Raw genomic sequence first — 53,910 nt, 5'->3', positions numbered from 1 at the left:
ATATTCAGGTGCCTATATCGGCGGTGTCCACCTCTTCCCATTCCGAACAGAGAAGTTAAGCCCGCCAGAGCCGATGGTACTGCAGTAAAATGTGGGAGAGTAGGTCGGTGCCAAATCTTAAAGCCGTAAGGCCTTAACAAGAACCCTTTCATCTAACGATGAAGGGGTTTCTTCGTTTATGAACTTTTTTTAGCTCCCTCGCCCGTGGCCCCGGTCGCCCTAAACAAGCACTCCCCAGCTTTTATTTTGCATAGCCCGTAATAATCAATGCGCTTATATAGCACACTTTTTCATTGTAGTAAAATTAACGGCGGCAAGTTTGTAATCTTACATCAAGATCAAGCCTGTTGAAAGCTGGTTTGTGAGCATTATCATGTTAATGCATGCTTTGAAGCATTCTATACGGCGCAATTGGTAGCTAAACTTGCACTATGAAAAACATCAAACACATCAAAAACCTCAATAATGATTGTTTAAGAGGCATTACTTTCTATAAGCAAGAACTTAGCATATTGCAGGAGCGCCTTGAAGAGATAGCAGCATACAATACAGCGCGCGAAGTGCAGGAAAAAGTGGAGTATTTTCAAAACCAGTTTATCATCCACGAAAATCAACTCAATGAATTAAGGCACGATGTGCGTGCCAATGACGAAGCCATTGAGGCTGAGCTTTTGATTACTGAAACATCTGTTGCAGACGTTACTGCTACGGCCCATGCCCAAATTCATGCGCGCTATTTGAACGAAGAAAAGATATTTAATGATTTACGCCATGAGTTTAATCATTTTGCGGCAAGGTGGATGTAAGTTTTGAAAAAGTGTAAGCATATAAAAGAAATAATTAAAAAGGGATGCCATGTTAGGAGAACTTAGTTTACCAGAAATAGATATTCTGCTAAAACAGCAGGTTACAGGCCGTATTGCATGTGTTGAAAATGGCATACCTTATATAGTACCTGTAAACTATTTTTATGATGGTAAAAGTGTGATAAGCCACAGTGCACCAGGTAAGAAAATTGATATCATGCGGCACAATCCGGCAATTTGTTTCCAGGTTGATGACATCCAAAATATTTTTAACTGGCAAAGTGTAGTAGCCTGGGGCCGCTTTGAAGAGATTACCGAAATGGGTGAGAAGGAGCAGGCTATGCAGGCCATTATACACCGGATTATGCCGTTTTCCATGAATCCACACGACCATCCCTCACATGGTATTACGGAATCTGAATATGACATTGGTACAAAGGTAGATCTGGTTTTATACAAGATCGTCTTAATAAAAAAAACGGGAAGGTTTGAACACAGGTAGAAGCGTTTCTCGATATAATAAAAGGTACATCTGCTGTAACATACACTAGCAACTGTATCCTTAGGTACCTGATCGATGGAATTTATTCCTGTTTCGGTAAATAAGGCTGCAATGTGCTGTGCGTGCAAGTATTGCCCATTGCGAAGCTGGTAAGCCGACTCTGTTTTTTTACGCTGCTTTAATTCATGCAGGCTACATAGGCACTAAGGTATAAGGCGGTGTGTTATCAGCTTGCCTTACAATTACTTTCATAATCTTCTTCAACTTTTTTATGGGTGACGGGGCTCAAAATTTCTAATGACCATTGTCATTAGAAACAGGCAAGGAGTCTATTAAATTTACAATAAAACACATATCATGAAAAAGTTACTTGTTCTGACCAACTTTTCTGACGAAGCCGCCGAAGCTGCAAAATTTGCTGCTGTTTTATGCCAACAATTAAAAGCAGACATTATATTATACAATAGTTTTTTAAGCCAGCCGGTCATGCCCGATCTTTCCGGCAGTGCCTGGATGGTTGGCGAACTTGCCCCGGTACAGGAGTATCAGCAGGAACTCTCAAAACTCAGCCATGAACTTGCTTCCATTGTACTAAAAACTCCGCCCGGATTACACCAGCCAAAAATACACGAAGAAGAAGGGGAGGGCAGTCTAGGTTTAAATGTAAAAGAAATTAACAATAAGGACGAGATAGAAATGGTAGTGATGGGCGCGCCACAAGGTAGCGGATTGGAGCATTTTCTTTCCGGGAGCGATACGGCATCTGTAATTGATCACAGCACCCGGCCTGTTATGATATATCCGCAGGGAAGCAATGTTAAAAATCTGCACAAAGTTGTATTCGCAACTGATTTTAACGCGGCGGATTTAATAGCCCTTAATTACCTGGAAAAGTTGAGCCATGTTGTCAAATTTCAGGTTACGGTTGTTCACGTAAACGAGTTTGGAGAGGCTCATTTACCGCTTGAGAGCGAAAAAAGTTTCTTTAACCAGTTGAAGAAAATTGACATGCCAGGCCTCACTTACGAGAGTATTCGTGGTAAAGATACAGTTGAACGGTTGGCAAATTACCTGGGAAATTCAAAAGCAGATCTTTTAGTACTCATGCATCGAAAGAGAAGTTTTTTTAAGGAATTATTCGGCTCAAGCACAACCAAAACGATGATGAAAAGGGCCATACCACTATTGGTGATTCCTTCAGACATGAAGGGCTAAAGTTTTCTAAGAATAAATCAACCATCGATACGAAAAAACTCCTGGTGTTTAATGACGGTTTTCCAGAGAGATAGATTGCCCTCTAGCTTTGTGAAGCGCAAAATCAACGCGCTTCAATAGCAAGCGCATTGATTAATAATCCGCTAATCATCATGCCCGTTAAACCCACTGGCAACCTGCTAAAACTGAACATTGATATTCTTTTGGGAGTATTTAAAGATATTTCTTCGGAAAATACACAAACCACTTTGGTTTTTCCCGCGACCCCGATTTTATAAAAAAAGCAGATAGAATCATCCCGGTATTACTATAGAATTGGCGAAATATTTGAGTTTACTATTGGTTGTGCGGCAAAATTGTTAGCGAGGCTTTAATGTTTTAGCTTTGGATTGTAAACCAATAGTTCAGCTGGTATCAACACTTCCTACATATAAATGGATATCCACACATGAAAAAATCTTTCTTCATAAGCCTACTCAGCCTCTTTGCGTTTGCATGCCTGGCGCAAAAAACGCCGCGCGTTAAAGTTATAGCCCTTTACGAAAATGGCGGGCACCACCTCGAATACTCCAGGGTAGCAAAGCCATGGTTGGATAAACTTGCCGCTGACAGCAACTTTACTGTAGACTATCTACAGCATACCGATAACATCGATAGTGCATTTTTAAGCAACTACCAGCTTTTTATTCAGCTTGATTTCCCACCCTATGCCTGGAAGGACAAAGCAGTAAAAGCCTTTGAGCAATATATCAACGAAGGCAGGGGCGGTTGGATTGGCTTTCACCACGCTACGCTGCTGGGCGAGTTTGACGGCTACCCGCTTTGGCCCTGGTTCTATCAGTTTATGGGGCAGATAAAATTTAAAAACTATATCCCCGCCTTTGCAAAAGGGCAGGTGAACGTGGAGGACAAAACAAACCCGGTAATGCAGGGCATCCCCGCATCATTTTGGGTACAGAAAGAAGAATGGTACACCTACGATAAAAGCCCCAGGCCTAATGTGCATGTACTCGCATCGGTTGATGAAAGTAGTTATATACCCGGCGGCGACGTAAAAATGGGCGACCACCCTGTGGTTTGGACCAACCCCGCTTACAAAGCCCGTAACGTCTATATTTTCATGGGCCACTCGCCCGTATTATTTAACGACGCGAACTACAGGAGACTTTTTAGCAACGCTATATTTTGGGCAGCCAATAAAAATTAGCCCTTAAATTTTTATCACCATGTTTAATAGATTAACCCAAATTTGACTTCTGCTTCCGTTAGCATTCGTACACCATTGGGAACTCAGCATTCGAATAAATTTCCAGGTTGGGTTCTAGTTTATCAGGTTCTCGTAATCAGCTATCGTGTCTATATCAATGCTTCCTTTTTCAAATGGCACGGTTGCGACTCCTTCTGCATGGGTCAGTAGTATTTTTTTTGCGCCTTCGTGGCCTTGCAGCAAAAGCAACTTTGCAAAAACCGAGCGGTGGAAAAGTGCCGGCGGCCCTGTGGTATCGTTGTAGGCGCAGGCGACAATAGGTCTGCCTGTTTCGGTATGTTTATCAATCAGACTGTTCAATAATTGGGCACTGATGAAAGGCTGATCGCATACCATGATGATTGCATTTTCTATGGATGTATCTTTACCTATTTGGGTAATCGCAAGCCGGATAGAGGAGGCCATACCTTCCTGCCAATGGTTGTTATAAAGCGTCGTGGTTCCGTCAACCGGTTTTATTTTGTCGGTATTGGCACCAAGCACAACTATAACTTGCTCGCATGTTGACTGCTGTGCGCAAAAGACTGTATGTTGCAGCAAAGTTTGGCCGTTATGCAACAGGTTTTGCTTGGGTTGGCCCAGCCTGCTGGATACGCCTGCCGCAAGGATGATTGCTGCTGTCATTTACAGGCTATGGATAACGCTTGTTTTGTACTTTAATGATCTGCCGTTGCGTTGAGCGGATACGGCCTTTATTTCGGCGAGGATAGCTAAGGCTATTTCCTCGGCCGTTTCAGAACCGATATCAAGACCCACGGGGCCATGTATGGCATCCATATTGGCCGCACTTATTTGGTTGCCGTTGGTTTCCAGTTCGTCAAGCATGCGCTCCAGTTTTTTCCTGGGGCCTAAAATGCCGATGTAGGGTGGCTGCATGGGCAAAAGCGTTTTCAGGAATGCTATTTCATAATTATAGTTATGTGTCATCAGCACAAAAGTGCTTTGCGGGGTAATTTCAAGCTTATTCAGTACTTCATCAGCTTTTGCCACCAATACTTTACCTGCACGCGGAAAACGTTCGGCAGTAGCGTAATTAGGTCGCCCATCTACAACCGTAACTTCCCAACCCAGCACTGCGGCCATTTGGGTAAGTGGTATAGCATCGTTCCCTGCGCCTATAATTATCAACGAAACAGATGGTTTTACGCATTCTACGAAAGCTGTATAATCCCCGTATTCCTTTACTACAGAGAGTTGGTTCTCCAATGCTTCCTTCGCTTCGTCCAGCAGCAAGCTATCATAAGGCGTTGTTACCCCATTACGCATCATACTATGCGCCGTAAGGCAAATGCATGAGCCTGGTTGCGCGGCTTTACGGTTTTGTATGGAGAACAGTGTAACCAACACAGCATGGCTACGCGATGCTATCGCGGCTTTTAATAACGTGATCGGGTTAGTTGTGGTATCGTTAATAGGTTCTATCAGAATATGGATGATGCCATTGCAGCCGAGGCCAACGCCCAGTTTGGCATCGTCATCGTCCATGGTATCGTATGTTACCAGCATGGGTTGCTGCTGCATGATGACCATGCGGGCCTTGCGCAGGGCATCACCTTCCAGGCAGCCGCCGCTGATGGCTCCGGTGAGTTGCCCGTCTTCAGTAGTCAGCATCCTGGCACCAGCGCGGCGGTAGGCCGAGCCTTCTACCAGAACTACCGTAGCCAACGCGGTTTTAACGCCAAGTTTTACGGCTTCGTCGTAAACAGCTACGATGTCCTTAATTTCTTTCATCCTGTACCTTAAGCTCCTAAGTTGCCCCTTCTTTTGCTTTATACGGCGTTCATGTTAAAAGGTAGCTTCCTGATCCGTTTGCCCGTAAGATCGAAGATGGCATCGGTAAGGGCAGGAGCGAAAGGAGGGAGTGCTGGTTCGCCTACGCCGCCGGCATCTGCTGTGTTTTCCATAATATGCACTTCAACCGTTGGCATGTCGGTTATGCGCGGCATCAGGTAATCGTAAAAATTATTTTGTTCTACAAGGCCGTTTTTGAAGGTGATTTCGTGCGTAGTGGCTGCGCCAAGTGCCATCAGCACCGAACCTTCTACCTGGGCCTTGATGATATCCGGGTTTACATACCAGCCGCAGTCCATCACCGCCCACACTTTATCAATCTTGATTTTGCCCGCTGCATTGCGCGATACCTTCACCACCTGGCCCACCGTGGTATCAAAGCACTCGGTAATAGCCACGCCGTAGCCTTCATTTTTTTTCCGCGCTTTCCAGCCCGATACTTCTTCCATGCGGTCTATCAGCCGCTGGCAGCGTTCGTCCTTAAGGTATTCCCTGCGGAAGCTCAGCTGATCTTTCCCGGCCAATAGCGCCATCTCGTTGATAAAACTCTCGTAAGCAAAGCCGTTGGTTGAGGCATAAACTGAACGCCACCACATATTGGGCAGCGGCATCTCGTAAGGTACATCGGCAAAGCTGATGTTTTTGATGCTTTCGAAGTACGGATTCAGGAAACCTTCGGTAGTGCTGCCATTGGGCTTGCCACGACCGGGGCCGCTCCAATGGTCAATGTTTTGACCTGCCATTTTGAATTTAAGGGCAGTAATAGCACCGTTTTCTATGGCGCCCTGGCCACGGTAGGATATGCCTGCTCGGTATGGGCCTTGCTTAATATCGTCCTCACGCGTCCAAACTACCTGCACCGGTACACCCGCCTGTTTAGAAATGGCTACGGCTTCCTGCGGATAATCGAGGAAGGCTTTGCGACCGAAACCGCCACCTAAGAAAGTCATGTTCACGACAACCTTCTCCTTGGGCATCTTGAATTTATCGCTGATGTCGCCCTGCACCCAATCCGGCGCTTGTATCGGTCCCCAAATCTCTATTTTATCGCTTTGATAATGCGCAATGCAGTTCAATGGCTCCATGGCTGCGTGCGATTGATAGGGCGTTTCGTAAATTACATCTAACTTTTTTCCCGGTTTATCCAGCACCGCATCCGGGTTGCCCTGTTTTTTGACAGATAGGCCCTCTTTTGTCTTAAGCAGTTCCTGGTGGCTTTTGTATATATCGACCGTGTTTACATGCTCGAAGCCTGTCTCGTCCCATGTCACTTTCAAGGCTTTACGCCCTTGCATAGCTGCCCAGGTAGAATCGGCCAATACTACAACACCATCCCGTGTGGTGTTAAAAACCATCATCTGTACCTTAAATACCTGCTTTACACCGGGCACTTTCAGGGCAGCAGTACTATCGAAACTGACTAACTTACCGCGCAGCCTGGGGTTGCGCTCTACGCTGGCGAAGAGCATCCCCGGCAGCCTTTTATCCAGGCCGAAGATAGCCTCCCCATTGGTTTTCATAGGGGTATCCAGCTTTTTAAGTGGCTTACGTATCAGCTTATAATCCGACATCGGTTTAAGCGGTACATCCTTTGGCGGAGTAAGCTTGCTTGCATCTGCTACTAGTTCGCCATAGTGCAATTTATTGCCGGTTGGCCGATGGATAACCTGGCCGGCTTGTGCATAGCAATCAGCAACAGGGGCGTTCCATTTGGCGGCGGCTGCCATAATAAGCATCTGCCGTGCAGTAGCACCCAACATAAGCAGCCGTTTGTACGATCCCCGTATGGTTGAGCTGCCGCCGGTAATCTGGCTGCCGTACTTTTTAGGGTCGCCTTTGGCGAACACCACGTCGATATCTTTAAGATCTACTTCCAGCTCTTCTGCAATGATCTGGGGAACCGACTGGTACGATCCCTGGCCCATTTCGGCACGGTGATCCGTTAAGGTAATCTTGCCATCGGTACCGATATGCATCCAGGCGTTAAACTCGAATCCGGTGGCCTCAGCTGCGTTTGCCGAAACCAATTGTGCCTTTTTTGCATTGGCGGGAAAGTAAAAGCCTAAGCAAAGCGCGGTGCCTGCCAGGCCCGATGCCCGTATAAAATCTCTTCTCGATACTCCGTTAGTTTCCATTATGGCTAAGTTTGGAATTGATATTTATTTTGCTTTAGCCGATGGGGCATAAGCACCCTTAGCTATCCATTGACGCACCTGCACGGCAAAAGCTGCACGGCTTAAAGGCGGCAAGGTGCGGCCATCGCCGGGGTGCCAGGCCCAGCCAACTAGATCATCGTTGGCCATATGGTCAATCAGCTGCGCTTTGCTGCGCCCGCCGTTTTGTTTGGTGTCTAATAGTTGCAGAGCCAACTGGCGCGGTGTGCGGCCCTGGAAAACCATGCGCATATTTGCCGGCGGCAAGCCCCATTTAGGGTTGCCGGGTGGCATGTGCAGGCCAGCGGTATTCTCGGCCTGGTGGCAATTGCTACAACGTGCAGTATACATGCCTTTACCGTCGGTGCCGCGCGTTACGTTCATGGTATGAATATGACTATCGTCGCCCTGTAGGGGGGAGTTGCCTGCGGGGTGGCAGTTCATGCAACGGGCGCTCATCAGCACCTTATACACTGCCATAAATGCCTTTACAGAGCCAATGCTGTCTTTGGCAGGGGCCTTATAGCTAATTTCTTTAACTGGTTGTGGTCTGAACGATAGGGTGATAGCAGCAATAACGATGGCTATGCAAGTAATGATGCTTAGCTTTTTCATAGTTTGGCTCCCTCCATAGGCATCGCTGCCGCTTTGTGGATAGCCTCCCTAACGCGCTGATAAGTGCCGCAACGGCAGATATTGCCCGCCATGGCATCGTCTATGTCCTGATCCGTAGGGTGTGGGTTCTCGCGCAACAGCACCGCAGCCGACATGATTTGGCCCGACTGGCAGTAGCCGCACTGCGGTACGCTCAGTTCGTTCCATGCCAGTTGCAGGGGATGGTTGTTTGAGGCGGATAGGCCCTCTATGGTGACGATCTCCTGCCCGGCCGCACGGTTTACTTTGGTTACGCAAGAGCGCACGGCCTCGCCGTTCAAATGAACCGTGCAGGCGCCGCACTGTGCAGCACCGCAGCCAAATTTAGTACCGGTAAGGCCCAGGATATCCCGGATAACCCATAGCAATGGCATGTTGGGGTCTGCGTTAACTTCCCGTTTTTGCCCGTTCACAGTTAAAATCATAAGCGATAATTGGATAAAGTAAATTTAGCTTAATTATTTTGATAATGCGTATATGAGCATTTTGTTTTTTTTAAGATGATAAACCGCCAGCGGCGTTAACCGATATCAGAATGGTTAGAACCGTTAGCCTGTGATCGCCAAAAAAGGTAAGCGAATCTGAACAGGTAACCCGTGAGTTTGACGCGACTGAAGATGTAGAATACGGTTTCTATAGATAAACTTTCATTCAATAACACAATTATCACATTATCAATAATTTGATCTTAAAAGCTAAAGTTGTTAATGATGATATTTCGTTGATATACATTGCTTTGGCGGTATTTCGTAATAAGCCCTTTATTTGCGTTTATGCAGGCAGCTCCCATGCGCTTTGATAGCCCCCGCATTGCTCGGCATATTTAACCATATCGGCGTAAAACGGCAGTCGTGTAATGGTGGCGCTATCGCCTATTACAACCAGCTTCATGCGGGCGCGGGTCATGGCAACGTTTATGCGGCGCGTATCTGCCAGGAAGCCGATCTGGCCCTCGGTATTGCTGCGGGCCATGCTGATGTACACCACATCACGCTCCTGCCCCTGGAAACTATCGATCGTATTGATGCTTATCTGGTCGGCAAAAGGTTGCAGCGGCGACGCCTGAAAAAGTTCTTTCAGCACCTGTATCTGCGCCTTATATGGCGAGATAATGGCCACCGAAGGGAAAGGGCGTTTGTTTGCGGCCAATTGCTCTGCCAGTGCCTGCATGTGCCTTAGTAAAAAAGCCGCTTCATCCGGATTAACGGTGCTGGTGCCATCGGCTTTCTCGTCGAACCCGCAACCTGCCGTATCTACGAAATTCATAGGCACATCACCCGGGAATAAAACACGGCTGGCTACTGCTGCATTTGCTTTTAATCTGTTGCCATAAAATTCTGCAGAGGAAAAACCCATAATGGATTCATGCATGCGGTATTGTTCTTCCAGCAGGGTTACGGCGCTGGGATGGCGTATGGCGGCTTTTTCTAATAGGGTAGTAGCCAGTCCGTTTTGCGCGGCTTGCGCCGACTTTATGGTGGGTGGCAGCTGGAAATGATCGCCTGCCATAATCAGTTTGTGGGCTTTCAGGATAGGTATCCAGCAGGCGGGTTCCAGGGCTTGGCCGGCCTCGTCTATCACCACGGTATGGTATTTTTTATGGCGAACGGTATGGTGGTTACTGCCCACCAGTGTGGCCGCAATAACCTGTGCCTTCTCTGTCAGGTCGTCAATGATGAATTGTTCTATTTTGGCCGCATCTTTCATGATGCGGTGCGCCTCATCGAACAGGGCCTTCCGCTGGTCACGCTCGCGTTTGCCAAAGCTACGCTTGTATTGGTGGGCCATGTTTTTGTAACCTGAGGCCTGCTTTTTAAGCTGCTTGATATCCTTGGCGTACTGATGCGCCGAGGCCTGGCTATCCAGGGTAAGGTCCGTCAGTTTATCCGATATACGGCTGGGGTTGCCTATGCGCAGTACTTTCAACCCTTCGGCGGCAAGCTTTTCGCTCAATAAATCCACAGCCGTGTTGCTTGGCGCTACCACCAATACCTGCTTTCCATTTTGTTGGATAAGCTGTTTGATGGCTTGTACTATGGTGGTGGTTTTGCCCGTTCCCGGCGGCCCATGCACTATGGCCAACTCATTGGCCGCTAATATTTGGTTAACTGCGGACTGTTGGGAGGCGTTAAGGTTTGCCGATGATGCATTGTCGCTATCTGCAATGAAAGTCGCCTCATCAGCACCGGTCAACACCCTGATGAGCTTGCCTTCCGGCTGTTTTGCCAATGCCTGCGCCTGCTTAAGGGCATCCTGCATCTCATCGTAGCTGTTGTTATCGAATAGCAGTTGCACGCCAAGCTTGCCGTTGCGGGTCCAGTCGGGCAATTCATCAGTAAATAGGGTTAGTTTTAGCCGGTCGCCGCCCGAATAAGCTATGGTGCCTTCTACGCGGTCGGCACCTGCATCGTGGTTAGAGAAGAATACCGCCGGCGCGCCGAAGCGTAGCTGGTGGGCAATATCCTTGTGCGTGGTACGTTCGAGTTCAACCGTAAGGTAATCGCCACGACTGGGTTCAGAGCCTCGGATGGCTACGGGGTACCAGGCAATACCTGCCGCGCGCCTATCGGCAATAGAAGTAGTTTGCGTAAGTTTTAGGTAAGCTTCACGGTCTTCGTCGCGTTCAGTCTTTAGCAGCTGCAGCAGGTTCTTGAAATAGTCCATTGGGGCGCAAAGGTAAGCAAACGGTTGCTTCTATCCCCATCTGCGGCCGGTATCCGTTCCTGAAAGCATTCACCACCGAGCGCGGTGTAAGTACGCTTACCTGCTTCTCCGCAGGGAAAGGTAGTCTATCGCCATACCCCTCAGGCGACCATTTATACATCCGGCCACCTGCCAACAGGAGGGCTTCCCCGGCTATCTCCACGAAAACCCCATCAGGCAAATCGTTGATATCCGCTTCATAAATAATTTTAGAGTTATCCGCGCCAATCCGTTCAGCATGTAGTATTTCATCAATCTTACCGATAAGTACGTTAGGAGGGAAGCCGTACCCCGGGTTGCCTTTTAGCCAGGCTGCTTTAAATCGGTTGGCATCCTGGCGGCGGCATTCGAAACAGGGGCGGTGCCCGGCGGAAAATGCGGTGGCTTCGTCCAGGAAGAAAAGTTCCGTCCACAAGCCCGGCGCCATAACCTCGCGGTGCCTGCCTTTGAATTGCAGCAGGCAAATAATCCAGGCCTTGTGCTTAAAAGGGCGAAGGATGGTTTTGCCGCTATTGTGCAGTTGTCCGCGGTTGCCCAGCCAGGCACCACGCGCTTTAGTTATGATGATATTCCCCTTGGGGTCTACACGGTTTTGCAACATGATTCTTGACTCTCAATATCAAAGACTAAATTTAGGAGGATGTATCATAAGTAAAAAAGATACTTAAGCAACAAAACAAAATTTGGCGGTTATTTCAAACACGGAGCCCGCAGAGGTTTACACAAAGGTCACAGCGTTTTTTGCCGGGTTAAACACAATAAAAGCTCCGCAATCTCTGTGTTTTTATCTTTGTGAACACCGTGTTTAAATCGCCGTAATAGTATAAGGAACATAACGCCAAAATTTATTTTGAGTGGCTTTTTTTAATGTACATATGATACAGCCTCTTTAAAAGCGATCTCCCTAATATTTTTCCACTGCGCAATATACTAAATAATTTAGTATTATATTTGCCCGCATACCGCATGCAAAACACTAGTAAAATCAACCCGGCCATGCAGCTGGCGACCGACTACCTCGAAACTACCAACACCATCGTTTTTTTGACGGGGAAAGCAGGCACGGGTAAAACTACTTTTTTGCAGCAGTTGCGGCAGGCATCTACCAAAAAAATGGCCATTGCCGCGCCAACAGGGGTTGCTGCCATCAACGCCGGTGGTATGACCATACACTCGCTCTTCCAGATACCCTTTGGGCCACTGATACCGGCAACCGAGAACCCCGACCTCAGCTACAGCGACGAGAAACGGGAACTGCTGGGCAGCCTGGAGCTGTTGATTATTGATGAGGTGAGTATGGTACGGCCCGATGTGCTGGATCAGATAGATCTTATCCTCCGTACTATAAAAGGTTCGGCGCAGCCCTTTGGTGGCGTGCAATTATTGCTCATAGGCGATCTGGCGCAGCTTAGCCCCATCATCCGCGAGGACGAATGGCGCATCCTGAGCAGTTATTACAGCACACCTTATTTCTTCAGTAGTCTGGTGATGCAGCGTGCCAGCTACGTACGCATAGAATTAGACCACGTGTACCGCCAAAAGGAGCAAGCTTTTGTAGATATACTGAACGAGGTGCGCAACCAAACGATAAGCGAGGCCAGTCTGGCTTTGTTGAATGCCCGCCACGAGCCGGGGTTCAGGCCGGGGGCGGAGGATTCGTTTATAACGCTTACTACACACAATAACCTCGCGCAGCAATTAAACGCCGAATTTCTGGAGGCCTTGCCGGGGCAGCTATATGAGTTTGCGGCCACCATACGCGGCGATTTCCCCAAGGACGCTTACCCAACCGAAACCAACCTAAAGCTGAAACTAGGGGCGCAGGTGATGTTTGTAAAAAACGACGGCTCGGCCGAAAAGCTTTTTTACAATGGCAAAATAGGTTACGTGGCTCGGATTGATGGCAGTACTGTGTACGTGCAATGCGGCAACGAAAGCCGTGAAATTGCCGTGGAGAGCGTAGAATGGACCAATGTTAAATACCAGCTTGCCGAGGAGCAGGAACAAATAAACGAAAGTGAAGCGGGCAGTTTTGCGCAGATACCGCTGAAGCTGGCATGGTCTATCACTATCCATAAAAGCCAGGGCTTAAGTTTCGATAAAGCCATCATTGATGTTTCGGAGGCTTTTGCGCATGGGCAGGCTTATGTGGCCCTTAGCCGTTGCCGCACGTTGACGGGTATGGTATTGCGCAACCCCATCAGCGCGCGCAACATCATCGGCGACCCATCCGTTACCCGTTTTAATCAAGCAGCAGAGTCCATTAAGCCAGATGCAGATAGCCTTAAGCGCGACCAGGAGCGGTACCGGCTGTTCCTGCTTACCGAGCTTTTTAATTTCCAGGGGCTAAAGGGTGTACTCAAAGGATTTACGGGCCTGGCGCCGAATTTAGAGAAAGATATTATGGAGGTTGCCGAAAAGTTTATGCGCCGCCCCGAAACTGCCGATGACGAAAGGATACGGAAGGCTGCCGCATATTTCATGGATAAGCTAAAGGCGACTACTGAAAACCTGCACGGGCAAATCCCCTTCCTGATTGGCAACTCGATAGAAAAAGCCGCCAAAGCCGATAGGCTGATACAGTGGATGATGGCGAGGATAAGTCTGCTGGAGTATTTTACAGCAAATCCGTTTACTACCTATAGCTTCCTCGAAAAGAAGAAAACCAGCAAGGCCGCTGCACTGGCTGATAAAGCGCGCTCGTACCTGCGGGCCATGAATGCAAAACCCAACGAGGAGCTTTTGGCAAGCATACTTGGCTGGCGCGAAGAAAGAGCCGCTGCAGACAGGGTAATGCCCAACATGCTGCTATCTGAACAAACCGCGGCTTCTATCGCCGAAAAATTGCCGCAGACGTTGAAAGCACTTAGCGGCATTAAAGGGGTGGGCCCGCAAAAGGCAAGTATCTATGGAGCAGATATCATCGGTATGATACGCGCTTATCAACAAAAGCAATCGGGCCAGGAGATAGACCAAGCGAGTTTGTTTTAGGCCTTGCTGAGATTTTGGCACTCACCGTTTTTTGTCTACTTTTCATCAACATGTAAATATTTTTTTGATTTCGTCAAGCTGCCCGCCTGTTACGGCAAAAAATCGTATTTTTGCGACGTTCTGACATTTGCAAAAAACTTGAATAGAAAGCGTATGAGCAGCATCCACAACAAAGATATCGGAACCAAACAGAAAGCGCTTGCCATTAACCTCGACCCTAAGATTTACGGCTCGTTTGCCGAAATTGGTGCCGGGCAGGATGTAGCGGCTAACTTTTTTAAGGCAGGGGCATCATCCGGCACTATAGCCAAAACCATGTCGGCCTACGACATGATATTCTCCGATGCCATCTATGGGCAGCAACAGGGCAAACGCTATGTTACCGAGAACCGCCTGATATCGATGCTGGAGCGCGAATACGGGCTGCTGATAGAGCGCCTTGCCGAACAGCGTGGCGATGCCACTACCTTTTTTGCTTTTGCCGATACCGCCTCTGCCCTCAACTACCATAAAACCAACGATGGCCATTGCTGGATGGGTGTACGCTTTCAGATGCAACCGAACGGCGAGTTTAACGATGTGGTACTGCACGTAAAACTGCTGGATAACGACAACAACCTGCAACAACAGGCCGTGGGCGTATTGGGCGTAAACCTGATATACGCTTGCTTTAACTACTGTGATAGCCCTAATGTGTTTTTACTTTCGTTGATGGACGACCTCTCTAAAGATCGTATCCAGATAGATATGATACGTTTTGAGGGGCCCGATTTTACTAAGATTGATAACCGCTTGATGAGCCTGCATCTGGTGAAGTTTGGTTTTTCTGATGCGGCGGTATTCGGGCCGGACGGTAAGAACCTGCAACCATCGGAGGTGCTGTACAAAAAACACATTGTGGTGATCCGCGGTCGTTTCCGCCCCATTATCAACGTCCATTTAGATATGCTCAACACCGGTGTAAAGCAATTTATGCAGGAGCCCGATGTAGATAAAGACAATGTGATGGTGGTAACGGAGTTAACACTGCAGGCGCTGAAAGAGCGTAATGCAGGTGACTCTGCCGAGATAGACGAGAAAGACTTTTTAGATCGCGTTGATATCCTTTGCTCGTTAGGGCAAACGGTACTTATCTCCAACTTCCACGAATATTATAAACTCGTGGCTTACCTATCTAAGATAACCAAGCTGAAGATGGGTGTGGTTTTGGGCTTCCCCAACCTGGAATACATTTTCTCCGAAGAACACTATAAGGACCTGCCAGGTGGCATTTTAGAATCGTTCGCTACGCTGTTCAGCCGTAAGGTTAAATTGTTTATCTACCCAACCCTGCGCGATGGCGTGATATGGAACTGCCTGCGCTTTTATCCGCCACCGCACTTAATAGACCTTTACCGCTACCTGATAGCCAATAATAAGATAGAAGACATCAGGCATTATAAAGAAAGCAACCTGCACGTAGAAACCGATAAGGTGTTGCAGCTGATTAAACAGGGTGCTGCCGGTTGGGAAGAATATGTGCCTGCCGAAGTAGCTGCTATGATCAAAGATCGTTGCCTGTTCGGGTATCATTGCGAAGTACCCGCAGCCTTGCCCGAACCAGAAGTAGCACCGGATGCGGATAAGCTGATTAGTGAAGCCTAAGGCTAGTGAATTAGATATTATTAATGGCCTACCGGGTTTCCGGTTGGGCCATTTTGTTTTTAGCTATTGCCGTTTTTACAAGCCTGAGTGGTCGGCGTTAATACTCCGCCAACACATTGAAGCCAACACCGGCCATGCTTTCTTTTTCCCATTCGGCCTGGCTGGTTTCGCGCGATATTACTGCGCTACTGAATAAACTAGCCGAAAACATGATGCCATGTCCGCGTGAGTTCTTTATCCACTCCAGGCTCACGAAGAATTTATCCTCTACTACAATGAAGTAAGGCTCCAGATCTACGGTTATCTTCTTATCGCCTTTGTGTACGGTAACAAATATGCTTTGCTTTTGCAGGGGTTGATCCGGGCGGCCATCTTTTACGGTATAAAAGTTAAGGCGCAGTTTTACCGAGTCGGTAACATCGCTGGCTATAGAGGCGTTGAACTGCTTAAGATAAGTGGGCGATTTTTTTATTTTGATAATAGCCCCAATTTCGTTACCCAGTTTATTGCTGCTGAAGCCTGCATTGGTAGATTGCGATTGCGTGGTATTGCCCAGCACCACCTGTTTCCATTTATGGTTGTTCACCTTCACCTCGTTAAGCTGGCGCAGCGCGGGCTGCAAGGCAATGGTTTTATAGCTATTGTATTCCTTGCGGAAATCGGCTACCAGAAAGGAGCGGGGCACATAACCCACCATAGAGATGCGCAGGCTATCGGCATCGCTATTGGTTAGCGATATGCTGTAATGCCCGCTGGCATCGGTAACCGTACCTTCGTTTTTGCCCACGATACCTACGTTAACAAATTCGAGGTTCCGGTTGGTTTTGGCATCTTTTACCACGCCATCGAAAGTTTGCGCGTGGGCACGTGTAGCGGCCGCGACCACGATCACCGCAAATAAAAATAATCGTTTCATATACATTGAAGACGAATTAATAGCGCCATAGGTTACAATATTATGTAATAGTTTTACAGTTAGTAGTTTCGGAACAAATACTCCGATGCATCGCCCATACAGTATGCTTGCTCCGGGCTGAAAAATTACTTCGTAACGAATTGATAAATTCCGCTATCAGATTTATTGCCGTGTGCATCTTTCGTTATTACCTTCCAATAGTAAACGGTGTTGGGGTTTACCGCAATATTAGCTAAAAATAAGTCTTTTACATCGCTTTTTTGCAAGGCTAATGAGCTGCTGTTGCTACTTAAGTAAATATCATAGCCGGTGATATTATTTTCCACGCTGCTGCCAGTCCAAGAAAGTTCAACCGTTGCCGTACTTATGACCTGATTATAAATTGGTGCTTTGATAACGGCAGGAAATGGTGCATAACTTAATACGCCAGGGCCCGAATTATAAAATTTCCAGGTATCGCTTTGCGCGGTTTCGGGCACTTTTGCCGATGTTGAAATAACGTACCACGAATAGGGTGTCCCCTTCAACAAAGTAACATTTGCTTGATTAGCAGTTGATAAATGCTTACTTAAAGTGCCGGTGAGCAAATTTTTAATATACAACTCGTAACTGTCGGCATGTTCTGCAACCGCCCAATTAAATGTAACCGTACTTTCAGCGTCAGAAACTGCGATACCCGCTGTACATGCAGAATTTGAAGCGGGAAGTAACAATTCTGCCTTAGCAGGCGGTGGAATTGTTATATCCACTGATTTTTTTCCGCAGCCGATGTTCAGGACGGCCACAATTAATATTATCTTATAAACCCTCATTTTTTTAGAATTTTAAATACCTTTTGTTCTCCGTTAGTCAACAGTTTAAGTGTGTAAATTCCCGGCAGTTTCAATGCAGGCATGTCTATTTGTATAACGTTTGATGGATTGTTGAACTGTTTTTTGTAGACCAGCAGACCCATTGCCGAGTAAACTTCCGCAGTGGCCGCACTTATTTGTCTATCACTTAAATTAATATAAACTGTATTATCGAATGGGTTAGGATAAGGTATTAAATTGTCAGACAGGTTGAATATTTTTTCTATAATGCCATGGCATAGCCTGTCGCTAGTTATTCTTATGCTGTTTTGTCCATAAGCAAGGTCAACTGTAACTATACTGTCTGCAGTTGTATTCGTTACGCCGTTCAATTGAATGTGGTAAATATCGCTACCGCTTAAATTTAATGTAACACGCTTATTATCGGGACTTAACGTAGCGTACAGGGATATATCCTTAGGTTCTGTAACCACTAAAGTATAACATTGTTGATAAGTGCTTTGCCCTGCAACAGTAATACATAGGTTATAGGTACCTGCCGCAAGATTATCAAAAACACTTGCTTGATTGAACGAAATATTTTTACTTATGCCTGCACCGGTTAGTAACGCAGTATAATTTAAATTTAAAGTGGCAATTACATTTATAGTCCCATTGTTTGCGCCTTTACAAGAGGCACTGGTGGATGCTACTAAAAAATTGCTTGGTGGCAGGGTAAATAATGTGCTAACTACAACTGGAGCAGATACCAGCAACTGCCCGTTCAATACGGTTTTTACGGTGTAGGAGCCTCCTTCGTTGGCAGTATAAGCACTGCCCGTTCCAGGTATTATATCCGTGCCATCTTTGCTCCATTGATAGCTGATGCCATCAACAGCATTTACTTTTAATACAATACTGCTACCGGGCGCAATGGTCACAGGGCCTGCCGGACTGATAACCGGCAAAGGCACATAGTTAAAGCCTGCAAGCTGACCTGTTCCATACTTGCTTGTTAATACAATACTCCCGTTATTTCCGGTATCAACAACTGCGGTAAGCACAGTATCAGACAGGATAGTAAAAGAACTTGCGTTAACACCGCCAAATGTTACGGTTGTAACATTTTTAAACCCTGAGCCTTTTATAGTAACAATGGTGTTTTTTGTTGCCTTTACCGGCAAAAAAGTAACAACAGTTGGGGGAGGGATCACTTTTACGATAATGAGCCTCCCGGCAGAATTTTCTGCTGCGGATGTACTTGCCGTAAATGTTATTTGCCTGCCCAGCGGAGTGCTTGTTGTACTTTCAAAGTAAACAGCCCTCAGTGAAGCCTGCCATTGCTCTAATGAAGCAGTACCACCTGCCGATATAAGAGAAAGTATGCCGGTTGTTGCATCATAAGCAGACGTAACATTACCGGTAGTACTACTATTAGCAACAAAGGTTAACTTATCCTTATCAGGCGCGTAATTACTTGTAATGCTAATCTTTGCCGATACAATTTTATTTGCGCTTGTATTAACTAATTTTAAGGTGCTATCTACAGCTACGGCCTGTTCATTGGCAGTGTATGCAAGTGCATTTGTAGTAGTGAGGATTTCAATACCCGAACTTTGAATGTTGTTTTGAAGGAAGCCGGTAGTAGCCGAGCCGGTGGTTAAAAGTATATCTGGCCGCCCGTCATTGTTATAATCATCCACAATCATATTAGATATCACATCATCCATTTCATACTGTGCCCTATTGGCAAATGCCGCGGAATCAATAACACCAGCGGTTATTTTGTTGCGGAATAGGATGAGGTTTTTGTCGGTTCCCTCAGCGTAAACAATATCGGGTTTTCCATCACCATCCATATCGGCTACGGCAACGGTAGAACTATAGACGTATTTTTCTGGTAAGGCAACTTTAGCCATAAAAGTGCCTGCGTTGATAACACCCGGCGAGCCGATATTTTTATAGATAGCGATCTCGTTAAGCTGGGATGCTGTTATCAGTTCGAATTTACCGTCACCGTCTAAGTCATCTGCAGTTATGCCTCCTCCGCCTGCTTTGAGCAATATAAATGGCTTAGCAAATGTTACGGTATCGGCCGTTCCACCGGTATTCCTGTATATAAATACATCCGCGCCGGTGTTAACAACTACGTCAGCCCGGCCATCGCCGTCTATGTCTTTCACTACCAATCCGGATATTCGGTCATAACCCTGTTCCTGAAGGTCCATTCGTATTAGTTTAAAAGGCGAGAAACTTATATCACCTCTTTTTGATTGGTTAAGGCCGATATACATATTGAAGCCAATGATATCAGGTTTGCCATCATTATTTATATCAGTAACTATATAATCGCTTGAAGATGCAAGTTGGCGCGGCGTAGTCTTAATGAAGCCAATACCGCAGGCTACCGATGAAGTGTTCGGGTAAATAGAAATAAGCCCGCTCGTTATCCCATTATTGTCAACCCCTAATAATTCGGGTTTATTGTCACCATTTAGATCGGCAAGGGTGCTTTGCGTACTGTATTCAACAAATTTAATGGAATGCGCAGGCGTTAAATTAATAGGGTTGTTGAATTCGTCTTTACCGCTTAGTTTGTAAATAGTTTCTACCCTCGATTTATAGTCGCCTGCATCGCTAAAAAATATAAGTTCCTTCTCGGCATCGTTATCAATGTCTCTAAAAAAAAACTTCATATTGGCGTACTGCTTAAAAGTTAAAAGGCTTTTAAACGGTTTAAGCGAACCTGCATTAAAGTCGGCACCTTTTCCATCGCCGGCCATTACATCAAATGATTTCTTTGAATAAGCGCTGAGTTTGGTAAGCGTATCCAATACCGATATCGGGCCATAAGCTGCGCCTGCAGGCACCGATACGGTTAACGTATTGCCGATTATACTTTTTATAGTGGCCTTTTGTGTGCCGAAGTAAACCTGGTTGCGGCCCGCCTGACCACTCAGGTTTTCAACGGTTAGCTTAACATCAGAATTTATAGACCCGAATAATGGCGAGATGGCGGATATCGTAAGAGGGGCATCGGTTTCAAGCTCTCCAATATGGTTTTCAAAAATGTACAAAATTCCATTATCGTGAAAAATGATATCGGGTTTGCCATCATTATTAATGTCTTCCACGCCTTGAAAATATGCAGTGTGAAAATTGTCTGTTTCTAAACCGTAGTTGAATGCAAATGCGGTTGACTTCTTGTAGGCCGGTGACTGACCGGGCAGCGCGCTATTCGGAAAAATAAGTGTGGTGTCTTGCTGGGTGAGCATATTACCATCTTTTGGGAGAAGCAAATCGGTTAGTCCGTCTCCATTAATATCAGCATATCCCGTTGATGCAACCCACTCATGTAATTTGCTTGCAGGTTTAAAAGAAACGGAATCTTTTGTAGAGATGTTTTGGTAATAGGATCCGTTCGTAACAACATCCAGTTTGCCATCGTCGTTAAGATCCTGTATCACATATCCCGAATAGGTGCCGTAAGGGTTTACCACACTTTGGATTTTTTTAAACGAAAAGGTAGAATCGCTGATGATGCCGGGCTGGCCGGCGTTCTTCCTGATATAAAAGCCCGTACTTGATGAACCGCTAAAAGCGTCTATTTTTCCATCGCCATCAACATCCATCAGCTGGTCGAGGGAAAAGCTGTTTGGCTGCCCGTAGAACCTGACATAATTTTTATACGGAACACGTGTTTCATTTTCGGTTAGCCTGTTTCTGAAAATACCGGAGGCAGTGACATAATCCAGCCGACCGTCGTTATCGATATCCTCTACCGCCTGAATGCCATCAAAATTGGCGAACGAATTTAACTCGCCGAAACTGATATTGCCTTTTGTAGAAGTGTTGAGGTACACATGGCTGTTAGGTTCAGCGTTGTTGGTAGTCGAAAGAACGATATCGGGCAAGCCATCATTATTTACATCTTTTAAAAAATAGTTGAACCAAAAGGGGTAGGGCAACCCACTCGCCAGGTTTAGTTCTTTCACTTCAAAAGTACTGCAATCTATAGCAGCGTTTGTGCCTTTGTTCCGCCTTACAATAAGGCCATATTTGGCATCGCTTTGCAGGTATACCATATCCACAAAACCGTCGCCATCAAAATCGCCGAATTTTATAGAACTGTAGTTTCCTACGTTTGGTAAACTCAATTGCACCAGCTTGAAATCGCGCTTCTCGATAAGCTTTTTTGCAGGGAACGTACTCTTAAAGGAGTTGCTTGACCAGGCCGTTCGTTTTTCAGATATAAGCGTAACACCAATCCGGCTATACGTTACGCCCGGCGGAACTTTTACGCTGATGCTGGTTTCACTTACCGTTGTAACCTCGGCACGCCGACTATCAAAATATACCAGGATGTTGGCAGCATCAGTACCAAAATTCTCGCCGCTTACCGCAATTGTAGAACCAACGCTGCCGGCCAGCGGTGAAAAAGACCGGATACGTGGAATAACAGCCGGCTTATTCTTAATGAGGGTTATCGTAGCCCTACCCCAGTTCGTAACAACAAGATCGGCGGTATTATCGTTATTTAAATCGGCAGTGTAAACCTGTGAAGGGGAAGCATCCAGCTTAGAAACAATCCTTTCTGCAAACCAGCCGGACGATGTGCCGGTAGCAATATTTTTAAAAATATTAAGGCTGCGTTCCTGGCGGTTCACCACCGCTACATCAACTTTGCCGTCACCATCAAAGTCGGCAGTTTTTATACCTACCGGGTTAAGTCCGCAATATATTTTATCTTTTAATATAAAAGATGTTGTATTGAAAATGCCGCCATCAGTCGCATTCTTAAAAACGTACATTACGTTTTCGTCGCTGCCAGTGTATAAAATATCAGGCTTGTTATCGCCATCAATATCTGCAACGGCAACACCACCTGTAGTTTTACCAACACCGAGCCGTGTTTCTCTAAATGAAGCGTTATTTAACCCTGTGCCATCAGTTAAGTTCTGATATATAGGGGTGTAATTATAAGCGCCGCCCGCAAACATAATTTCCGGCCTGTTGTCCCCATTCAAATCCCTTATGAGCAACTCGTTTCCAGAAAAAGCTTCTGCCCTAAAAGAAGACGCGACCACAAAGGATGCCGTGCTAAATGTACCTGCGGTAGCCGTGTTTTTTAATATGGTTATATTAAACGTAATATCGGGGTTCATGGTGACCGTGATAATATCCGGCTTACCATCGCTATCCATATCGGCAACTGCCAAAAAATTACGTGCGGGTGTATTGATTGCGACCAGCTGAAAAGATGCCGTTGTTAGCGCGCCCGAAGCATTGTTTTTAAAAATAACCAGCTCATTATTTAACAATACCACAATATCCGGCTTGCCGTCACCATCCATATCTTCTATTTCAATCTTTTGGGCACCGGAGGTTGTCGGCAACACGATTTTGGCTGAGAAGGTATTGGCATTTAATTTATTGAGGTTGCCCTGATTAGGAAATATCAATATACTGTTCGTATCGTAATCACCAACCAACAAATCGGCCCGGCCGTTACCGTCAAGGTCGCCTATGGCGGCCACGGAATATTTGTCCTGTACGTTTAGGGTATCTGTAATGTCAAAATTTGAGGCCGTGATGAGTTGTTTTACAGGGAACGTTACATTAAAATACTGTGATGAAAGTGCCTTTAAATTTGTGGCAGTATTTAAAACGGAAAGAGCGCTGTAGGTAGCGCCTGCAGGCACGGTTACCGTTATTGAGCTGGTGCTGGCCGAAGTGACATTGGCTTTTATTGTGCCAAAGTAAATCAGATTTTTATCAATAGCCGCGTTAAAACCGCTGCCATTGATGGTAACGGCAGTATTGGCCGGTCCGGATGACGGACTTATCGACTTGATACTTATTTGCGCCTGCAAGGGCCGTACAAGCGTAAACAAAACCAAAAGAATGAGTAAAAATCTTAGCTTCATGTAAAAAGGTTGAGGTTTTTTCTTTTTGATAACACTCGCTTAATTTATAAAAAAAAACCGGGTTAGCAAAGTTGAAAATGCGCACATGGTTGCTTTCTGTTAAAAGCTTGGGATGGATACGGGGTAACTTATTTTAAAAGAGTTTCTGCATATTTAGATGTTAGTACTGTCAACTTTACTCAAAAGCATAAAAAAAGCCTTCCGGCTCATGCTGAAAGGCTTTGTGTTGTAGGCAGGGGAGCCCGGACTTATGCTTTACGCGTACATTTCTTCGCGTTGTTTTTGTACCACATCGCTGTTGATGTATTCGTCGTAGGTCATCAGTTTATCTATGATGCCGCCGGGGGTAATCTCAATGATGCGGTTGGCCACGGTTTCTACCAGTTCATGATCCCGCGAGGTGAACAGGATGGTTCCGCGGAAGTCTTTCATGCCATTATTAAGCGCCGTAATGGATTCCAGATCGAGGTGGTTGGTTGGCTCATCGAACATTAGCAGGTTGGCTTGCTGCAGCATCATACGGCTAAACATGCAGCGCATCTTTTCGCCACCCGATAATACGTTGCTTTTCTTTAATACCTCTTCGCCGCTGAAAAGCATTCGGCCCAAAAAGCCGCGGATGAATTGATCGTCTTTTTCGCCTGGAGAATATTCGCGCAACCAGTCGATCAGGTTTAGATCCTTGCCTTTAAAATACTCGGAATTATCGATAGGAATATCTGCAGGGTTAATGGTAACGCCCCATTTAAAGCTGCCTTTGTAATCCTTATCGCGGCCGGTGAGGATGTCATATAACGCCGTAGTGGCTAAGCTGTTGTTGGATAATATAGCAATCTTGTCGCCTTTGTTCACCAGCAGATTTATATCCGAGAACAACAAATCGCCGTTCAGGCTCTTGCTCAGTTTCTCTACCTGCAGTATCTGGTCGCCTGCTTCGCGGCCCAGGTTGTTGAATATAATTCCCGGGTATTTGCGGTTTGATGGTTGTATCTCGTCGAGGTTAATTTTATCCAGGGCCTTTTTACGGCTGGTAGCCTGTTTGGATTTGGAGGCGTTGGCACTAAAGCGACGGATAAACTCCTGTAGCTCTTTCACCCGATCTTCGGTTTTCTTGTTCTGGTCGCTGCGTTGTTTCAGTGCCAGCTGGCTACTTTCGTACCAGAAGGTGTAGTTACCAGTGTAGATGGTCATCTTAGAGAAGTCGATATCTACCACGTGGGTACAAACGGTGTCCAGGAAGTGCCTGTCGTGCGATACCACCAAAACAATAGCTTCGTAAGATGCCAGGAAATCTTCCAGCCAGGTAACAGTGTGTATGTCCAAATCGTTGGTAGGCTCATCCAGCAACAAAATATCGGGTTTACCAAACAGGGCTTGCGCTAAAAGCACGCGTACCTTTTGGGTGTTATCCAAATCTTTTACCAGCTGATAGTGGAATTGCTCTTTAATGCCCAGGTTGCTCAATAGGGTAGCTGCATTGCTCTCGGCGTTCCAGCCGTCCATTTCGGCAAAAAGGTTTTCCAGTTCGCCTGCGCGTTCGCCATCAGCATCAGTAAAATCTTCTTTAAGGTAAATGGCATCCTTTTCCTTCATTATGGCGTACATCTCCTTATGGCCCATCATCACGGTCTCCAGTACGGTGAACTCATCAAAGGCATAGTGGTTTTGGCTTAGCACGGCCATGCGCTCGCCGGGCGTAAAGCTTACCGATCCACTGCTAGGGTCGATCTCTTTAGATAATATTTTAAGGAAGGTAGACTTGCCTGCGCCGTTTGCGCCGATAATGCCGTAGCAATTGCCTTGCGTAAACTTCAGGTTTACGTCTTCGAACAAGGTACGCTTTCCGTAGCGTAAGGATAGATTAGATACCGTAATCATTGCACTTATAATTTCCGCAAAAATACGGTTAAATACTTAATTTTTTAGCATGAATAACTGGTGGGAATTGCCAAGATGAAGGAATAAAATGAACTGTTACATATACATTTATTATTTCCGTAAAAATTAAGGCAGAAGCATGAGTAGTTCGCATCAATTTGGGGTATTTCTTGCTAAGAAATTGTCAATTCTACACAATGGATAATAATTCCCCAAAAAGCGAAAATTAGCCGTAGATTATGTTACACAAAAGAAACTAAACCACTTGACAATACGTTATAAACATGTATTTTTGAAAAGACTTAACGAAAGTTTAACCAATTATTAACCAATTTTATAACTTTTTTTTACCAACTAACATCTATTGTACCTTTTGGAACATCCTTTGACTTGTGTGTAAGTAAGAATTTGAAAATTAACCTTTTATAGTTGAATAGTTATGGGATCAGTAATCATCTGTTTAGTTGCCGTTAACATAGTAATGGCGCTTCGCAACACCGAAGAACGAGAAGTATATTAATAGCATATATTATACACTTTGTGCCCCCAAGCAAGCCCAAAGATTAGCTAAAAATAACAGCTAGTCTTTGGGTTTCGTTTTCTGTAAGCTTTTGTAATGGGCCCGATGCCATCATTTTCATTAGCATATTAAGATTGGCATCTATGGTAAATACCGCTTCGGTTTGGTTGCCGAGGTCGGCGAGTACCCATTTCAATTCCATTTCGAAGGGTGGTTTCTCCGCCGGTACTATCCTTATCTCGCGGTTGGTAATGCGGTTATCTATCTTCAGGCTCAGTTTGGTTATATTCTGTATCTCAAAGCTTGCTACATCTTTATCTGCTTGCCAGCCTATGACATTTTCGGGCATCAGTTGCCCGTGGTTATTCATATCGGCAAGGAAATCATAAACATCCTTTATCGGTTTATTAACCAACACTTTACTTTCAAATACACTCATTGTTTTATAATTATTGGCCCCAGGTTGATGGCTGCTCGCGCCACTGCTTTAGTACTTCTATGTCGCCTGCCGAGATGTATTGTTTTTCCTCAGCATATTTCAAAAGGGCGGTGTAATTAGATAAAGTTACATAAGGGCATTTTGCAGCTTTGAAGTTTTCTTCGGCCACATCGAAACCGTAGCTGAAAATAGCAGCCAGGCCTGCTACATTGTAGCCTGCATCGCGCAGTGCCGCTACAGCCTGCAGGCTGCTTTTGCCGGTAGATATCAGGTCTTCTATCACCACTACGCGTTTATCTGTAGAAATTTCGCCCTCTATTAGGCTACCGGTGCCATGTTCCTTGGCTTTAGCGCGTACGTAGATGAAGGGTAGCCCCAGTTCCTGCGCAACCAACGCGCCCTGCGGTATGCCAGCTGTTGCTACGCCTGCAATGCAGCCAACAGCACCAAATTTCTCTTGTATGGCCGATGATAGCTGTTGCCGGATATAGGTGCGGATGGTAGGAAACGACAAGGTAATGCGGTTATCGCAATAAATAGGCGATTTCCAGCCCGAAGCCCAGGTAAAAGGATTATTAGGTTGTAATTTTATTGCTTTAATTTGCAGCAGGAACTCGGCAACCTGCTGTTCAGTCTCATTATTGGTAAACATGGCTCAAAAATACAGAATTTATATCAACGAAAAAGCGATTTTGCTCAGCACAACACAGCCTGAGCAAATAGAAAAATACCAAAAGATTGATGCTGAGCATTTTGATCTGCAATTAATTTATACCTGGGTGGTTGTGCAACCGGGCAACTTTTTTTACGTGCTATGCGACGACCCGAAGGCTTTCCTCAAAAAAATCACCAAAACTGTTAAGTTGGTAGAGGCGGCAGGCGGTCTGGTGCAGCACGAAGACGGCAATCACCTGTTTATTTACCGCAACGAGAAATGGGACCTGCCCAAGGGGAAGATAGAAAAAGGCGAGAAGACCAAAGTAGCGGCCGTGCGCGAAGTTGAAGAGGAGTGTGGCATAAAGGTAGCCAAGTTGGAAGATAAGATATGCAAAACTTATCATATGTATATCTGGAAAGGGGTAATTACCCTGAAAAAAACGCACTGGTACATGATGAGGCATAAGGGCAAGGCAAAGCTGGTGCCGCAAACCGAAGAGGGAATAACTGCCGTGCGCTTTTTTAATCGCGAGCAAGTGGCCGCCATTGTAAGCAATACCTTTCCATCTATTATGGACGTTTTGGAGACAGCCGGTTTATTGGAAGAGCGCGATATACTGGCCTAAGCCCCAAACGCGATTGATGTATTAAACGTTTTTTTTATTAAAGAAACCTCCGAAATTTGAAGATTTCCTCCGAAAATTAAAGGAAAGCCATCGCTTCTTTGGGGATAAATTGGGCCACATCGCCATTGTAACGGATAATCTCGCGTACGATACTGGAACTGATAGACGAGTACCCCGGCTTGCTCACGATGAAGATACTCTCTATTTCCGGCTCCAGCGCGTGGTTCATCTGTGCTATTGCTTTTTCGTATTCAAAATCGCTCACGGTACGTATGCCGCGTATCATATAATCAGCCCCGATGCTTTTGCAGAAGTTTACCGTAAGGCCCTCGTAGGCCACGATATGGATGCGCTCATCGTGTGCGAAAACGGCGCGTATCATATCCTCGCGCTGGGCTACGCTAAGCAGACCCTGCTTGGAGCTGTTTACCCCAATGCCGATATACAGCTTATCAAATAAGTCAACACTCCGTTTTACGATATCTACGTGGGCCTTGGTAATAGGGTCGAATGAACCGGGGAAAAGGGCAATTTTCATATAAATGGATACTAGCGTTGCTTCAACCAAAAGTAGCAATCAAAAAACAGAATGCCGTAGCTAAATAAAAATTATCAGCGGTGCCTGCCGCGGGACTAGTCATAAAAGGGTAAACGCCTTTCGGTACGAGACGTGCGGGTGTTTCAAAAGTGTTTCATTTTCGGTTTAAAAAGTGTTTCACTCGAATTTTCAATTTTTATTTATATAATTAATAATCAACTAAATATATAATTTACTTAAACAAACAGGTTGTTTCAGGGTTATTTACGATATCTGTATAAATAATTGATAATTAAATGATTATCAAAATATGGGTGTTTCGGCTGTGTCACGCGCAAAACCGAAACACTCACACCGATCCGGAGCGACAAGAAAAGTAGATGCAGCATCCGTTTTCTTAATTATCCCCCCGTATTGTAACGAAATACCCCCTATGCCATCTGTATTAAAAAAGGTAATTTGGCTGCTTAAACCAATTGTAAAACGCCTCTGTGGCGTAGCCGTTTTTCCTGATTTTATATGAAGCCAAAGCCTTCGCTATTTCCTGTGCTGCCCTTAGGGCTTAATTATATTGCTCCGCTGGCAATGCTACTTTGTTTGGTAGCTTGCAACAGCGGTACAGATAGCGGGTCTGTGTCGCGGGCACCGCTATTCAAAACCCTCGATTCTGCGCAAACGCACGTAAACTTTATAAACCAGCTTACCGAGGGCCTTAATACCAATGTGCTGGTGTACGAGTATTTTTATAATGGCGGGGGAGCAGCCGTTGGCGATTTCAATGGCGATGGCCTGCAGGATCTTTACTTCACCGGCAACATGGTTGATAATAAACTATACCTCAACAAAGGTCACATGGTTTTTGCGGATGTAACTCAGCAAGCAGGTGCAGCCGGCCGCCCCGGGCCATGGAAAACAAGCGCGACGGTTGCTGATGTAAACGGCGATGGCAGGCCCGACCTGTACCTTTGCTATTCGGGCAAGCTGCGGCCAGAAAAGCGCATCAACCAATTGCTCATTAACCAGGGGAACGATGCTGCAGGTATCCCGGTATTTAAAGATGCTACAGCTGAATACGGCCTCGATTTCCCATCATACAGTACCCAGGGATACTTTTTCGATTACGACCGAGATGGCGACCTTGACCTGTTGCTGGTAAACCACAGTCCCGAAAGGCTTAACAACATGGATGTCTTCGCTCTTAAAGAACTGGTAAAAACCAAAGATGCTGAGCGCGGCACCCGCCTGCTACGTAACGACGATGGCAAATTTAAAGATGTAACCGGCGATGCAGGTATAGAAAACGGCACCATCTCCTACGGCCTGGCAGCCGGTATTGCCGATATAAACGGCGACGGTTGGCCTGATATTTACCTGGATAATGACTACAGCATTCCTGATAAGCTGTACATAAACAATGGCAATGGCACCTTTACCAACAAGTTGAGCCAAATGCTGGGGCATACTTCATTTTTCTCGATGGGTAACGATGTAGCCGATATCAACAACGATGGCCACCCTGATATTTTTACACTGGACATGCTTCCCGAGGATAACCGCCGCCAAAAACTGCTGATGGGAACCGATAATTACGAGTTCTTCAACATGAACGTAAAGGCGGGGTTCTACTACCAATATATGCGCAATATGCTGCATATCAATAATGGCAACGGCACATTCAGTGAAGTTGGCCAGTTTGCAGGTATCTCTAATACCGACTGGAGCTGGTCGCCATTGTTTGCCGATTATGATAACGACGGCTTTAAGGACCTCTTCGTAACCAACGGTTTCCTGCGCGATTACACCAATATGGATTTCCTGAAGTACATGGGGGATAACTTAAAGGATCGGTCGGTAATGCGGCAAGACCTGCTTAACCTGGTGAAAGAAATGCCCTCGTCGCACGTAAAAAACTACCTGTTCAGAAATAAGGATGGCTTGTCGTTTACCGACGTATCTGCCGAGTGGGGGATAACCGAAGCATCTAACAGTAACGGTAGCGTGTACGTAGACCTGGATAACGACGGCGATCTGGACCTGGTTACCAATAACGTTAACGAACCTGCTTCGATATTGGAAAATAATGCTGCTGCCGAGGCTAACCATCATTACCTCGATATTAAACTTAAAGGTGCCGGCAAAAACACCGACGGCATTGGCGCGCTTATTACGCTATACGCCGGTGGTAAACAGCAAACCTTGCAGCAGATGCCTGCCCGGGGCTATCAATCGTCGGTAACGCCGGTGCTGCATTTCGGTCTTGGGAAAATCAAAACTGTCGATTCTGTAAGGGTAACGTGGCAATCGGGCAAAACGCAGGTAATTGCCCAGCAGGCGGTAAATAAACAGATTACGCTTTCAGAACAAGAGGCGGGCGATAAAACCGGCCATCCATCAGCCGTAAATAAGCTGTTTACTAAGGTAGAATCGCCAATCAATTACAGTCAGCCCATTAGCCAAACAAACGATTTTAAGCGGCAACCGCTGTTGGTGAACCCTATTTCCTTTTCGGGGCCGCATATAGTGAAGGCCGATGTAGATAAGGATGGCCGGGAGGATGTTTTTATTGGTGGGGGCAAGGGGCAGGCATCGGCACTATATATGCAAAAACCCGATGGCAGTTTTATAAAAAAGGAACAAGCCGCATTTGCGCAAAGCAGCCTGAAAACGGAGGTAATCCCAGCGTTTTTTGATGCCAACGGCGATGGCTACCCCGATATTTATTGCGTATCAGGCGGTTATGATGATTTGCAGCCCGACGACAAAACTTTAGGCGACGAACTTTACCTTAATGACAAGAAAGGCAACTTCGTAAGAGCTACTAACGCCATCCCGGCCCTTTATACCAGCAAAAGCTGTGTTAAAGCGGCGGATTTTAATGGCGACGGCGCACCGGATCTTTTTATAGGTGGGCGCGTTATCCCTGACCGTTACCCCGAAACGCCCAATAGCTACCTTTTGCTGAACGATGGGAAGGGGCATTTCACAGATGCCACCCAACGATATTTGCCGCTACTGAGCAAAATGGGCATGGTTACCGATGCCGCCTGGGTAGATATGAATGGCGATAAACGCCCCGACCTGGTTGTAGTGGGCGAATGGATGCCGGTTACGATCTTCGTCAATGCAAACGGTAAATTTATAGACAAAACGGCCGATTACCTGCCCAAACAATACAGCGGCTGGTGGAACTGCATTACCGTAGGCGATTTTAATAAAGACGGGCACCCCGATTTAATATTAGGTAACCAGGGTATCAATTCGCAATGCAAGGCGAGCGATAGAGAACCCGCCGAGTTATTTTTTAAAGACTTTGACAAAAACGGCGCTATCGACCCTATCCTCTGCTTTTATATTCAGCATCAATCGTACCCGTACCTCACCCGCGACGAGTTGCTTGACCAGATAAGTATTATGCGCGGCAAATACACTGATTACAAAAGCTACGCGGATGCTACCCTGCAGGATATTTTTACGGCAGAGCAACTGCAAGGAGCAGGGCACCTCAGCGCTAATACCTTAGCCACAACTTACTTTTTAAGTGATAAAACCGGCAAGCTGCATCCACAAGCTTTACCCGCCGAAGCTCAGTTTTCGCCCATATTTACCATAACACCGTTTGACTACGACCATGACGGTATTGCGGATTTGCTCCTATGTGGTAATATGAACAAAGCCAGGCTCCGCTTTGGTAAGTACGATGCAAATTATGGCTTGGTGTTAAAAGGGCTGGCAAATGGTAGCTTTAAAACAGTAAACCAGGCGCAATCGGGTTTCAACATCACCGGCGACGTACGCAGCGTGCTACAGGTTGCGGACCAACTGCTGTTTGCGATAAACCAGTCGGCTATGCAGGCCTATAAACCAACAGGCAAATGAAAAAGTACTGCTCTGTTTTTACGTGCATCCTGCTCATGTGTCTGGTTATGAACTGCGCACCGAAACGTACAGGCAAGCCCGCTTTACACGCAGCGGATATCACTAAAGTGATAAAAGCCATGAGCGCGCAAATGGTGCACGATGTAACCAACCCGCCTTTGGCGGCACGCTTTTTTGCTTATTCCTGTATGTCAGGCTATGAGGTGCTATCGCAAAACGATAATTCGATTGAGAAACTTTCCGCCGCACTAAATGGCTATCCGCCGGTTAAAAAGCCATTGGTTACCAATTACGATGCCCAACTCGCTGCCTTGTTTGCCATCACCAAAACAGCTGCTAAAATGCAGCCATCGGGCGCAGCCATAAAAGTATTCGAGCAGCGGCTTATCGATTCGTGCCTGCAAATAGGTTTTGCGCAGGATAAAATAGACAGTTCTTTAAAATATGCGCAACAGGTTAGCGCACAAATTATCGGCTACGCCGTTAAAGATAACTACAACCGCATTAGTAACTTTAAGCGCTATGTACCCAAAGATACCGCCGGTGCATGGTACCCAACGCCGCCTGCCTATATGGGTGCGGTGGAACCTTACTTTGCTACCGTAAGGCCTTTTACGCTACAGGCCTGCAACCAGTTTAATCCGGCGCCACCTGTGCCTTTCTCTACGGATAAGAAGTCGGGGTTTTACAAGTTGATGATGGAGTGCCAACAATATGATGCAGACTCCTTAACCGCCGGGCAGCGTGTCATAGCCGGTTTTTGGGATTGCAATCCCTTTGCCGTGCAGGATAATGGCCACATGCTCATTGGTTTAAAGAAAATTTCGCCGGGCGCACATTGGATGCTGATAACCGGCATAGCCTGCAAGCAGGCAAACATTGGGTTCGATAAAGCTATAACCATACACACCATGGTAGCCATAGGGCTGATGGATAGCTTTATAAGCTGCTGGTACCAAAAATATCAAACCAATCGTATCCGACCCGAAACGGCCATCCATCAGTATTTAAATCCCAGGTGGAAATCTTTCCTGCAAACGCCACCGTTCCCTGAGTATCTTAGTGGGCACTCCTGCATTTCGTCTACCTCAGCGGTTATCCTTGAATCTTATTTCGGGCCAAATTTTCATTACACCGACGATGTGGAGCTTGCTTTTGGTATAAAGCCACGTCAGTTCGGCTCATTTTCGCAAGCGGCCGATGAGGCCGGCTATTCGCGGTTACTTGGCGGCATCCACTTTGCAGATGGTATTACCAACGGCAAATTGCAGGGTGAAGAAATAGGCCGATGGGTGCTTTATAAGTTTAATCGTGTTGTAAAACAAGAGATTAAATAGAGGCCATACACCTTGGTAGCATTCGCTTCGATAAAACGGAGGGCAAAATGTTTTATCGTTAAGTGTTGTGTAAAAAATAAAATTGTAATTTGCCGTTTTAATAACCCCGGTAGAATGATATTCTTGTCGGGAAGCCAGTTGCATCGTAAAGGAAATTAAGTACGCTGGCGTTTTAGTAAACCAATTATCAGCCCGATATATCTGCCTCGGGCGCATCATATAAATTATCAGATTCAGCATGGTTGGATTTTTAAGAAAGGGTTTTGCAAAGCAATTCATAACTATGTTTTGCCTTTCCGGCATGTTGCCGTTCTTCGTTTTAAGCTTACGTGCGCAAACGCCGGTCAATAATAAGGTTTTGAAATATTCCTTAAAGGATGGCCTTTCGTTCGAAATCGCGAACAGTATTACGCAGGATGCGCGGGGCTTCATATGGATTGCCACCAGCGATGGGCTCAACCGTTTCGATGGCAGTTCTTTCAAGGTGTTCAAATCGAAACAACGCAATTCGCTTGGGCTTTTGAGCAACTACGTAGAAAAGGTTTATACCGATAAAGCAGGCTTTATATGGGTTGGCTCGCGCGATGGCCTGAGCCGCTTGGATACCCGCACCGAGGAATTTACGCATTATAAAGTAAACCAGGGGCGTACTGCTAAAGAGGACGTAAATAACATTGTGCCCGCCCGGGGTGATAACCTTTGGGTATCTACCTACGGAATTGGCTTCTCGTATTTCGACGCGAAAAAATCCAGGTTTATAAATTACAGGCAAAAAACATTCCCGCAATTGGGCGATGACAGGGTGATTTGCCTCTCCGAAGATTCGCAGGGATTATTATGGGTTGGCACCCAGGAGGCTGGCTTAAACTTATTTGAGCAAAAAAACGGGATTATAGGTAGGCGGGTCGATTTGGGCGCCAATGCACCCTCTGGCCGTATCAACGATATTTTTGAAGACCATTTCCACAACGTATGGATTGCCACGGTTAGCGGCATGTTTTATTACAACCGAAGCCAGCACAAATTTTTCTACTTAACCAGTGCGCAATTGGGTACCAGAAATAAACGCTACTTGTCGTTAAACGAGGGGAGCGATAAAAAACTACTTGTTGGCCTACAGGATGGCGGGCTTTACAAACTCGATCTGGGCAAATCTGCCAATTACAATGTCGACTCGTTTTCGCTGGAGCCGGTAACGGGTGAGGATGGCTTTAATATTACCCAACGATCGATACAAACGTTGTTTATAGATCGCGACAATAACACCTGGGTGGGCACCTACGGCAACGGGATATACATGCTTGGCAATAAAACCGAGAAGTTTACTCGCGTGCAACGCAAGCATGTCGACGCGCAGGGCGAAAGCATGGTGCGGTTTTACGGCATGAGCCAAGACCATGCAGGCCTGCTTTGGCTGGGTACAGATGGCGATGGCCTGTTGAAAACCGACCCCGATGGCACGCTGATAAAACAATATAAGGCAGATGGCCGGCCGGGTAGTTTAACCGATAATGCCATCTTAAGCGGCTTTACCGATAGCGATAATAATTCGTGGTTCGGTACTTACGCAAAAGGCCTGTTCTTGTATAACAAGGCAACTGACAATTTTACCAATTTTGCGCATACTCAGGGTGATTCAAACAGCCTGGGTGGCAACGATGTGCGTGTCATTTTCCAGGATTCGCACAAGCAGATTTGGATAGGCTCCAATGGTGGAGGCTTAAGCCTTTATAATGCTAAGACCCGCTCATTTACCAATTACACACCGGCAAATAGCGCCATAAGCTCTAACGATATACGTGCTATTGCCGAAGATACCAAGGGCAACCTATGGATAGGTACGTTTGGCGGCGGACTCGACTACTTCGACCTCAAGAAAAATAAATTTTACAAGGAGCTGAACACGGCCGACGAAAAGCGCAATCTGCCAAGCGCAGTAGTGTTTTCGCTGTTTGAGGATAAGCAACAAAAGCTTTGGATAGGCACAGAAGGGGATGGGCTTTTAGCCTATAATTTGAAAGACAAAACCGTTAGGGTATATGACGAAAGCACCGGGCTGGCCAATAATACGGTCTACGCTATAAAGCAAGCCGCCAACGGCATTTTATGGTTAAGCACCAACAAGGGCCTATCGAGCATAGACCCCCTGAGCGGGAAAATAGCAAATTACGACCAGTCCGACGGCGTGCAGGCCGGCCAGTTCAACGTAGGTTCGGCAATGTATAACGATAAGCGCAAAGCCATGTACTTCGGCGGTACGCAGGGCCTCAACATCTTTTATCCCTCACAGGTATATAAAAGTAATTACCGGCCCGGCGTGGTGATAACAGGTTTGCAAATTTTTGATAAACAGGTTAATGTTGACGGCCACGATAAAAATGGTGCCGTTTTGCCCAATGTTTTGAACGAAACAAAAGAACTCGTTTTACAGCCGGACCAGCCCGTATTTTCTATACAGTACACAGCCCTTAACTACGCCTACCCGCAAAAGGGCAACTTCGCCTATAAAATGGACGGGCTGGACAAAGCCTGGAACTACGTAGGTACGCAGCGGTCGGCAACTTACCGTTATCTATCGCCAGGTACTTATGTATTTAGGGTGAAGGCATCTAACCAGGATGGAGTTTGGTTTAACAATTACGCCACATTGCAAATAAGAGTACTGCCGCCATGGTACAAAACCTGGTGGGCCTACTTTTGTTACATACTTGCAGCAGGCTTGCTCATCAACTACTACCGCCTGTACCGCATAAACCAATCCAGGCTTAAATACGAAATTAAGATAGCGCAGCTATCGGCCGAAAAAGATAAAGAACTGAACGAGCGCAAGCTTTCGTTTTTTACCAATATATCGCACGAGTTCCGCACCCCGTTAACGCTTATCATCAACCCGGTAAAGGATATGCTCTTCGGCAAAATTGAGCATGGCAATGATGTGGGCAACCTGCATATCATTTACCGTAACGCGCGCCGATTGCTTAGCCTGGTAGATCAGCTGCTGCTGTTCCGCAAAGCCGAAAGTGATACCGATAAGCTAAAGGTGGTAAAGCTAAACCTGGTTACGCTTTGCCGCGAAGTGTTCCTATGCTTTAACCACCAGGCGCGTACGCGGTTTATTCAATTCGATTTCATATGCGAGGCCGAAATCATTGAAATTTATGCGGATAGGGAAAAGCTGGAGATTGCTTTGTTCAACCTCATTTCAAACGCTTTGAAGTTTACGCCAGAGCAGGGTTTCGTAAGTTGCACTATAACCGATAGCGGCGACAAAGTTGATATAGCCATTAAAGATAGTGGCTGCGGCATAGCCGAAGGCACCGGCGAAGATTTGTTCGGCAAGTTTTACCAGTTACAGAATGCCGGCATCACGGCGGGCGGTTTCGGTATTGGGCTTTATTTGGTGAAGGCTTTTATCGAAAACCATAAAGGCAGTATCACTTATCAAAGCGAAGCGGATAAGGGCACGGTGTTTAATGTTGCATTGCTAAAGGGCAAAGAACATTTGGGACAGCAATTTATTTTTGAAGACGTGCAGGAAACGTCGGCCTTTTTAGATGAACTGATTGATAGCGATGAAGGCATGCTTATGGCGGAGACTGAGATTGCCGCGCCACATATGAAATCAGAAGCTTTAAGCTCCGACACTAAGACCATGTTGCTTATTGACGATAACCAGCAGATACGAACTTACCTCAAACAGATTTTTACAGGCAAATTCGAAGTATTTGAAGCCGATAATGGCACCGACGGGTTGGAGCTGGTTTATCACCTGGTGCCGGATATTGTGATAAGTGATGTGATGATGCAGGGCCTGAGCGGGATAGAGCTTTGCAGCAGGATAAAAGAAGACCCCGTTTTAAACCACATACCGGTAATATTGCTTACAGCCAGTTCGTCGCCCGAAATAAAATTGAAGGGCATAGAAGGCGGCGCCGACGATTACATTAGCAAACCTTTCGAAAGAGAGATGTTGGTTGCCCGCGTAAACGGAATCCTTAAAAGCCGCAATAACCTGCAAAAGTACTTCTATAATGAGATAACGCTAAATAAAACCAATGATCTCAAGATTTCGCAGGAGTATAAAGAATTCCTGGAAAAATGCCTGCAGATAGTAGAGAAGCATTTAACAAATCCCGATTTTAGCATCAAAACCCTTGCAGCAGAAACAGGCATGAGTCACTCAAACCTGTACAAGCGCATCAAATCTATTTCAGGGCAATCGGCAAATAGTTTCATTCGTTTTATTCGCCTGCGCAAGGCTGCCGAAATTTTGTTGACTACCGACAGCACCGTGTACGAAACCGCGTATAAGGTAGGGCTTAACGATCTGAAGTATTTCAGGGAGCAGTTTTTCAAACTTTTTGGCATTAACCCTTCAGATTATATCAAGAAATATCGCAAGCCGTTCCATAATAACTACAACATCAATCGCGATGTTTTGAAAGAAAACTAAAATATTATTTTACCCCCTGCCAAAAAAGCCTCAAAAACCTCAAATTTGAGGCTTTTTTATTAAATCACCCCTATGTAAATCAGAATTTACCCCTCACTGTTTTCGGGGTTTTAGCCTGAATTTAGGCCTACCAATAACCAAGGTTTAAACCGATTTCCTGTGACAGGCATCTATTGATAGGCAAAAACTAAACGGAAGCGATAGTTTCTGTCGCTGCCCTTCTTCGATTAAATGTGTGCTACAGGCCGGAGGTGAAACCAATTAAAAACCAATAACCCAGATGAAACTAAATTTACATGTAAAAGATTCTCCGCACGGGAAAAAATTACCGCGGCTTTTCTTATTGGCAACCAGTATGGCTATTGCCTGTGCAGGCAGCATTGCTATGCCTTCGCGAGCGCATGCCGGTATCAACAGTGTAGCCCGGCAAGACGTAAAGATTACCGGTGTGGTAACTGATGAAAAAGGTGAAACCTTGCCCGGCGTAACGGTGTCGTTAAAAGGCACCCAAGCCGCCGCAGTTACCGATGTCAACGGGAAGTTTACTTTGAACATCCCCGATGCCTCGGGCACTTTGGTATTTACCTACATTGGTTACATAAAGCAGGAGATAGCCATTAACGGCCAAACCACTTTTAATATTAAGTTGGAGGCCGATTCCAAATCGCTCAACGAGGTAGTGGTAGTGGGTTACGGCACGCAAAAGAAAGCAACTTTAACAGGATCTATTTCGCAGGTTAAGGGTGCAGAACTGGTTAAAAGCCCGGCTCCGAACCTTTCGAACGCTTTGGCTGGCCGTGTTGCCGGTGTTATAGTAAACAACCGTAGCGGCGAACCGGGTTACGATGGCTCTAATATCACAGTACGTGGTTTGGCAACAACCGGCAGCAACAACGTGCTTATCGTTGTTGACGGTGTGCCCGGGCAAATAGGCGGGCTTGAAAGGCTTGATCCTAACGATATCGAAAGCATGTCGGTACTGAAGGATGCATCTGCGGCCATTTATGGTAACAGGGCGGCAAACGGTGTTATCCTGATAACTACCAAACGCGGTAAAACCGGCAAGCCTACCATCAACTACAGCTATAACCAAGGCTTTAGCTCGCCAACACGTTTGCCGAAAATGGCCGATGCTGCTACTTATGCGCAGATCATGAACGAGATAAACTACGATTCTAACCCTGCAGGCGGCTTAAACCAGTCATACACTGCGGAGCAGATACAGAAATTCAGCGATGGCTCGGATCCGCTTAACTACCCTAACACCGATTGGGAAAAGCAAACGCTTAAAAGTTACGCGCTGCAAAACCAGCATAGTCTATCGGTAGCTGGCGGTAATGATGATGTGAAGTACTTCGTGTCGTTAGGTACGCTTTACCAGGATGGTTTGTACAAAAACGGCGTAACCCAATATCATCAGTATAATTTCCGCTCTAATATCGATGCGAATGTTACCAAACGCCTTAAGGTTGGCTTGTCTATCTCTGGCCGCCAGGAAGACAGGTTATTTCCGCAAGTGGGTGCTGGCGATGTTTTCCGGTCGGTTTATCGCGCAAAACCAATCGTAGCAGCATTTTATCCAAATGGCTTGCCAACAACCGGTATCGAAAATAATAACCCTGCAGTACAGGTAACTGATATCGCGGGCACAAACCGTAACCCAACCCAGGTTTTCAATGGTATATTGAAAGGTAGCTATGCCTTGCCGGGTATAGAAGGCTTATCGTTGGATGGTTTCTTCTCGGTAGATAAATCTAACGCTTTCGATAAAAGCTTCAGTAAACCATATGTACTTTACAGCTATGGTGGCGGCGATGTGTACAACAAGGTAGTTGTTGGCGGCAACAATAATGCAGCCACGCTCTTCGAATCGCAAAACAACCAGCAGTTGATCACTTCCAACATTAAATTGAACTTTGCGCGCAAATTCGGTGCGCATGATATCAATGCCTTTGTTGGTTATGAGCAAAGCAAAAGCCACCTGGATTATTTTGATGCTACACGATACAACTACTTGTCGTCGCAATTGCCCGAGCTTTCGCAGGGTGGTAGCGCGGCAACTGATTACCTTAACTCGGGTTACAGCTCAAACTACAATCGCCGAAGTGTAATTAGCCGATTGGCCTACGCTTATGACGAGAAATACCTGTTTGAGGGTCAGTTACGTGCAGATGGCAGTTCAATATTCCCTTCTGGCAAACAATGGGGTTATTTCCCATCAGCATCAGTAGGTTGGAGGGTTTCTAAAGAAGAGTGGTTTAAAAATAAGGTAACCTTTATTGACGACCTTAAGCTGCGTGCTTCTTACGGTTCTTTAGGAAATGATAACGTAAACGGTTTCCAATACTTTGATAACTATGTGTTAGTGAGCAACGGCTTCGTTGCATCGGTACCGGGCAGCGGCTCAAACACCATCCAACCAAACGTTAACCTGGTAAAATTAGCCAACCCCAACATCACCTGGGAAACTGCCCGCAAGCTCGATATCGGCTTAAATGCTACATTCCTGCACAACTTTACCGTAGAGGCAATTTACTTCAAGCAAAAAAGGTCGAGCATATTGGCTACCCGTAATGCTTCGTTGCCCGGTACATCAGGTATCGTAAACCCTTACGGTTCCGATCCGTTGGTACCATCCGAGAATATCGGTAAGGTAAACAGCGAGGGTGTTGAAGGAAGCCTGGGCTACAATTCAACAACTTCGAGCAAGTTTACCTGGGGCATTAGCGGCAACATCACCTACGCCAAAAGCAACGTCGTATTTATCGACGAAGCAAGCGGAGCTCTTGATTATCAGCGCCAAACCGGCCACCCTATGAACACCTATTTGCTGTACAACGCTATTGGCATTTTCCGCACGCAGGCAGATCTTGATGCTCATCCGCATGTAACCGGCGCAAAAGTTGGCGATTTAATTTATGAAGACTACAACAAAGACGGAAAAATAACCGCCGACGACCAAACCCGTACCAAATACGGTAACATCCCTCAAATTACATACGGTATAGCTTTAAACGCTGCCTACAAAAACTTCGATATATCGATATTATTCGCCGGTCAGGCGCAGGTTAGCCAATACGTATTGCCGGAGTCGGGCAGTATAGGCAACTTCTACAGCAGCTGGGCCGATAACAGGTTTAGCGCAAGCAACCCGAACGGCAGTTACCCAAGGGTGACTGACAGGGCATCAAATGCCATTAGCGGTGGCCAGTACAATAACACCTTCTGGTTGAACGATGCCTCTTTCATCAGGTTGAAAAACGTGCAGTTAGGGTATAATTTCAAGTCACAATTCCTATCGAAACTTAAGCTGGGCGGAATAAGGGTTTACGCAAGCGGATTCAACTTATTCACCATAACCAAGGTGAAGGATTACGATCCGGAAGGAACCAGCGGCAGCGGCCAGTTTTACCCGCAGCAGCGCATTATCAACTTAGGTGCTAACGTGAAATTTTAACAAGAACAACAATGAAACTGAAACATATAACCCCGTTGTTTATACTGTTTGGCGGTATGCTGGGCATAACAGCGTGTAAAAAAGATTTTTTGACGGTAGAGCCAACCGATAGGATCGCAACATCGGCCATTGAGGCAGATACTGCAGTGTTTGAGGCTTACGTAACCAACCGCTACATCGGTACCAAGTTACAGGATAAAGAAGCCGACGGTACAAACCCCGGTTTCGGCCGCGGCTTTGAGTACAGCATGTGGAGCTCACTTACGGATGAATCTATCTACAACAACGATGATGCCACCTGGTTGGTACAACGCGGGCAACTGGCCCCCGAAAACCTGGGCGGCGCAGGCGTGTTGTGGGGCAGGAGCTACCGAGGTATAAGGGAATGTAACTATGCGTTGAGTATATTATCGAAATTACCCATGAGCGCGGGGCATAAAACCCGTATAGAAGGCGAGTTGAAATTCATCAGGGCTTTCCGCTATCAGGACCTTATCCGCAACTATGGCGGTGTAGTGTTGATGGGCGATAAAGTAACCAGCCTGAGCGACGATTTGCAGGATCCATCGCTTTACAAAAGAGCTACGATTAAAGAAAGTATAGCGTACGTGCTTGCACAGCTGGATGATGCAGCGGCTAAACTGCCATTGAACAATGATAACAGCTGGCTATTGGGCAGAGCAACAAAAGGTGCTGCCCTGGCATTAAAATCGCGCTTGGCGCTTTATGCTGCCAGCCCGCTATATGAGGGTGCAGGTACCTGGGCCGACGCAGCAACTGCAGCACAGGCCGTTATCAGCCTAAATAAATACGGTATTTACACAGGCGGTTATAACAACCTGTTCCTGGTGAACGAAACCAACGAAACGATCTTTGAGCGTTTGTACACCAAGAACGATAACCACACGCACCTGGAAATTGCCAACGGGCCAAACGGCTACGGCGGCTGGGCGGGTAACACGCCATTGCAAAACCTGGTGGATGATTATGAGATGGACAACGGCAAGCCCATTACCGATGCTACATCTGGTTATGATCCCAGTAAGCCTTACGAACACCGCGACCCGCGTTTTGCGGCGACGGTATTGTACAATGGTTCTTTTTACAGAGACCGCAATATAGAAACCTTCACCCCGGGCGGAAAGGATAGCAAGGATGGTGCCGATAACTGGAATACCACCAAAACCGGCTATTACCTTAAAAAGTTCATGAACGATGCTTATCCGCTTCAAAACCCATGGGGTAACGCAGGTTTCCAGCCCTGGATATATTTCCGCTACGCTGAGATACTGCTAAACTTTGCCGAAGCCGCAAACGAAGCTTACGGTCCGGATGCGATACCTGCAGGTTCAACGCTCAGCGCACGCAGTGCTATCAACATGATACGTGCAAGGCCGGGCATCAACATGCCTGCGCTGGCAGCAGGGCTTTCGCAGTCGGAAATGCGCGATGCGATCCGCTACGAGCGCCGTGTTGAATTGGCATTCGAAGAGCATCGTTTTTACGACGTTCGCCGTTGGAAGATTGCCGATGTTACCGAGAATAAACCTGCAGCAGGCGTAATCATTACCAAAAATGCCGACGGCAGCTTTAGTTACACACCGAAAGTTGCTTTGGATGGCCGCTCGTTTGCCACCAAGCATTACTGGTTACCAATACCCCGCACAGAGATACAGGCATCTGGCGGGCAGTTGCAACAAAACGCAGGTTACTAATAAAAATAAGCAGAGGGGAGTGTTACTTGCTCCCTTCTGCTTTAATAGTGCATCAACCCCGGCTTACCCATGAAGAGGATATTTGGATTAGTGTTAATAGCTGGTGTTTTAATAACCGGTTGTAAGAAAGATAAAGGTATTGTAGCCGATAACGACGAGATAACAGATGTGGTAGATTTACCCCCTGTTCCGGTTACGACCGATTCGCCCCCGCCAGGCCCCATCAAAGGAGTGAACTGGGCTGCAGACGGCGATAATTTTAGCGATGGTATTTTGGTTTTAAGCGCCTTGTCATCATCAGATAGTTACACTACCGTATCCGCAACAGCTGATGCCGTGTTAACCGGTATCAAAGCCAACACGGGCGCAAACACGCTACGCTTACCGGTCAATTATTCAACGGTGTCGCAAGCTTGGTGGGGTTCATATATTGGCGTTATTGATAAGGCTATCAGCAAAAATATGAATGTAATATTGGCTTGCTGGGAATCCAAATCGCAAGCCGATGGGAAAGTAGATAATATGACGGAGTTTTGGTTGATGTGGAAAGCGGTAGTTGCCAGGTATGGCAGTAACCCCCACGTTTACTTTGAGATATTTAACGAACCTCACGGATATTCGTTAACCGACTGGACAACCATTTGCGCGCAATGGTTAAGTAATTATCCAACAGTGCCGCAAGGGCATATTTTAATAAGCGGCACCTCTTACTCGCAGGATATCAAGGGAGTTGGGGCCGATAGCCGCTTTACCGGTTGTCTGCTATCTATACATGATTATAACTTTTTTAGTGATGGCACCAATACTACGGCTGTCCAATGGGAAAACCGTTTTAAAAGCAATTTAGGTGATTATGCAGGCCGCGCTGTGCTCACCGAGTTTGGCGTACCCATGACGGGCGGCAAAAACTATACAGGTGCCATTGGCGGCGACCCTGAAATTGCCTACCTACAGGGACTTACCAATGTGGCGCGTAGCTACGGCATGGGTAGTGTTTATTGGCCGGGCATCCGTACCGGCGATAGTTATGCTATGCAGCAATTAAGTGGAAGCGGCGCAGGCATCACTGTTACAAATACCAATTTATCTGGCTTAAGCCGCCTTATCTATGCGTGGGGCGTGGGCGCAGGTGGTACCGATGTTTTTTACACGGGTGCTTTCTATCGCTTTTTAAACCAAAATAGCGGGCAGGCGTTGGATGTTAACGGTTCGTCAACAGTTGATGGCGCCGGCATCATTCAATGGCCGCAAAATGGGGGTAGCAACCAGCAATGGATAATTACCGACAATGGTGGCGGCTATTACAAGATCGCCAACCGTAACAGCAGCAAGGCGCTTGATGTAGATATGAGTTCAACTATTGCAGGTGCAGGCATTGTTCAATGGCCTTGGAATGGCGGCAACAACCAGCAATGGCAACTAACCGCAGTCAGCCCAGGTGTTTATAAAGTGATAAATAAAAACAGCGGGTTTGCACTTGATGATAACGGCGCATCTACCACTAGCGGTGCCGGTATCATACAATGGAATGCAAATGCGGGCACCAACCAGCAGTGGCAAATTATACAACAGTAACTTACAAAAACGAGCAATGCCGGCAGGCTTGCCCGCTTTGTTTTTTAAATAATGATCAGAAAATCAACTATTAAAATTGTCCTTTTGACGGCAACCTGTCTGGCGCTTGGCCGGCTGGTTGCCCATGGGCAATCCGGCGAGGTAACTATACATATCGATGCTGCTAAAACCTACCAAACCATCAGCAACTTTGCGGCATCAGATGCATGGGCCTGTCAGTTTGTAGGTAACTGGCCCGATGCTAAACGTGAGAAAATAGCCGACTTGCTTTTTAGCCGTAAAACCAATCCCGATGGCTCGCCCATGGGAATTGGTTTATCGCAATGGCGGTTTAATATAGGTGCAGGCAGTACGCAGCAGGGCAATGCGAGCGGTATTGGCGATGAATGGCGACGCGCCGAATCTTTCCTGGATAATGATGGCACCTACAACTGGCAAAACCAGGCAGGGCAGGTATGGTTTTTAAAAGCCGCTAAGCAGCGGGGGGTGAAGCAGTTTTTGGGTTTTAGCAATAGTCCCCCGGTACAGTTTACTGCCAATGGCAAAAGCTTTGCAACCAAAGGCAAGGTGAATATAGTACCTGATAAATATGATGCTTTTGCCGCTTACCTGGCCAATACCGTGAAGGGTTTGAAAAAGGTAGCCGGAGTTAAGTTAGATTACATCAGCCCCGTAAACGAACCTCAATGGGATTGGAGCGATGGTGGGCAGGAGGGATGCCCCTACAATAATGCCGAGATAGCCGGGTTGGTACGCGCTATTGATAAAAACTTCCAAAGCAATAAAGTGAGCTCAAAAATATTGATTGGCGAAGCTGGTAGTATTAATTACCTTTTTACGAAAGGCGATAAGCACGGTAAAGGCAATCAGGTGAACGATTTTTTTAAACCCGGCATGCCTTCTTATATAGGCGATTTGCCAACGTTGAGCCGTACGATAGCTACGCATAGCTACTTTACCACATCGCCTATGGCGGCATCGGTAAAAGCCCGTAAGGCACTGGCCGATACGGTGGCGGCAATAAAAGGATTGGAGCTATGGCAATCAGAATACTGCATTTTGGGCGATAATGCCGGCGAAATAGATGGCAACCATCGCGATTTAGGCATTGACGCGGCGCTGTACCTTGCGTCAGTAATCCATACCGACCTAACCGTAGCTAACGCATCAGCATGGCAATGGTGGACCGCCATATCGCCTTACGACTATAAAGATGGCCTCATCTACATCGATAAAAATAAAACCGACGGCAACTTCTACACAAGTAAAATGCTTTGGGCCATGGGTAATTACAGCCGTTTTATAGCACCTGGCGCCGTGCGGATAGCAGCTATGCCCAGCAGCGGTCCGCTGCTGGTTTCGGCGTACAAAAAAGGTAATGAGTTAACGCTAGTAATCGTAAATCCTGCTAAAGAGCCCGTCACCACAGGTTTTGATGCAGCTTCGGCAAAATTGAGTTTAAAGCTCTCCTACCTTACTGCTCAGGATTCTGAGCTTAAATACGGGAAAGTTACCGGGAACAACGCTACTATCCCGGCACGCTCCATCGTCACTTTTACCGGCACCATTAACTAATCAATCAACGCTAACTGCAATGAAAAAGATTTACCTGTTATTTTCCGCCTTTGGCCTCATATGGTTGCCGCTGCTGCTTAAGGCGCAGGCTCCCGGTACGCCTGCCTTATTCAATGCCGACTGGGTTTTTCATAAGGGCGATATCGATAAAGGTATCGATGGCCTCAAGCTCGAAGCTTATTGGAAAAATGTAAGCCTGCCGCACGATTGGAGCATTGAGGGCCCTTTTAGCGATGCATGGGCCAGCGCTACGGGTTACTTGCCCGGCGGCATTGGCTGGTACAAGAAAAACTTTGCGGGCAACGCAGCTTGGCGCGGCAAACAGGTGTACATCTACTTTGATGGGGTTTACAAAAACAGCGAGGTTTGGATAAACGGCCACCTGCTGGGCAAACGGCCAAATGGGTTTATCCCTTTCCAATACGAGTTGAGCAAATACCTTAACCTCGCCGGCCAAAACCAAATAGTGGTAAAGGCAGATCACAGCCAGTTTGCCGATTCGCGCTGGTACACGGGCTCGGGCATATATCGAAATGTTTACCTCGTTATAAAGAATCCTGTACACGTAGGGCTATGGGATGTAGCCTTTTCCACGCCGGAAGTTTCTCCTGCCAAAGCCAAAACGAATATAAAGCTGGATGTTACCAACAGCGGCAGCACTAATACGCCAGTTACGGTACAAATTAAGATGTTCGATGGTAAGGGCAATCTGGCTGCCACACTGCAAAAGCAGTTAATAGCAAAAGCGGGGAAACAACAAGTCAACTTCGATCAGCAACTAATTTCTCCCCGTTTGTGGGACAGCGAAAAGCCTGAATTATACAAATTGCAGGTCACGTTACTAAGGAAAGGCTTAAAGATAGATGAGGTGACACAAAGCGTAGGCATCCGCAGCATCCGTTTCGATAAGGATAAAGGCTTTTTCCTCAATGGTAAAAGTACCAAGTTAAAAGGCGTTTGCATCCATGATGATGCGGGAGCACTTGGTGTTGCCGTGCCGCCAGAAGTGTGGGTGCGGAGGTTGAAAATCCTGAAAGAAGCGGGCGTAAACTCGCTGCGTATGAGCCATAACCCCCATGCAGATTACCTGTATGATTTGTGCGACAAAATGGGCTTCCTGGTGATTGACGAAGCTTTCGACGAGTGGGCTATTGGCAAAAACAAATGGGTAGCCGGTTGGAACGTTGGCACCCCCTCAAAAGATGGATACCATGAATACTTTAAAGAATGGGCCGATAGGGATGTGAGCGATATGGTGCAGCGCGCGCGCAACCATCCATCCATCATTATGTGGAGCATTGGTAACGAAATTGATTACCCTAACGACCCTTACAGTCACGAGGTGCTCAACACCGGGCGCAACCCCCAGATTTACGGTAAGGGTTACCTGGCCGATCATCCGGCAGCAAGCGGCTTAACGCCCCTTGCCCGGCAGCTTGCAAAGGCTGTTAAGGCGGTTGATTCTACCCGCCCCGTTACCGCCGCGCTTGCAGGTGTAGTAATGTCTAACGAAGTGGGGTACCCCGAAGAACTGGACGTGGTTGGCTATAATTACCAGGAGTACCGGTATGCAGACGACCATCAAAAATATCCCGACCGCATCATCTACGGCAGCGAGAACGGTATGGCGCAGCAAGCCTGGGCAGCGGTAGACAGCAACGAATATATCTCTGCCCAATACCTGTGGACAGGTATCGACTACCTTGGCGAGGCGGGTAAATGGCCCCAACGAAGCAATGGTGCAGGATTGATAGATCTGGCTGGCTTTAAAAAGCCGGAATACTTTTATCGCCAAAGTCTATGGGCCGATAAACCTATGGCTTATATAGGCTCTCGCGCCATAACCAGCGCCGAAGATAAAGGCATATGGAGCCACCGTAGCGCCGAGCCGGTTTGGAACTGGCAACCGGGAAGCAAAACAAAAGTTGATTGTTTTACCAATTGCCAGGAGGTAGAACTCTTTTTAAACGGGCAGTCCCTCGGCAGGCAGTCCCGCGCCGTAGCGAAAGGCCAGGTACCTTATTGGGAGGTGGCATACCAACCCGGCGAGCTACGGGTTAAGGGATATAACAATGGCGTTGAGGTATGCAGTAACGCTATCAGGACAGCCGGCGACGCTTACCAGCTGAAGGTAGTAGCCGATAAAGTGTTGTTTAAAAGCCTTGAACGAGGTTTATGCCAGGTTGAAGTGTACGTAAACGATAAAGACGGTAACCCCGTATTTACCGCCGAAGATGATATTAGCGTAAGCGTTACAGGGCCGGCCAGGCTTCTGGGATTGGAGAGCGGCAGCAACAGCAGCCACGAAAGCTACCAGGCAAACCGCCGTAAAGCAATGCATGGCCGTTTGTTGGCTTACATACAGACAACTGGAGCGCCGGGTATAATTCAGGTTCAGTTCAGTTCTGGGAATTTAAAATCTTCTACCATCATACTTAATGTAAAATAGCTCGTCTTCCTATAAATAAAACACCGTATTGCACTATATGAAACTTCTAAAACTACTATTATTCGTCCTTGTTCTATTCATGTCGTACAGCCTAAGGGCGCAAACGACTAAACATACGTTTACCCTCAGTGATAACGCATTCCTGCTCGATGGTAAACCGTTCCAGATCATATCAGGCGAGATGCATTACACCCGTGTGCCGCGCGAAGCCTGGCGTGCCCGCATGAAAATGGCCAAAGCCATGGGCCTCAATACCATCGGCACCTATGTTTTCTGGAATGCGCACGAGCCGCAAAAAGGCCGGTACGATTTCAGTGGCAACCATGATATTGCCGAATTTGTAAAGATTGCCAAAGAAGAGGGCCTTTATGTGATACTGCGCCCCAGCCCATACGTTTGCGCCGAATGGGAATTTGGTGGCTATCCGTACTGGCTGGAGAAGGAGCAGGGCTTGCAGGTGCGCAGCACGGAGCCTAAATATTTGGCCGCCTACCACAAGTACATTATGGAGGTTGGCAAACAGCTTGCGCCACTGCAAATAAACCACGGCGGCAATATATTGATGGTGCAGATAGAGAACGAGTATGGCTCTTACGGGTCAGACAAAGATTACCTTGCCCTCAACCAAAAAATGTTCATCGATGCAGGTTTTGATGGGCAGTTGTACACCTGCGACCCCGAGGCTGCCATAAAAGATGGCCATTTACCAGGCCTGCTGCCTGCTATAAACGGGGTAGACGATGTGGCGAAAGTAAAACGCCTGATTAACGAAAACCATGGCGGCAAGGGCCCGTATTTTATAGCCGAGTGGTATCCTGCCTGGTTCGATTGGTGGGGCACCAAGCACCACACCGTACCGGCAGAGCATTATTTGGCCAGGCTGGATTCGGTGCTATCGGCCGGGGTTTCCATCAACATGTACATGTTCCATGGCGGCACCACGCGCGGTTTCATGAACGGAGCCAACTACAACGATAAAGACCCTTACGAACCACAGATAAGCAGCTACGATTACGATGCGCCGCTTGATGAGGCAGGCAATGCTACGGATAAATACCTAAAATTTAGGGCGGTTATACAAAAACACCTTAAGCCAGGCCAAACATTGCCCGAAGTGCCGGCAGCGAAGTCATCTGTAGATTTGCCCGCCATCCACTTTACGCAAACCTATGGCTTATTTGGTAACCTGCCGGCAGCAAAACTGCATACAAACCCACAAACCTTTGAGGACCTTAGCCAGGATTATGGTTTCGTACTCTATCGTACGAGCGTGATCGGCGGAAAAAAAGGTATGCTGAAAATTGACGGGCTGCGCGATTATGGCATCATTTACCTAAACGGCAAACGCGTGGGCGTGTTGGATAGGCGCCTTAAACAGGATAGCCTGGAGCTTACTCTGCCGAAGGGAAAAGTGCAATTAGACATACTGGTAGAAAACCTAGGCCGTATCAACTTTGGCCCATACTTGCTCAAGAACAAAAAGGGTATTACAGGCGGTGTATTATTCAACGGAAGCCTGTTAAAAAATTGGTACAGCTATGGCCTGCCGTTGGATAAATTGAACTTAAAAGGCAATGGTCTGCAAATCAGCAACGGTAAGCCGGTGATAAAAAAGGCTATATTTAATATCAAAAAGCCTGTAGATACCTATCTCGATTTAAGCAAATGGGGCAAGGGGACTGTATGGCTTAACGGGCATAACCTTGGCCGTTATTGGAACATTGGCCCGCAGCAAACCATTTACGCCCCGGCCGAATGGTTCAAAGCAGGGCAAAATAAAATCGAGGTGCTGGAATTACTCAAAACCGACCAAAACGATTTGCCGGGTTTAAAAAAACCGGTACTGGATAAGTTGGGTCCACAATAATTTACTACCCTATATTACATAGCTGAAACGGCCTCCTTGACAACAAGAAGGCCGTTTTTTTTGGCTGTTTGCTTTAGATTTCAAGCTCCGATGGCACCCGTCTTTACTTCGCCGGATCTTTTATAACTGGCAAATATCACCCCGCTCGGCGTTATTGCGCTTTTGAACAAAGTAAACCCGGCTGGCGAGCTCTCGGCACTAAACAGGTTTTTGCCTTTACCAAGAATAACGGGGTGAATTTTAAGCCAAAGCTCGTCTGCCAAGTCATGTTTTAACAGGGCTCTCACCAGTTCGCCGCTGCCCCAAACTTTAATATCGCCGCCCTCAGCGTTTTTGAGTTTTTCGATATCGGCCAGACTGGTCAAAAATTCCGTGTTTTCCCAATCGGACTGGTTGATGGTGTTTGACAGTACGTATTTGGTGACCTCGTTGATACCCGGCCAAATCTGGGCATTTTGCGGCCAGTAGCCTGCAAAATTATCGTATGTTTTGCGGCCCAGCAGAATATCTGTAGGTGCCATTTGTTGCCGCATAAGCTTGCCAGAAACCTCGTCTGAATGAGGTGCTACCCACCCTCCGTATGCGAAACCGTTTGATGGGTCTTCATCCGGTCCGCCTGGTGCTTGCATTACCCCGTCTAATGTTATGAATGATACGACGATTATCTTTCTCATATGATTTTCCTTGCGTTTTGCTTAATAAAATAATGTTTTGTATAACACAAATTTGCATTATTAGACACTGTTCTTACAGGTGCATAAAAGACAAATCAGGGGTAAAACGCGACGAGGAATTTATGTAAGTAACCGTCCTCTGGAATGAACCAATGAACTCAATCAATCGCCTGGCTCATAATCTACGGGGAGCATGTTAGATAGTTTGGCTTTGCTCCAGGTGCCTTCGTAAAGCGGGCTTTCTGCTATTACGATTCCGTTCATATCAAAGATGGCATAATGCCGGTTGGTTGGCGTAATTACGCTGGTTTCGAAATTTTCCATATCCAGCGGGCGGTAAATATCCCTGAATAATTCTTCTTCGTGTTTTTTGGTATAAACCACGTATAAATAGGCCGGGAATGTGATGGCAAAAATACCTTCCTGCGGGGTAGTACGTACAACATCCATAGCAGTAAGCGGCGGTTTTACCAGGTTTTCTTTTGCCCATTTGGGCACGTTTTGTTGGTCGACCCAATACAGGGCCGAATCGCGGTTGAAGCCGTTGAACTGTTTTATCTTCTTTTGAATGTAGGCTTCCTGGTAACGTTTAGGGTTGAGGATTCGGGAATAACTATAGATAACGAAGCCCTCATCAACCAGTTTGTTCTTGTAAAGCGAACGATAAAAATGCTGTGCAGAGCCATAGTACGATTCCTCGCGCTTTGCCCGCCATTTCTTTTTCTGCGAGTCGCTCCCGGGTAGTTCTTCAAACAGTGCCTTTCCAGAATAGGATATAGTATGGGAGATATTATCGCTGCTGAAGCTGTTTAGTAAAAATTTGGTGCGGTAACCAAGGGCATAGTTCTCTACAACCAAAAACTCATCTGACGATGCCTCAAGCGTTTGGGTTTTGCGCACATAGTTTAAATCAAGGATATGGGGGTTGATTACTTTGCATTGTTTAGAATTTTCGGAAATGCCGATGAAATCCTTTTTGAACATTTCGTAATTCTTTTTCCAGTCGGCACTGCTGGTGATGGTAACAGCGCGCATCATCATTACCTTGGGCGTAAGTTCAATGGCAAGGTTTACGGGTTGGCTGCCTACCAGCACCTGTTTAGAAAACTCTTCATAACCTATCACGGTAACCACCAAATTATACTGGCCAGGCTTTACGCCACGAAGCGTAAAGCTGCCGTCATCCAGCGAAGCGGTGCCATAGCTGGCATTGCTTAAAAAAACGCTGGCCCTTGCAACCGGGTTTTTGCTACCTGCACCGGTTATTTTACCCGTTATAACCCCACTTTGCGCAGCCGCAATTAAGGGGAACCATAAATAAACTACTATAAACCACCAACGGCGCATGTGCTTTTAAACTTTTTAGAGGATACGAATAAAGATATAATTTATGAAGCAGAGATGAAAAAATGTGATGGTAATTAAAAAGATACATTAAATTAATAGGTTAGAGAGGTTTAAAGAGTTGGAGATGTTGCACTACTGGTAGCTTTCTCTTAAATCTTTATTTCTTCAGGCTTTTCTGAAGCCTTTCCAACCGAGCCGCAAATTACCATAAAAAAGGGCCGCTAAGGCTATCAACCTTTGCAACCCTTCTAACTTTTTTAACCTTTCTAACTTTTATAACTAATTTCCGCCTTTAAGCCCCGCTATAGACCGTTGCATCTGAGCCATCATGGTGGTGAGGCTTTCCATCGTAGGCTCTGGGGTTGGCATGGGCAGATGAGTAGATATATAGGCTTTAGCTTTCCATATCTCCAGCACGTCTTCACCAGCAATCTCGTACGGGTCGTAAACCGGGTTGTCTGATATCAACTTCAGTTTTTTATTTTCTTTGAATTTGTTGCCCGCACGTTTGTACACAACGCCCTCACTTTTTGATACGATAACATAGGTTTCGCCAGCTTTTACGTCGGCCCAGTTTTCCTGGTATTCACCAATGATAATAGTGCCCGATTGCAGCGGCAGCATCGAATCGCCTTTTATCTCAAAACCGCGATATGTGCCCTGCTTAAACATAGGCAGATACAGCTTGGGTAGAGCTGCCACATATTCGGTATCGGCATAGCCATTTAAATAGCCCGCGCTGGCCTTAACGGGTACCAGCTCAATATTTTCGTTTTCCTCTTTATCCACCGAAATACTGAGGATGCGCAGGTTGGCCGGGTTACCTTTTGGTTTGGGTGCCCACTTCTCATCAATGGTTTCGTTGATGAAATCATCAATAGAAACGTCAAAAAACAATGCTAATGATTTTAGTAGTTCGTATTTGGGTTCTGCACGCTCTTCTTCATAAGCACCTACTAATGAGCGTTTTATTCCTACCTGATCGGCAAATTGTTGTTGGGTTAACCCCTTCTTTTTGCGGAGGAACTTAATATTTTGTGAAATATTTGCCATAAAATTTGGAATTGCTAAATTTATTAGTAATTTTATGCTCATAAAGTTAGTAATAATTATTTAACCGGCAAATTTTTTTATCAAATGAAGAGGTTCGTTTATATCATCACCGACAGGAACAGGAAGAATTTACATGTAGGCATGTGCGCAGACCTGCTGAAAACGCTGAAATTTTATGGCGAAATGCCAACGCTATTTTTCGATAGCGCGCAGCAGCTTAACCGTTTGGTTTATTTTGAAGAAATAAATACCGAGGAACAGGCCATGGAGCGCTTTAAGCAGGTAAGCACTTTTACCCGTCCGCAAAAGGAAAGGATGATACGCCCGGTAAACCCGGATTGGGTTGACCTTACTATAGGCTTGAATTATGAAAGCGGAATAAAAGTTAGGCCATCCACTTTTGGCGGACGGCCTTCTATACAACCAGCGCGAAGAGCTGTTACTTTTTAATGAATTTCAATGCGCCCGAGTTCATGCAGAATCGTTTGCCGCCACGGTCGGCAGGGCCATCGTC

General features: G+C 46.4%; 35 protein-coding genes and 1 rRNA gene (1 of these 36 cut by a window edge). 18 read left to right on the top strand and 18 right to left on the bottom strand.

Annotated elements, in window-relative coordinates; genetic code table 11:
• Window positions 1-4: 4 nt before the first annotated feature.
• The 5 genes from rrf (at window position 5) to E2R66_RS18410 (ending at window position 3,730) form a co-directional block, all read left to right on the top strand.
• Window positions 5-116: ribosomal RNA gene (rrf, locus tag E2R66_RS18430) — 5S ribosomal RNA — on the top strand.
• Between the two features lie 315 nt (window positions 117-431).
• A complete protein-coding gene (locus E2R66_RS18425; RefSeq protein ID WP_133233277.1) occupies window positions 432-806 on the top strand; it encodes a hypothetical protein in 375 nt (124 codons plus the stop codon).
• Window positions 807-855: 49 nt separating this feature from the next.
• Window positions 856-1,308, top strand: coding sequence for a pyridoxamine 5'-phosphate oxidase family protein (locus E2R66_RS18420; protein ID WP_133233275.1), 453 nt, complete (start codon window positions 856-858; stop codon window positions 1,306-1,308).
• Between the two features lie 357 nt (window positions 1,309-1,665).
• A complete protein-coding gene (locus tag E2R66_RS18415; protein ID WP_133233273.1) occupies window positions 1,666-2,523 on the top strand; it encodes a universal stress protein in 858 nt (285 codons plus the stop codon).
• A 448-nt stretch (window positions 2,524-2,971) separates the two neighbouring features.
• A complete protein-coding gene (locus tag E2R66_RS18410) occupies window positions 2,972-3,730 on the top strand; it encodes a ThuA domain-containing protein (RefSeq protein ID WP_133233271.1) in 759 nt (252 codons plus the stop codon).
• A 114-nt stretch (window positions 3,731-3,844) separates the two neighbouring features.
• Here E2R66_RS18410 and E2R66_RS18405 read toward each other — a convergent pair whose 3' ends face one another.
• The 7 genes from E2R66_RS18405 to E2R66_RS18375 all read right to left on the bottom strand — a co-directional run bounded on the left by E2R66_RS18405 (window position 3,845) and on the right by E2R66_RS18375 (window position 11,692).
• Entirely contained in the window at window positions 3,845-4,414 is a 570-nt protein-coding gene (locus E2R66_RS18405) for a nucleotidyltransferase family protein (protein ID WP_133233269.1), read from the bottom strand.
• Window positions 4,415-5,521: an XdhC family protein gene (locus E2R66_RS18400; protein ID WP_133233267.1), complete on the bottom strand. Its 1,107-nt coding sequence runs from the start codon at window positions 5,519-5,521 to the stop codon at window positions 4,415-4,417.
• Between the two features lie 38 nt (window positions 5,522-5,559).
• Window positions 5,560-7,716, bottom strand: a complete 2,157-nt coding sequence (locus tag E2R66_RS18395; protein ID WP_133233265.1) for a xanthine dehydrogenase family protein molybdopterin-binding subunit — start codon at window positions 7,714-7,716, stop codon at window positions 5,560-5,562.
• 24 nt (window positions 7,717-7,740) lie between these two features.
• On the bottom strand, window positions 7,741-8,349 hold the full coding sequence (locus tag E2R66_RS18390) for a hypothetical protein (protein ID WP_133233263.1): 609 nt from the start codon (window positions 8,347-8,349) through the stop codon (window positions 7,741-7,743).
• Entirely contained in the window at window positions 8,346-8,813 is a 468-nt protein-coding gene (locus E2R66_RS18385; protein ID WP_133233261.1) for a (2Fe-2S)-binding protein, read from the bottom strand. Before E2R66_RS18385 ends, E2R66_RS18390 begins: the two co-directional genes overlap by 4 nt.
• 346 nt (window positions 8,814-9,159) lie before the next feature.
• Window positions 9,160-11,052: an AAA domain-containing protein gene (locus E2R66_RS18380; protein ID WP_133233259.1), complete on the bottom strand. Its 1,893-nt coding sequence runs from the start codon at window positions 11,050-11,052 to the stop codon at window positions 9,160-9,162.
• Window positions 11,012-11,692: a hypothetical protein gene (locus tag E2R66_RS18375; protein ID WP_192901994.1), complete on the bottom strand. Its 681-nt coding sequence runs from the start codon at window positions 11,690-11,692 to the stop codon at window positions 11,012-11,014. Before E2R66_RS18375 ends, E2R66_RS18380 begins: the two co-directional genes overlap by 41 nt.
• 365 nt (window positions 11,693-12,057) lie before the next feature.
• On the opposite strand from E2R66_RS18375, the gene E2R66_RS18370 reads away from it, so the two are divergent.
• Window positions 12,058-14,082 carry an AAA family ATPase gene (locus E2R66_RS18370; RefSeq protein ID WP_133233257.1) on the top strand — a complete coding sequence of 675 codons (2,025 nt, stop codon included), beginning with the start codon at window positions 12,058-12,060 and terminating at the stop codon, window positions 14,080-14,082.
• A 153-nt stretch (window positions 14,083-14,235) separates the two neighbouring features.
• Window positions 14,236-15,726: a TonB-dependent receptor gene (locus E2R66_RS18365; protein ID WP_133233255.1), complete on the top strand. Its 1,491-nt coding sequence runs from the start codon at window positions 14,236-14,238 to the stop codon at window positions 15,724-15,726.
• A 97-nt stretch (window positions 15,727-15,823) separates the two neighbouring features.
• Here the strand turns inward: E2R66_RS18365 and E2R66_RS18360 are convergent, their stop codons facing one another.
• From E2R66_RS18360 to pyrE, 6 genes are all read right to left on the bottom strand, one after another.
• On the bottom strand, window positions 15,824-16,642 hold the full coding sequence (locus E2R66_RS18360; RefSeq protein ID WP_158288447.1) for a carboxypeptidase-like regulatory domain-containing protein: 819 nt from the start codon (window positions 16,640-16,642) through the stop codon (window positions 15,824-15,826).
• Window positions 16,643-16,767: 125 nt separating this feature from the next.
• Window positions 16,768-17,454, bottom strand: coding sequence for a fibronectin type III domain-containing protein (locus tag E2R66_RS18355; protein WP_134737946.1), 687 nt, complete (start codon window positions 17,452-17,454; stop codon window positions 16,768-16,770).
• The gene (locus tag E2R66_RS18350) at window positions 17,451-23,360 is read right to left on the bottom strand and encodes an FG-GAP-like repeat-containing protein (protein ID WP_133233247.1); all 5,910 of its coding nucleotides are present in this window, start codon (window positions 23,358-23,360) and stop codon (window positions 17,451-17,453) included. The genes E2R66_RS18355 and E2R66_RS18350 overlap by 4 nt, the downstream gene beginning before the upstream one ends.
• Window positions 23,361-23,615: 255 nt before the next feature.
• Complete coding sequence (locus E2R66_RS18345; protein WP_133233245.1) at window positions 23,616-25,238, bottom strand: ABC-F family ATP-binding cassette domain-containing protein; 1,623 nt, start codon at window positions 25,236-25,238, stop codon at window positions 23,616-23,618.
• Between the two features lie 563 nt (window positions 25,239-25,801).
• The gene (locus E2R66_RS18340; protein ID WP_133233243.1) at window positions 25,802-26,197 is read right to left on the bottom strand and encodes an SRPBCC family protein; all 396 of its coding nucleotides are present in this window, start codon (window positions 26,195-26,197) and stop codon (window positions 25,802-25,804) included.
• A gap of 10 nt (window positions 26,198-26,207) precedes the next feature.
• Window positions 26,208-26,849 (bottom strand): orotate phosphoribosyltransferase, encoded by a 642-nt coding sequence (gene pyrE, locus E2R66_RS18335; protein WP_133233241.1) that lies wholly within the window; start codon window positions 26,847-26,849, stop codon window positions 26,208-26,210.
• On the opposite strand from pyrE, the gene E2R66_RS18330 reads away from it, so the two are divergent.
• Complete coding sequence (locus E2R66_RS18330; RefSeq protein WP_133233239.1) at window positions 26,848-27,480, top strand: NUDIX hydrolase; 633 nt, start codon at window positions 26,848-26,850, stop codon at window positions 27,478-27,480. The two genes, pyrE and E2R66_RS18330, sit on opposite strands and share 2 nt — an antisense overlap.
• 76 nt (window positions 27,481-27,556) lie before the next feature.
• Here E2R66_RS18330 and coaD read toward each other — a convergent pair whose 3' ends face one another.
• Window positions 27,557-28,018, bottom strand: coding sequence for a pantetheine-phosphate adenylyltransferase (gene coaD / locus E2R66_RS18325; RefSeq protein WP_133233237.1), 462 nt, complete (start codon window positions 28,016-28,018; stop codon window positions 27,557-27,559).
• Between the two features lie 519 nt (window positions 28,019-28,537).
• Here coaD and E2R66_RS18320 point away from each other — a divergent pair.
• The 9 genes from E2R66_RS18320 to E2R66_RS18280 all read left to right on the top strand — a co-directional run bounded on the left by E2R66_RS18320 (window position 28,538) and on the right by E2R66_RS18280 (window position 50,322).
• The gene (locus E2R66_RS18320; RefSeq protein ID WP_204985952.1) at window positions 28,538-31,894 is read left to right on the top strand and encodes a VCBS repeat-containing protein; all 3,357 of its coding nucleotides are present in this window, start codon (window positions 28,538-28,540) and stop codon (window positions 31,892-31,894) included.
• A complete protein-coding gene (locus E2R66_RS18315) occupies window positions 31,891-33,231 on the top strand; it encodes a vanadium-dependent haloperoxidase (RefSeq protein WP_133233235.1) in 1,341 nt (446 codons plus the stop codon). Before E2R66_RS18320 ends, E2R66_RS18315 begins: the two co-directional genes overlap by 4 nt.
• A 283-nt stretch (window positions 33,232-33,514) precedes the next feature.
• Window positions 33,515-37,684 carry a hybrid sensor histidine kinase/response regulator transcription factor gene (locus E2R66_RS18310; RefSeq protein WP_204985951.1) on the top strand — a complete coding sequence of 1,390 codons (4,170 nt, stop codon included), beginning with the start codon at window positions 33,515-33,517 and terminating at the stop codon, window positions 37,682-37,684.
• Window positions 37,685-37,964: 280 nt separating this feature from the next.
• Complete coding sequence (locus E2R66_RS18305; RefSeq protein WP_204985950.1) at window positions 37,965-41,141, top strand: SusC/RagA family TonB-linked outer membrane protein; 3,177 nt, start codon at window positions 37,965-37,967, stop codon at window positions 41,139-41,141.
• A gap of 11 nt (window positions 41,142-41,152) precedes the next feature.
• Entirely contained in the window at window positions 41,153-42,856 is a 1,704-nt protein-coding gene (locus E2R66_RS18300; RefSeq protein ID WP_133233233.1) for a RagB/SusD family nutrient uptake outer membrane protein, read from the top strand.
• Between the two features lie 69 nt (window positions 42,857-42,925).
• Window positions 42,926-44,431 carry an RICIN domain-containing protein gene (locus E2R66_RS18295; protein WP_133233223.1) on the top strand — a complete coding sequence of 502 codons (1,506 nt, stop codon included), beginning with the start codon at window positions 42,926-42,928 and terminating at the stop codon, window positions 44,429-44,431.
• Between the two features lie 84 nt (window positions 44,432-44,515).
• Window positions 44,516-46,006 (top strand): glycoside hydrolase, encoded by a 1,491-nt coding sequence (locus E2R66_RS18290; protein WP_204985949.1) that lies wholly within the window; start codon window positions 44,516-44,518, stop codon window positions 46,004-46,006.
• Window positions 46,007-46,025: 19 nt separating this feature from the next.
• Window positions 46,026-48,455, top strand: a complete 2,430-nt coding sequence (locus E2R66_RS18285; RefSeq protein WP_133233219.1) for a glycoside hydrolase family 2 TIM barrel-domain containing protein — start codon at window positions 46,026-46,028, stop codon at window positions 48,453-48,455.
• Between the two features lie 37 nt (window positions 48,456-48,492).
• Window positions 48,493-50,322: a glycoside hydrolase family 35 protein gene (locus E2R66_RS18280; RefSeq protein ID WP_204985948.1), complete on the top strand. Its 1,830-nt coding sequence runs from the start codon at window positions 48,493-48,495 to the stop codon at window positions 50,320-50,322.
• Window positions 50,323-50,402: 80 nt separating this feature from the next.
• On the opposite strand, the gene E2R66_RS18275 is transcribed toward E2R66_RS18280, so the two are convergent.
• From E2R66_RS18275 to E2R66_RS18265, 3 genes are all read right to left on the bottom strand, one after another.
• Entirely contained in the window at window positions 50,403-50,996 is a 594-nt protein-coding gene (locus E2R66_RS18275; RefSeq protein WP_133233217.1) for a dihydrofolate reductase family protein, read from the bottom strand.
• 162 nt (window positions 50,997-51,158) lie between these two features.
• Window positions 51,159-52,343, bottom strand: a complete 1,185-nt coding sequence (locus tag E2R66_RS18270; protein ID WP_133233215.1) for a carboxypeptidase-like regulatory domain-containing protein — start codon at window positions 52,341-52,343, stop codon at window positions 51,159-51,161.
• A 279-nt stretch (window positions 52,344-52,622) separates the two neighbouring features.
• The gene (locus E2R66_RS18265) at window positions 52,623-53,396 is read right to left on the bottom strand and encodes an XRE family transcriptional regulator (protein WP_133233213.1); all 774 of its coding nucleotides are present in this window, start codon (window positions 53,394-53,396) and stop codon (window positions 52,623-52,625) included.
• A gap of 84 nt (window positions 53,397-53,480) precedes the next feature.
• Between E2R66_RS18265 and E2R66_RS18260 the strand changes: the two genes are divergently transcribed.
• Window positions 53,481-53,846, top strand: a complete 366-nt coding sequence (locus E2R66_RS18260; RefSeq protein WP_133233211.1) for a GIY-YIG nuclease family protein — start codon at window positions 53,481-53,483, stop codon at window positions 53,844-53,846.
• Here the strand turns inward: E2R66_RS18260 and msrB are convergent.
• A protein-coding gene (msrB, locus tag E2R66_RS18255) for a peptide-methionine (R)-S-oxide reductase MsrB (protein ID WP_133233209.1) crosses the window boundary here: on the bottom strand, window positions 53,836-53,910 show its final stretch. The gene runs 414 nt beyond the window's last position; 75 of the gene's 489 nt are visible here — the last part of the coding sequence; the start codon falls outside the window, past its right edge — the gene reads right to left on this strand; it ends in the stop codon at window positions 53,836-53,838. The two genes, E2R66_RS18260 and msrB, sit on opposite strands and share 11 nt — an antisense overlap.

The organism is Mucilaginibacter psychrotolerans (genome assembly GCF_004519315.1).
Lineage (GTDB): Bacteria > Bacteroidota > Bacteroidia > Sphingobacteriales > Sphingobacteriaceae > Mucilaginibacter > Mucilaginibacter psychrotolerans.
Note: the sequence above shows the minus strand (reverse complement) of the source record. Positions and strands in the feature narration are given on the sequence as shown.

Coding starts and splice junctions, on each gene's coding strand:
- E2R66_RS18425 (WP_133233277.1), top strand. CDS start 432: ATGAAAAACATCAAACACATCAAAAACCTCAATAATGATTGTTTAAGA.
- E2R66_RS18420 (WP_133233275.1), top strand. CDS start 856: ATGTTAGGAGAACTTAGTTTACCAGAAATAGATATTCTGCTAAAACAG.
- E2R66_RS18415 (WP_133233273.1), top strand. CDS start 1,666: ATGAAAAAGTTACTTGTTCTGACCAACTTTTCTGACGAAGCCGCCGAA.
- E2R66_RS18410 (WP_133233271.1), top strand. CDS start 2,972: ATGAAAAAATCTTTCTTCATAAGCCTACTCAGCCTCTTTGCGTTTGCA.
- E2R66_RS18405 (WP_133233269.1), bottom strand. CDS start 4,414: ATGACAGCAGCAATCATCCTTGCGGCAGGCGTATCCAGCAGGCTGGGC.
- E2R66_RS18400 (WP_133233267.1), bottom strand. CDS start 5,521: ATGAAAGAAATTAAGGACATCGTAGCTGTTTACGACGAAGCCGTAAAA.
- E2R66_RS18395 (WP_133233265.1), bottom strand. CDS start 7,716: ATGGAAACTAACGGAGTATCGAGAAGAGATTTTATACGGGCATCGGGC.
- E2R66_RS18390 (WP_133233263.1), bottom strand. CDS start 8,349: ATGAAAAAGCTAAGCATCATTACTTGCATAGCCATCGTTATTGCTGCT.
- E2R66_RS18385 (WP_133233261.1), bottom strand. CDS start 8,813: ATGATTTTAACTGTGAACGGGCAAAAACGGGAAGTTAACGCAGACCCC.
- E2R66_RS18380 (WP_133233259.1), bottom strand. CDS start 11,052: ATGGACTATTTCAAGAACCTGCTGCAGCTGCTAAAGACTGAACGCGAC.
- E2R66_RS18375 (WP_192901994.1), bottom strand. CDS start 11,692: ATGTTGCAAAACCGTGTAGACCCCAAGGGGAATATCATCATAACTAAA.
- E2R66_RS18370 (WP_133233257.1), top strand. CDS start 12,058: ATGCAAAACACTAGTAAAATCAACCCGGCCATGCAGCTGGCGACCGAC.
- E2R66_RS18365 (WP_133233255.1), top strand. CDS start 14,236: ATGAGCAGCATCCACAACAAAGATATCGGAACCAAACAGAAAGCGCTT.
- E2R66_RS18360 (WP_158288447.1), bottom strand. CDS start 16,642: ATGAAACGATTATTTTTATTTGCGGTGATCGTGGTCGCGGCCGCTACA.
- E2R66_RS18355 (WP_134737946.1), bottom strand. CDS start 17,454: ATGAGGGTTTATAAGATAATATTAATTGTGGCCGTCCTGAACATCGGC.
- E2R66_RS18350 (WP_133233247.1), bottom strand. CDS start 23,360: ATGAAGCTAAGATTTTTACTCATTCTTTTGGTTTTGTTTACGCTTGTA.
- E2R66_RS18345 (WP_133233245.1), bottom strand. CDS start 25,238: ATGATTACGGTATCTAATCTATCCTTACGCTACGGAAAGCGTACCTTG.
- E2R66_RS18340 (WP_133233243.1), bottom strand. CDS start 26,197: ATGAGTGTATTTGAAAGTAAAGTGTTGGTTAATAAACCGATAAAGGAT.
- E2R66_RS18330 (WP_133233239.1), top strand. CDS start 26,848: ATGGCTCAAAAATACAGAATTTATATCAACGAAAAAGCGATTTTGCTC.
- pyrE (WP_133233241.1), bottom strand. CDS start 26,849: ATGTTTACCAATAATGAGACTGAACAGCAGGTTGCCGAGTTCCTGCTG.
- coaD (WP_133233237.1), bottom strand. CDS start 28,018: ATGAAAATTGCCCTTTTCCCCGGTTCATTCGACCCTATTACCAAGGCC.
- E2R66_RS18320 (WP_204985952.1), top strand. CDS start 28,538: ATGAAGCCAAAGCCTTCGCTATTTCCTGTGCTGCCCTTAGGGCTTAAT.
- E2R66_RS18315 (WP_133233235.1), top strand. CDS start 31,891: ATGAAAAAGTACTGCTCTGTTTTTACGTGCATCCTGCTCATGTGTCTG.
- E2R66_RS18310 (WP_204985951.1), top strand. CDS start 33,515: ATGTTTTGCCTTTCCGGCATGTTGCCGTTCTTCGTTTTAAGCTTACGT.
- E2R66_RS18305 (WP_204985950.1), top strand. CDS start 37,965: ATGAAACTAAATTTACATGTAAAAGATTCTCCGCACGGGAAAAAATTA.
- E2R66_RS18300 (WP_133233233.1), top strand. CDS start 41,153: ATGAAACTGAAACATATAACCCCGTTGTTTATACTGTTTGGCGGTATG.
- E2R66_RS18295 (WP_133233223.1), top strand. CDS start 42,926: ATGAAGAGGATATTTGGATTAGTGTTAATAGCTGGTGTTTTAATAACC.
- E2R66_RS18285 (WP_133233219.1), top strand. CDS start 46,026: ATGAAAAAGATTTACCTGTTATTTTCCGCCTTTGGCCTCATATGGTTG.
- E2R66_RS18280 (WP_204985948.1), top strand. CDS start 48,493: ATGAAACTTCTAAAACTACTATTATTCGTCCTTGTTCTATTCATGTCG.
- E2R66_RS18275 (WP_133233217.1), bottom strand. CDS start 50,996: ATGAGAAAGATAATCGTCGTATCATTCATAACATTAGACGGGGTAATG.
- E2R66_RS18270 (WP_133233215.1), bottom strand. CDS start 52,343: ATGCGCCGTTGGTGGTTTATAGTAGTTTATTTATGGTTCCCCTTAATT.
- E2R66_RS18265 (WP_133233213.1), bottom strand. CDS start 53,396: ATGGCAAATATTTCACAAAATATTAAGTTCCTCCGCAAAAAGAAGGGG.
- E2R66_RS18260 (WP_133233211.1), top strand. CDS start 53,481: ATGAAGAGGTTCGTTTATATCATCACCGACAGGAACAGGAAGAATTTA.